Source organism: Flavobacterium kochi (assembly GCF_048286715.1).
Classification (GTDB): domain Bacteria; phylum Bacteroidota; class Bacteroidia; order Flavobacteriales; family Flavobacteriaceae; genus Flavobacterium.
The window spans coordinates 55,572-112,361 of sequence record NZ_JBLVPW010000016.1 but is presented as its reverse complement, the minus strand read 5'-3'; the positions used below and the strand labels follow the sequence as shown (position 1 = coordinate 112,361).

The following is a 56,790-nucleotide window of genomic DNA, read 5'->3' as shown; positions in this document are numbered from 1 at the left end:
TAGATATTGTTTTGATGGCTTTGATGTTCTTTACTGGATTTCCAGGGATTAAGAAAAAATCGGCCAATTTACCGGGAGCAATGCTTCCGAGATCTTTATCTCCTAAATAGTGAGCCATATCATAGGTTGCCAGCTTTAGCAACTCAGCAGGTGTATAACCCAATTGTTGGTAAAGCTCCAGTTCGCGATGGTAGAAGAAAGCTCCTCCTAGATCGGTTCCGGGTACGATAAAGATTCCTTTCCTTTTCATCATTTTTAAGGTTTCCACAATTTTATCAAAACCTTTTCGATAGGCTTTGTCATCTTCGGGACTGGCTATTTTTGATAAGGCTACCTTGAACTCTCGCTGTGAGTTTGGGGGCATATGATCTATGAAGTCCTTGGTTCCTTCCCAAACTTCTCCATTTCTAGCTTTCGTCAAGACTTCGTGGATGGCTAAGGTTGGATCAATTGCAGTTTTGTTCTGAATATATAAATCCATGGTTTCCTTTACCTTGGGACTATTCAGGTCTAAATCTGGAAATTTTTTTAAAGCTGTAAGGCGAAGCAGGGTACGTGTATCTTCATCTGGCTGTAAAACCCAGCCCAACATGGTTTGATTAATATGTGTCATTTCGTCAAAACCAGCTCGTAACATCGCATTGGCATTTGAGAACGCAGGCACATGTCCGCATACAAACATTCCGTAATCATGGGCTTTTTTAACAATAGCTGGTGCCCAATCTCCATTCATGGAATTGTAGAGTTTTACACCATAAAAGCCCATATCATGATATTTATCTACCGCGGCTAAGGCTTCTTCTTTATTAGAAACCAATATTCCATTATTTGCGCTGTATTCACTTTTGCCTTCAATAAAGCCCAATCGATGAATGCGAGGCCCCGCTAAAACGCCAGTATTTATTTTTTTGATCAATTCGTTCAACACTTCATTGTCGTTCCCCATATCCCGAAAGGAAGTAATACCTGCCAAAATATTTAACAGCGCGTCTTCATCACCACTATGGGCATGCATTTCATACATTCCAGCCACCAAGGTACCTCCTGAGCCATCAATGATGACTTCGTTCTTTTCCGTGGTATTTGCGGCATCGATGCTTACTACGCGGTCACCATCTACTACTACTGATGAAGGTTTAGACAGCGCCAACGTATTAGGATTGAATATTTTTACGTTTGCAATACGCACCTTTTTTCCATAATTATGGGCATACTCTTTTTGCAGGGCCTCAAATCGTTCCGTCGAATATTTTTCGGCTAAGGCTCTGAGTGCTTTTTCCTCAGATTCAAAACCCTCACGAACAATGACAAACCTTGGGCTGATTACTGCAAATAATCGTTGGTCTGCGTCTACAATAAAGTACGAGGGGTTGATATCGGCTCCAGATAATGCATAGGTAGTAAGGTTGAGTCTAGTTGAATCAACGGTAATGCTAGTTTTTTCCATCTCAGTAAGCTTGAGGGTTCCGGCGGGGAGCACATCAAATGAATGATTAGGTGATTTTAATAAGCTACGTGCGGTAAGTATCATGGCATAAGGACTTCCGGATTGATTTACGTACCACAAGGCATTGGGAACGGTATTACTACCACTTCCAGTGGCGTCGGTCCATGAAGCATTGGTTCCGTTTAAAGTATAGTGTTCATCCACGGCATTTCCAAAAGTGGTATTACCAGTAATATTCCATTGAAGTGGAAAGCCATCGGTGTTCAACACAATGGTTTCTTTAATAGTTGGCCCACGGCCATTGTTTTTATAGTCGTAATTTATTTGAATGGTATCCCCAAGGATATTGGTTTTAAGGTGCCCGACAGTGGTACTGCCAAAAATGACGCTAAATGTTTCGTTGCCTTGATAATTTGCCAAAGAAGTCACTTTTGGAGATTCTTGTTTACTAGGAATAAACAACATTAAGACAAATGATAGGTAGAAAAACAGTATTTTCATAGATGGTTGGTTTTTAAGAATGTATGAAGGTAGTTATTTTATGTTTAGTAGCACACTTATAACTAATAGTTTAGCTGTAAATACTTGCCAAATAGAAAGCATCATTATAAACTTAAAAAAAATAAAATAAGGCAAGCACAATTAATCACTTATCAATTAAAGGATATTTCTCAAGCGGAATATCTTAAGCAAATGGTAGGACCAGATGCGCCAATTTTAGCGGAAGTAAAAGGTCTTATTTCAAAAGTTTGATTGGCGGACGAAGAAAAAAATACTGTTGTCGAGTTCTATTTATGGGAAAACAAAACCGCAATGGAAGACTTTATGCATTCTGATCCAGTAAAAGCAATTGTAAGCCGACCGTTCGTAAAGAATGTTTCTTCGGTTGACTATGAAGTAAATCAAAATCCTTTATTAATTACTCGGGGACTCAAATAGGAAGTAGATCTTCTATTGTGTTGACAGAAGGAATATGATTTATGGCACTCATCCAAAGATCCCGAGCTACTGCTCCTACCAAATAGAAATCAATATCGAATTTTTTTAAACCTCTTTCCAATGCTGAAAGCATTTCGGAAAGTTGGGGTTGCTGGCGTAATTGTTTAAAATTTATCTTGTAGGTACTCATCGTATATTTTTTGCGCTGTTTCGGTACATCTTCTGTCTCCTTCGTTTATTAAATCGGCATAGGCCAATAATGGATGAACCACATTGTTATTTGCGTCATCATTCTCCCAAAACTTTTTGAACACTTTTACATTACCATTGTTATCTGGAACCAGACGATAATTTTTCATTAAATCCCCCCTGGCTTCTGTTGTATAGATTGTCAACTCTTCAGGGCGTAAATAATTTGTAAAAACATCACCAGCCGGTTCTCCTCCCCACCATGTTTTACCGCTTTGTAGCTGCAGCTTTTTCCAATTGTAGAAGTCCTCTTCTTTGAGAAAACGAAATGTTCCAATTGTTAGTGTTGGTTTTAAGCGTTTTTCATACTCCAATATCCATTTTTCGAGCAGCTTCTTTTTATTCTCCAATTTATACTGCTCTTTGTTTAGCTGCAATAGGTATTCTTCTTGTTTCAAGCCTGTAAAGATGTTATTTACATTTCCAATTCCTGTGTTGGTTTCTTCGGCAATTTGTCTGTAGGTATAATTAATCCACTCTTCGTTTATCAGGAATTGATACACCACTTTTAAGCCTGTTTTTGTAAATGCCCTATTCGTTGTTTTATCCTTGATTTCAATGGGATTGTTGGCTTCTATCCATAACAATAACCCTTTCTGTTATCATTTCATCTGATGGAATGTCTCGATCAAAAAAAATATCCTGTGTAGAATGTTTTACAAAATCATAATTTTTACGCTGAAAGTATCCTTTTGAAAGGGAATATTACTTAAGCCTGAACTACCACAAAGAACTAAACCCTTGATTTTGTGATTGGATTTAATTGCATAGTATAAAGCTGTTCCACCTCCCATAGAACTTCCAATAATAACTGCTTCCTCAATTTGTAAATCATCAATAAACGATTCTAAATAGTCGCCAAGAATATCAATAGTACAGTTACTTAGGGGCATGTCATACATTGGTAAGTACGGCATGATAAAGCGGTTTTTTTTGAAATGAGTTCAGATACTTTTTCAATATTAAAAATCCCTCCGAACAAGCCATGACAAAAAATGACTGCCTTTCCTTTACCGGACTCAAGAAAAGCATGATTACCTATTACTTTTTGTGAAACAACTGATTCTAAATGAGCAGGAATAGTTCGGATAGGTGCCCTATTTTGAATAAAAATATCTTTGTTTTGGTTCTTATTTTGACCAAATAGTAATGAAACTAGGCTCATAATATGTTCTTTATTGAAAAATTATTTAAAACGGATAGTTCTATATCTGATTAATTTACTTTTTTTATTTTAACAGCTTGTTTGATGCGCATATTGTAATATGAAAGGATAATAGCTGAACCAAAGAAAAAAAGCAAATAAGTAATGCTGACAAAAATCGATGTTTGTAGAGGAACTTCTGTAAATGCAGCTCCCACTGATAATTGTGTAGGGTGATAAGCAGGTAACATTTGAATAATAAATTTATTCCTGGCTTCCGAAAAGAAAATTGGGTTTTGTAGCCAGCCGGCATCTATATTTGCCATCAGGATAACTGTCAACGTTCCTTCGAGGGCCCCATTGATTATGCATCCCACCAACATTCCGTAACCCCCGTAAATAAGCCCGTTAAATAACATTCCCAATAGCATCGTCCAAAAATGCAGAGGCTGAAAAAAAATCAGAACAGATAAGCCAATACAGAATACCAACAATACGATAATAAAGAACATTACGGCTAATGCTGATAACATTAGCTCTGCAGGATAGTACCCACAAAGAACTAGCCGTTTGTTAATTTCTTTGTATTGCAGAACAATGTTTAGGGAAACGAAAGACGATAAAAATCCAATTGTTGCCATCGAAACAAAAATTAATGACAAATTTGCCTCTGTTGCCTTTATCATTGTTTTTGTTTCTGCAATTCCAAGCTCGAATAATATTTCTCTTCCAGAAGCTGTAAGCTGGACAATACAAATAAAAAGGACAGGGATGCCCGTTAAGAGAAGTAAAACTATTTTTTGGCGCCCCAACATTCTGAAGTGCATAATAAAACTTGTGAAAAATTGATTCAGTCTCATTGCAGGCCTCCTTCTTTTAAAGTCAAAATCTGATCAAACCGTTCAACATCATTTAATAAATGTGTAACTAACAGTATGCCTTTTCCCTGATCTTTCAATTGAAACATCATTTCCCTGAAATGTTGATAGGTTTCCAGGTCAAAAGCACCATAAGGTTCATCAAGTATAAGTATATCGGGGTCGTTCAGAAGCGCAATTGCAAGGTTTAGTTTTTGCCGGGTACCTCCGCTTAGATGTTCAACAAGGTAATGCTGGTATTTTTTGAAACCAAGTTGATCCATCAACTCATCTCGTCTTGCTTTCCAGTAATAGTTAATCAACCCATAAGCAGAGGCGAAATACCTGAAATTTTCTTCAACGGTAAGCATAGAAAAAAGGAGCGGATACTGCGGACAATAACCTACTTTACCAGTTAAAACAACTACACCTTTATCGGTGCTTATTTCTCCGATAAGAATCCTCATTAATGTGGATTTACCAACTCCATTTTCACCAACTACTGCATTGAGTGTGCCAGGGTTTATAGTAAAAGATATATTACACAGAATTTCCTTTTTACCGTATGACTTTGATATGTGTTTGGCACTAATCATTTTTTGGATAAAATATAGTTGATACGTTGTAAAAAAAAATATTAGTAATCTACTTCTACAGGATGTTCCTAGGTTGATACATTGCCGCTAACGGATAGAGGCTAGGCGAAGTTCTTTTACTAATTTAGTAGTTAAAGGTAAATAAAAATTTTAACAATATTTACTTATTTTAATAAATAAGATGAATATATTGCATCTGTGAAGTTAAATGATACTGTTTATTTCAATTGACAGATGCGACAGAACCGCATAATTTGTTTAATTTAGTCAAATAATAGATTTATGATTGATGCGACAGTTGAATTATAAAATAAACATATAAAATGAAAACCTTATTCGATTCAACAGTTTATCCAGAAATTCTAAACCGAATTGAAAAACTTAACCCTTCCTTAAAACCAAAGTGGGGGAAAATGACTGTTTCTCAAATGCTTGCTCATCTCGATTTATCTTTATGCGTAAACTTTGATGAAATTGAATTAAAAAAAGGATTGTTAGGTAAATATTTTAGTGGGATATCCCGCTGGATATTATTAGGAGAAAAACCTTTTCCTAAACATTTACCTGCAGATAGAAAAGTGTTGGTTAAAGAAGCTTCCGATTTTTTAACTGAAAAAACAAAAGTAATGGATTCAATACAAAAGTATTTAAAGAAAGGGCCAAATGGTATTTCAAGAAAACCACATTATGTTTTAGGAAAGATTACTCATGAGGAATCAGCTTTCTTAACATATAAACATCTTGATCATCATTTAAGACAGTTTGGTGTTTAGTGAACTTATATTAATGTAATTACAAAAAAAAAGAGTCTCTCTTTTTATCATGAACCTGTAACTATATTTTTTTAAATGGAATTATGAATGATGTTCTTTTGGCGATGGTTCCTTGGTCAATTGTGGGCCTTTCCATAAGCTCAAATAGTTTCTTAAAAATGTAATTCGTCCATCACTATTTTTAATATATTGTGGTAAATGCAACCAAGGAATTTTTGGGTTTTGGTGATGCGCTAAATGAAGATTGAAATTCAGATATACTAAATTCAGCCAAACCGGCACTTTTAAATTATGAGCGCCGTTTATAATATCACGGGGGCTAAAAGCATGATTAACATAATTCTGTGAAGACCATATAAAACCATTTATTAAATAAAAAATAATCCAAGTACTAAAATCCCAATTTATAAACCATAGGCATAAAACTTGAAAAATAATTATACAGATAGATTCTATTTGCGAGGTCTTTAATTTCAACACATCATCAAAGCCCTCTACGAATCCTTTTATTTCAGTATGTTTTTTAAATAAGGTGGAATTTACCAACTGTGGAGCAATAGCAAATAAAACCACCGATAACATCACTCCCAAATAACCTAAACCGATCATCATTAAATAAAGATTTCCAAAACGAAACCATTTATTCTGATGTTCATAATACAAGTCCCACATTTCCTCATCTGTTCGGTTTTTTTTATGATGTTTGAAATGACAATGGCGATAAAAACTGTAAGAAAAAATAAAAATAGTACAAAGCCAACGCCCTAAAAATAAATTCCAGAATGAATTCGGATGAAGGGTATAGTGGACTGATTCATGCATAAGAGAATATACCGGTATCATAACAATTCCAAAAACAATTCCCAATAGAAATTTATAAATCAACAGGTGAGTTAGTGAACTTGTATATAAAAGACTAAAATATAATACAGAACAAATAACAATAATAGAGATGTTTTTTTTAGCAGGTATACTATAAAGCTCTTTCATTTTTTATCATTTAAGAATTGAATAAGCAGCTACTTTTCCATATACAAACGAGCGATCGTTATCATAAATAAACTTACTAAGAGTTTCATTCTTTACAATTTGTTGTTTCAATATATCTGGAACATCTCTTGGTATCATTAGGTTGCGAAAAATAATTCTCCCTTCAACTCTGGAAGTTCTGTAAACAGAGGTAAATAATCGGTTTGTTTCATTGTCACTCATCAATTCGCAAATATTGGATAGGGCAAAACAATCGATACTTTCATCAGGTATAGAGTCAATCCAATTTTGAGCTTCAGCTGTAATTATTTTAATCTTGTTAATCCTAGATTTTATTACCTCAAAGTTTTCTCTTTTTAAATAGTTTGGCACTTCATATTCGTTTTTGTATTTTCCTAAAAGATATAAGGACACAAAATAATTGTCTTTTATAGGGATATTCCGAAAAGCTTTTTTAGAACGATTATAAAAACTTTCTGCGAAAGATTTGCTGCCATCATCAAAGTGAAAGTAATCTGATACTAAGCCTCGTTTGGCGAGAATCTGTTTATTAAATAATATTTTAAACATATAATGAAAGCGTCTGGTATTCCATATAGTATCAAAATAAATCTCTTGTTCGGATTTTAATTTTTCAGTAAGTAAACCTAAAACTCTTTTTTTGCCTTGTAGGAAATTGATAAATTTTCCTGCTAACAGTATAAATCGTTCATATTTTCCATTCATAATAAATCCATTGCTTAAAATTTTAGTATTCTCGTCCCAAAAAGTAAGAGCATCTTTACTTAAAACAGGTCTGATTTTTTCATATAATTTTATCCTATATTTACAATCCTTAAGCCCAGAAAACAAAATAAAATCATCAAAATTAAGACTTTTAATAGCCGCAATTTTTAATTCCAGTAAATATGACTGTGCAGGATTAATATCAATACTGTAAATAACTTCAGGATCGAACATTAAAAAACCTAAAACATTACAACCTCCAGAAGTAATTGCTACAACTGTTTCATTTTTTTTTATTTTCAATGCTACATGATCACTTTCAGGATCTTCCCAATTATGGGTAAATACTAACTTGAAGAGTGAGACTTGATTTTTTACATTTTCCATTATTGTGACTTTTATAAAAATAAGATTTTACTTAATCACCAAATACCTTTTGAGTTATAAAATGGTGCGAGTGTAATTCCATGTTTCAGACTTAAAGCATAAATTTCTTCCATTTTATCAACAGTAATATTCCCTTTTCCTGTAGAATAATTTTCTATCTTATTTTCAAAGGCAAGTGCCATAGCTTCAAGTAGACAACCATGAATAACATTAGGTGATGGATAGCGATAGATGCTATTTGAATAATCGGGTATAAAATTAAATCCTTGGCTTACCAATCCCATTCCTCCATGAAATAAATTTACGTCAATATTATCTTCAATTTTGGTTTCTAAATTTTTAGGATAACCCGCATCACATATAAGAACTCCTTTTTTGCAATTAGTTAGTTTTATTCCTGTTGAACTTGCCACACAAATGATAATGTCAGCCTCAGGGATTAGCCGTTCAACAGAGACTGAATAATTTACAGCAATATTTTCTTCTGTTAATTGTTTTGATAAATTGTCAAGTCTTTGATTATTTCGAGCATTCAAAAGTAATTTCTTACTCTTGTATTTTAGATAATTTACACAGGCAATTCCAATGTCACCGGTAGCACCAATTATTAAAATTGCTGATTCTTGAACATCAATTTTAAGTTGAAAGGCAGCTTTTTCGATACCTTTAACAATGTAAGCAGCTGTTAGAGTATTACCCGTCGTAAATTTAGTTTCGTCTTGAGAAAACAAATTTAAATTTCCTTCTAAAACAATGGAGGTAAAACCACCAAGAGTTACAATCTTTGCACCCATTTTTTTGGCGCACAAAACCGCATCCATCACCTTACTGATATTGGTTCTGATATATTGTGAATCCAACTTATCTGGATCAATAAATGTTTCAATATATACACCATTTATTTCGCTCCCTGTTTTTGATTTGACCTTCACCCTGAAAAGATCCCTTGGCGGAATAAACGAAAATATAGCTCTAATTTTTTCTAAAGACAGTTTTTCTTGTTCTGGAGTTCGAATGCCATTTACAAATGAGGAAATATTTTCCCAACTATCCTGATGACCTATAGCCGCAAAATCTAAGCGGGGAGTTGAGTAATCCATATGATTGATTTTTCTCCAGGTATTCCAATATTATCAAGTGCTCTTGCATAAAGTGCCATTGCATTGCCCCTCATGTTTATAATGTTCAATCCTATATGATGCAAGGAACCTTTCATGCAATCTCCATTACAAACCCCACAATGTCCACGAAGATCTGTTGTTGCGGTAAACTCTGCAAGAATAGTCATACAATTAAAATGAACCTCTTCAAATTTATTGATAAAGGCATCATAATCCTTTTTTAATTCAGCTCTTAATAAATCTGAAGAATGTTCTAAATGTTCCTTTTCTTCTTCTGCAATACTCAAAAAAATTCTCTTAGCTTCTCCTCCAATTGCATTGCCAACATCTGTATACATTGAAATGGCAAATGATTCCAATAGTACTTCTTGTATAATTAAACAGGCGATAAAATCTTTTTTATGAGCGTACTTTAAAAATTGTTTTCGCACATTTCCCCAATACTCACTATTTAGATTTATATTAATGTTTAATTCCATTTTTTTAGCAAAAGCCATAAATCCTTCCGCATGCGTTCGTTCACTATTGGCATGTTCTACAGCTTCCATTTTTTCGTATGGGTCATCAATTGTTTCAGCAAGTGATGCGAAATTTGACATCCCGATAAGTTCACCGGTAATAGCCTGCGAGAAAATATCAGAAATAACATTAAATGTTTCAATTGTCAGTACTTCATTTTTTTCAAGTTCCATAATCTTTAAATTTTAGATTCAAAAAATATTTTTAAACAAGGGAATAATCTTCAAAGGGAATTCCTTGTTTAACTTGCTGTATTAAATTCTTGTTATTCTTTATACTTGAAAGCATACCTACAGAATTAAAAGTAAGCTTGAGCAAACCTTTAAAACTATAGTTTAAAGGGTCTTTTTCATGTAATCCAATAGATACAAAGGAATACTCCTTTTGAAATACTATATTTCTCGCATGATTAATTAGCACTTTAACCATGTCTTTTTCATTGTTATTTACCGCTAAATATTTAACATAAATCATTTTTACAGGTTTATTTAGTATGGGCATTTTTGTAATTCCAAAAAAACTTTTAAATGAATTTATAAGCTGGAGCAAGTTTTTCATTTTCCAGGAAAGCTTCATTACAATATTTTGCTTTACATCCATGGTGTCTATTAAACACATAGCAGAAATTATTTTAAAATTATTCCGAATTATATAATTAGTAGTTCCTTCTAGTTTTTCTTTTTTAATAACACTTCCAAGTTCGTAATTACTATAATGAACATTTAAAAATTGGACTAATTCATCTGTAATAGGAGTTTTTTCGATTTTGAGTTTTGAATTAATCGTTATTTTTCTTTTCCCTATGAATTGGTGGATTTTGAAAACTCCTATATTTTCAGAATCTGGAATATTTGGTCTACCTTTAAAAAAAGAAACCGGTTTATTATTTCCTTTTGAAAAATTAAAAAAAGCTAGGTCAACTTTTGTTGATAATATATAATCGGCCAACTCATTGCATAAATTAAGTCCAACTCCTTTATTTCTGTAAGATTCTAAAACTTTAAAATCACCAATGTACAGCATTGGAAAAATTTGTTTATTAACATACACTTCTTGAAGCGAAACACAGATACATCCAATAATAGCATGGTTATCAACTGCCACAAATACGGTACTTTCACCTCGCATTTCTAATAGTTTAAAAAAATTAGGTTTGCGATCAATTCGTAAAGAAATATCTCCCTTCATACTTGAAGCTGATGTCAAATCAATTAATTGTTGATTATCTTCAATGTTTGCTATTCGATATCTAATCATTTTCTTTAAAATATGAAACTAATTTGAATATATAAAATCTTTTACAATGTTGATTTTAAAGAAAGCTTGTGATGGGCATCATATAAAAAAAAATAATCTCATTCTTAAAGACTTATAGATTGAACTTTTTTGAGAATAATTATTTATTACTAAAACTTACCCCCTTTAAAAAATATAAAAAATTCTAAAAACGAGAAATCTGCTAAAGAGGTTATTAAAGATTAAAAATAAATCTACCCTTTTAATTTTGTTCTGTCGCATCTATCTTTCATAAATCTAATTACCTACTAAATTAATCAAATTAAACTATCAATGAATAGAATGATTTGATTTTTTTTATGCTTGTCCGTTTAGTTAGCTATAATTCGTTCCATTGGTGATTAACTCCCGCAATGATGAGTCTTTCCATTGTTTTACCTTCAAAGAATTCTGTTGAATTTATAGCAAAACTCATTTAGATAATTCTGTAAAAAATCATGATCAATTCGATGATGCACATTTAGTAAAAGCTGCAAATTCCAGTGATATTGACCACCCAATTCTAATTTAAAGTGAGCACCTGATTCCAATTCAAAATGACACCTAATTCCAATTTAAAGGGATCCTAGGAGGAGCAAAAGTGTGTTACTTTAAAAATGTAGTGCAAGAATAAATAAGATAACTAAAGAAGATATTTCAAGCTTTTATGTTATGGCAGCTGAAAATTATAGTCCCAGAACTTTTAATAAATGTATGTATAGTGTAAAATATTTTTTTAAATTTTTAATTGATATCGAAGAAATTGACATGAAGAACCCTATGAGGAATTATGTGCCAAAAGAAGTTTTGCAGTCTACAATTGAATCTGTAAGTAAAACAGAATTTGAGTTGATTCTTGTAGCGGTCGATAATAATGATCCAATAATGAAGTTAGGTGGTAAAGGTGAGAAAAAAAAAACATGTATCGGGCTTATTTAAAGGATGCGTTTAGATTGTTTTTATTGACGGGTTGTAGGCGAGAAGAACTAGTTGTTTTGAGATGGAGCGATATTTATGAATCAGAAGAAAAAGTAAAATTCCTGTACATTGATAATATTAAAGTGCAGAGAATTAAAAACAAGAAAACTATTTTTAAACCTATTCCAATAACAGTGGAATTAATGAATTTGTTAATCGAAATGGGATATAATAGTAAATATACAACAGATGAGTATATTTTGCATCCTAATCGTGATGATGGAATAGTATATTTGATGGATTTTCTATCCAAATCATTTACGCATTATTGAAAAAGCACTGGGGTTAATAAAAATTATAGTTTAAAAACTTTGCGAAAAACATATCTTACATGGGTGAATAGAGTAATGGGCGATGAAACTAAGATTTTATTATCACTCAGCCTATGGGGTCTTGAAAAAGTATTATTTAGATCCTAAAGTTTTATCTGTGATTGTAAAAAAGGTGCTTTGGAAATTAAAATATTTGACTAAAATTCAAAAGGTATAAATGAAAAACTACATTTTATTTATATCTTTTCTGCTTGATGTTTAATAAAATTTACAGCTCAATTTATAAAATTCCTCACTCCCGTTCCTCACTTGAGAGGTTAAAGGTCTGTGTTTTTAAGGCATATTTTCAATAAAAAACCCTTAAAAAATTGCTGTTTAAGGGTTTGCTTTGGTAGCGAGACCGAGATTTGAACTCGGGACCTCAGGGTTATGAAAATTGAAATTGGATCGTTTTAATTTTGTAAGTAATTGATATGTAGTTATTTGTTTTTTTTTGTACATAATGGGTTTTTAAGGTTTTTTGTGGTTTTCCTCACTCCTTTTCCTCACTCCTTTCAATTGTATTTTGAGTTAAGAAATGGATTTCGGTAGTACTTAGTGAGGTAATGGATCCCGAATAGGAGGCGTGCTTTATGCCGGAATGTCAGAGTTATTCTTGAATTCTATTTTTTAAATCCATTCTGGAGTGTAAAATTCTGGTAATTTCTATTTCGGTTGCATTTAGTATTCTGTAAAAAATAAGATGCTGACCAGAAATATACCCAAAAATGTCATTCTTGATTTCGCCGTAATTTTTTCCTAAAGTTTGATTTTGGGCCAATTCTTGACAGTCACTAAGTAATTCATAATAATATTTGTCGGCTTGGTTCTCAGACCAAACTTCATATGTGTAATCCCAAATTTTGGATAAGTCATCAACAGACTTGTTAGTAAGATGATATTTAGCCATTTCTTTTTTTGGCTTTTAATGATTCAAGATGTTGTTTAGGATTGAAATTTTCAGCGATTCCACTTTCAATACCTTCAATAATTGCTTTTTTAAGAGCAACTATTTTACTTTCCTCTTCTTCTAACAATCTCAAACCAGCGCGAATGACTTCGCTCGCGTTTTTAAATCTACCTTCAGAAACTTTGTTATCAACAAAGCTTTCAAAATAATTCCCTAAAGAAACAGATGTATTACGTCCCATAATCTTAAAATTTTGAGTAAAGTTACCAAAAACTGGTAACATATAAAAGAAAAATTGTTTTTTTTTGCAGAGGAAAAATTACTGGTAACGCTGGGTGCTTTATTCAGTGGCGGAAATTCAAGACTAAGCAAAACCGATAAATCAAGATTAAACCCGACAGCCTTTTTTTTAGAAAAAAATGATATAAGTCTTGCAACCAATAGAGGAGGCAAGTGTAAAAATTATGACGATTCAAATTAGAAGTGTAGTCAATTACATTTTTTATTTCGACTGTTTAAGTATAATATTTTGATTTAATACTAATCTAATTTTACAAATTCCTCACTTGAGTTCCTCATTCGAGTCCTCACTTGAGAGGTTCAAGGTCTGTATTTTTGAAACATTATTCCAATAAAAAAAAACCTTGAACAATTGCTGTTTAAGGGTTTGCTTTGGTAGCGAGACCGAGATTTGAACTCGGGATCTCAAGGTTATGAATCTGAAAACAGTTTTTAAACTCCTGTGTTTACTAGGGTTGGCAAAGCTGTTTTAGTATAAAAAAATACAAATCGTGTTCGTTTGAGTATTCCTAGATTGTTAATGATTAATGCGTTTGTATTTCAAAGATAAAGAATTTATTAATTGTCTTTTTAGCTCTTTCCTTTTAGCTCTTTTATTTAACACGTTAATTAAACGTGTTAACTTTTTTCAATTTTTTTAACATGAGGTTTTTAACATGTTAAGTTTTTTCGATTTTTTAAACGTGACTTATAGGACATGTTAAAAAAAATAAACTATTTGAACTTGAAGCGTTGCGGTGCATTGTTCAAAAAGCATATAGAGCCGTATTGAAGCGGTTTGTCTTACACCAAATCAAATGCATAAGGAAAGCCAAATTAATATGAGAACGTAAAACAAAAAAAACAGTAGTAAACTGACGCTTACTACTGTCTAAAAATTGTACTTTTAATTTTTATTAATACTGCATCACTTTTTCAGGACTAGACAATATGAATTTTTATCTATTAAAATTTAGCTGTAAATCCGAGATAGAAACTTCGTCCAACGGCAGGTATTATTCCTGGCCCAGGATATTCATCTGTTCTACGGGTAAAGTATGATTTATCAGTTAAATTATTTGCCCCTAACTTGATTGCAAAATTATTTAATTTATAAGAAGCACTCCAGTCCAAAACTGTATACGAAGGAATATGACCCGCTACTGGATCTTCACTAGACATGACATTGGAAGCATCTCCATAAGCATCTCCAACATAATTGTACTGTAAAGTTGTCGACAATTTATTAGTGCTAAAAATTAAACCTACACGGTTTATAGTTTCGGCTGCTGCTTCGACTCTTTTTCCTTTAAATTCTCCTGTGGTATATTTGGCATCTATATAGGAAAAGGAATTAAAAATACTTAAACCAAAATCAGATTGTGAATTAAAGTATTTTAGAATATTAAACTCGATATAACTTTCGATACCTTGGTGTACACTATTGGCAATATTTTTTCTAACGGAATAATAATCCCCAGTGATAGGGTCTGTCGCCAAAGTCACGCCAATACGTTTGTTATATGCCATATAAAATCCTCCAATATCAAAATTAAGGTAGTTTCTAATGGTTCCTCGGTATCCTAAATCGCTGTTAAATCCTTTTGAATCTTTCAGGTTAGGATCTATTTTTGAACTAGTTCCAAAAGGTTCTAACTGGCTGTAATCTATCGGACGGTATGCCTGAGAAATATTGGCATAGAGACTGGTGTTTTTTCCTGGTTTTAACTCCAATCCAAGTCCTGCCAATGCAAAAGTCCTATTTCTAACTTCATCTGTAATTTGAATGTCGCCTTCTACTTCTTTATGTCCCTTGGCGGTATTTCTTAGATATTCAAATCGAAAACCGGGAGTGATGGTAAAATTTTTGGAGACTTTAAAAATATTTTCCACAAACGGAGCCAGATTTGTGGTGGTGAAATCTAAATCGTATCCCCAATCTCCCGTAATGGATAAATCAAAATCACTATTTGTGGTTCCTTCTCCGCCTCCTTGACGTTTAAACCAAGCATAGCTATGGCGGACGCCGCCTGCAAAAGTTGATTTTTGATTGCCCAAAGAATAATTTTGGGAATAGCGTACTTCGGTGGTGGTATTGTTCATTTTTTCGATACCTACTTCTCTTGGTACATATGCTCCCGTAATTGGGTCTATGTCATCAGTGGCTCCGGCTCCTCCGTCTTCATTTCTCCAAACCAAAGAACGACCGCTGAATAAATAGGTGGATTTAACACTCAAAGTACTGTTTTCCGAAGGCGTATAATTGGCGTAAGCCGTAATAATATTCCAAGGGCTTTTTAACCAGTTTCTTGCTCGTGTTGATGTTTTTGGGTTGGCATAAAATAAGCTGTCAGTTAATCCACCAGGCATTTTTATTTTATTTCGAAGCAAAGAATATTCAACGCCAAAATTTAATTTTTCAGAATGATTGTATTGTATTTTTCCAAATCCGGAAACTTGCGATTGCTGACTGTTGGGTCTGTAGCCTTCCATATTACGGTATTGTAAAAAACCGTAGTAACTTATTTTTTTATAGTTTCCACCAACAGAATTAAAGGAGTTAAACAATCCATAACTTCCTATTGTTTGTGAGGTAATAAATTCAAAAGGTTTATTTTTTGGAGTATCTTTAGTAACATAATTGACTAAACCTCCAAACTGTGATCCAAATTGTAACGATGCTGCACCTCGAACGAATTCGATACGATTGACAGCTTCCATTGGTGGAATATAATACGATTCATTATATCCATAAATATCAGCACTAATGTTGTAACCATTTTGTCTGGTATTCATTTCTACACTTTGGGAGGGGTTGAGTCCACGTGTTGCAATTCCGTTGGCAGTAAACCCGCTACTTTCTGTTTCTACAATATTTAAACCTGGAATTCTTCCTAGTATTTGTCTGGTATTATTGACTGCTTTATTAGCATCGAGACTGTCAACAAGGATGATTTCACTTTTTTTACCAGCATAAATGATTCCGTCTTTACTATCGGGCAGGTGACCTACGCCATTTACGGTTTTAAAGCCTTTGACAATAACTTCTTTCAGGGAGTTTTCAGTATTTTCTTGCGCTTCTATGGTTTGTAATCCCGCTAAAGCAAGAAGCGTAAACATTATTTTATTGAAATTCATATTTGTGGTTTTTGTAGTATAAAAAATTATTTTCGGTAATGATCGGTAAGCGTTCCAAGAAATGCTTCTAGTTGACTTTCTTCCTGGGCAGTCATTTTTAAATTGCCTAATTCCTCTCTATTTACGGTTTCAAGTACTTCTGGGGCAGCAAATTCGCTAGGGTTTATATCTCTAACATTATAGAAATGGATGACTTCTTTTAAGGTTTTAAAAGAGCCGTTATGAAAGTAGGGGGCTGAAATAGCTATGTTTCTTAGCGTAGGAACTCGAAATTTTCCATTGTGTTCGGGTTGCGAAACAATAGCTCCAATACCCATATCAATAAAGTTGACTCCCGCAGGATTTATGGCTGTTGATTGGTTATAAAATGGATTTTTTTCGTTCCTTGGCACTCCTATATTGTCATAGCTAAAATCAGTAAACAAAATTTTTCCCATTCTTTCGTCTGGTTCTAAAACGTGACATTGTGCACATTTCCCTTTTCCTTGAAAAACGGCTAATCCTTTCTTTTCGTCATCAGTAAATTTGACTAACTGTTTAGAGAAATAATCAAATTTTGAAGTAAAAGAATTCACTTCTTTTGATGTTTCGAAAACGGCTATGGCATCGGCAATATAAGACATCAATTCTTCATCAGTCTTTATTACTCCGTACTCCTTTTCTATTTGAGAAAAGTAAGGGGCACTTTTTATTTTGGAAACAACATTTGCAATACTGACATTATTCATTTCTACGGCACCAATAAAGGGATGAATGAGTTGTTCTTTTAGGTTTGGAGATCGTCCATTAAGAAAAAGGCCTCCAATATAAGTTTCATCTGCAGTATTATAGGTACGCTCAGGAGAAAACACATTGTAAGCTAAATTTGGAGAATTAATGTTTGAGAAAGTTCCTATTACAGCACCTTCCGAAATGTCTCTGTGCAATGGATCGCTAAAGCCAGTTTCTGGTGCGTGACAAGATGCACACGCTTGACCGATAGGATTGGAGAGGTTTTTATCGAAGAAAATTAATTTTCCAACGGCTATTTTATTACTAATAACGGGCACATATTCGGAATCATCGGTACAACTGGATAACATTATTAAAGCTACAATGCTAACTAAAAAGTATTTTCTATTCATTTATTTGGAATAATTAAAAATAACGATGCAAATATAAAATTCATTTTCGTTTCGACAAATTTATTTAGACTGAATATTAATAATATTTTAAATTAATTTTAACAATCTTGAATGTCAGTGTTTTACAAGATTTTAAGGTAACAATTATAATCAATTTAGGTACAAACAAGCAAATGTAAATAGAGTAATGGGGGATGAGGCTAAGATTTTATCATCTCATTCAACTAATTAAGTTTTGAAGAAGTATTATTTAGATCCCAAATTTTCATCAGTGATCGCAAAAAGGGCTTTGGAAAATAAAATATTTGGCAAAAGTTCAAAAGGTATAAATGAAATGTAGTTTTCATTTATACCTTTTCTGTTTGATGTTTAATAAAATTTGTAGCTTAATTTATAAAATTCTTCACTCCCGTGCTCACTTGAGAGATTTAAGGTCTGTATTTTCGAAGTGTAATTCCAATAAAAAACCCTTAAACAATTGCTGTTTAAGGGTTTGCTTTGGTAGCGAGACCGAGATTTGAACTCGGGACCTCAGGGTTATGAATCTGAAAACAGTTTTGAAATCCCTTATTTTACTGGGGTTGACAAAGCTATTTTAGTCTGAAAAAATATAAATCGTGTTCGTTTGAGTGTTCCTAGATTGTTAATGATTAATGCGTTTGTGTTTCACAAGATAAAGAATTTATTTGCTTTAATCGCCTTTTTTACGCTTTCCTTTTTGCTCTTTATATTTAACTCGTTAATTAAACATGTTAACTTTTTTCTGTTTTTTTAACATGAGGTTTTTAACATGTTAAGTTTTTTCGGTTTTTTGAACATTACTTTTACGACGTGTTAAAAAAAGTAAACTATTTGAACTTGAAACGTTGTGGTGAATTGTGCAAAAAGTCAAATAAGGCTGTATTGATGTGAAAATTTCCTTTCCCTATTTGTGGTCTAAGTCTGGTGGGATACAAGGTGTTTAACATGTAAATTTATTACGAAAAATAGTGTCATAAATGTTAATAATTCATCTTGTTTGTTAAAAAGTTTGTGTATTAAAGTGCACTTTTATATATTTGCACCATACTAAATAGATACTCAAAACGTTTTTACGTTTCAACATAACGTGGTTGCCCTGCCTCTTAACAATGCACACTGGGCGACCCTTTTCAAGTTTAAAAGGTAACTATGGCAAAAAAAATATACTCAAAACCGCCATTGACTTATCAAGAACAAGTTCAGACTTGGATTGATAGAGGTCTTCAAGTTCCTGATCCACTTCGTGCTCAAAGTTACCTTTCTCATATTAGTTATTATAGGCTCAGTGCTTATTGTCTTCCTTTTCAAACTGTAAAAGATATATTCAATAAAAACACAACTTTTGATGATATTTTAAATCTGTATCTTTTTGATTAGAGAGTTACGCTTGATGATGCTTGATGCCATTGAAAGAATTGAAATTGGTTTAAGAACTCAAATAATTTATCAATTAGCTCATAAATATGGTTCGCATTGGCATGATGACGCAAGTTTGTTTATTAAGCCATTTGTTAATAGAAATGGTTATACAATTGACCCATTTAGTGAAATGCAGAAGTTTCTTCATAAAGAATACAATTCAAAAGATCCGGAAGTATTTATAAAACACTATTTAGATAATTATCATACACCTGCTACACCACCTTCTTGGATGTCTATTGAATTATTAACCATTGGTGGTTTGTCAAGGTTGTATAGTAATTTATCTGATGTTCAAAATAAGAAGTTAATCGCAAAGGAGTATAAAATACCTTACCAAGTATTTCAAAGTTGGCTTCATTCATTAACACATTTGCGAAATCTATCCGCACATCATTGCAGGGTTTGGAATAGAGAATATCATATTACTCCAATGATTCTAAATAATCCACGATACAATTGGCTGGATTCTAAATTTCACTTAAATAATCGAACCTTTTATTATTTAAGTGTTTTAAAGTATTTTTTAAATATTATAAATCCAAATAATACTTTTAAAAATAAGCTAGAATGTCTTTTAGCTAAATATCCAAATACTAGAATTGAATTCTTAGGTATTCCAACAGATGTAACAGGTAAACTATTAGACTGGAAATCACAACCTCTGTGGAAAATATAAAATGAACTTGTATAACCAATAAAATACTCAATCCCAATAAAATCTTACGAGTGTTATAATAGCTAACTAGGTTGTGTTTTTGAAATTATGACTTGATGTTTTAAAACAGTCTCAAATATCTTTTTATTGGCTTGACACCTTGTTTCTTGGTTTATTATCGTTTGAGCAAGAGTTGAGTATTGGATTAGATATTTTTCATGTATTTTGGTTGTTAACAAATTTAGAAACGGTTAATCTATGTACTCCCAATATTCTTCCAATGGCACTAATGGAAACATTTTTGTTTAGTAAGTTGGCTATCTTTTTCTCGTGTCCTGTTAGTTTGGTGTTAGCTGATTTACGACCTATCGGACGACCTAAAATAACTCCCTCTGCTTTTTTTCTTGCCAATGCTTCTTTAGTACGTTGTGATATTAAATTTCTTTCTATTTCTGCTGAAGCCCGAATGCAAAAGCCAGCGCTTTGGAGCTAATATCATTTCCTAAACGATAATTGTCTTTTATAGTCCAAACTTGTACTTCGTTTTGCATACACTGGTTTATAAATGAAAAACTACATTTCATTTATACCTTCTTCTGCTTAATGTCTAGTAATATTTTTGTCTTGATTTATGCAATTCCTCACTTGAGTTTCTCACTTTTTTCCTCACTTGAGAGATTTGAAGTCTATATTTCCGAAACATTGTCAATAAAAAACCCTTAAACAATTGCTGTTTAAGGGTTTGCTTTGGTAGCGAGACCGAGATTTGAACTCGGGACCTCAGGGTTATGAATCTGAAAACGACTTCTAACATCCTTTATTTACAGGTGCTTTCTATTTTGTTTTCAAATAAAAAATATGAATCGTATGCGTTTTAGTATTCCTAAAAGGTTATACTGATAGTGTGATGTCAGAAATTCTTATTACTAATTGATCTACACTGTTTTTTTTCATTGAATTAATTTTACCACCCCTTATTGATTCCTGATCTACGTTTGTAATCAGATGGCAACGTACTTGGGAATAATCTTTGTTATTTTTATTTACCAACATTTCTTGGGTAACTTCGAAAGAATATTTGTCAATATTTTTTGTTGTTGAAGACATCATTACACAGATATATAAACCATCCTGTTCAAAAACATCATCATTTGATATTATTATGGCTGGATGAGAGTCGGATGATTCGGAATATGGTAAATCGAAATAAACCATAATTATATCTCCTCTTTGAAACGCCATTAAACAGAAAGTAATTTAGACATATTTCTTTTATTCATGTCGGAAATTCCTTTTAATATAGTTTTATCTGTTTTTTCAACGGGGCTATTTTTATATATAGTTTTATGTAGTATGCTTTCCATTTTATAGATGGATTTAAGCATATACTTGTATTTCTCTTTTAATATTTGGTCTTTTAAATAGTCATCTTTATATAAATCCTCATCTATTTTATTTAACTTAGAAATCACCAGTTTTGTTCTTTCTAATAATTTAGCAGCTTCCGAAAGTTCAAGTTTTTCGCTGTAAGGATAGAAGCCTTCAACGGCTAAAATAAAATTATCTATGTCGTTGTATAGTCTCTTTTTTATTCCCTTAAACAAAATACCAAAAAAATTAGAAACGAAACTTATCCTTGTTTCCGTAACTACTGGTTTTGCAAAATGTTCTATGTTTAATGCTAATTGCATAATTTATTAATTGAGGTTACAAATATACAAAAACTATTCCATTGTGTTGTAACTTCTTAAAACCACATAATATAGTTTAGTAATCAAAATTAATCAACCCAAAATAGAAGATTACAGCCCCATAGGTTTTAAATTAACAAATAAACGTATGCGTTTCTGTATTTTTTATATAAAAAAGGTAGTTTTTTAGAATAAAAAAACCCTAACAGATTGATGTTAGGGTTTTTGCTTTGGTAGCGAGACCGAGATTTGAACTCGGGACCTCAGGGTTATGAATCCTGCGCTCTAACCGACTGAGCTATCTCGCCATAATTAGGGTGGAAAACCATCCCTGAATGCGGGTGCAAATATAAAAATAATATTACAGCTTGCAAGTATATTTTTAAGAAAAAAAAATATTTTTAAAAATGCTTTTTTTTCGGAGTTATATTCTATATATTTCACAAAAATTAAATGCAGCTCATGGACCAAAAAGTACGTTACGAAATCGAGTTCCCCATAAATTCCTCGCCTCAATTGTTATATCAATATATATCGACTCCTTCTGGTCTGTCAGAATGGTTTGCCGATAATGTGAATTCTCGTGGAGAGTTCTTTACTTTCATTTGGAATGACTCCGAAGAAAAAGCAAGGCTTGCTTCTAAGAAGTCAGGTGAAAAAGTAAAGTTCAAATGGGTTGATGAAAACAGCAAAGACACAGAGTACTTTTTTGAATTGCATATTTTAGTTGATGAACTTACCAAGGATGTCTCTTTAATGGTTATTGACTTTGCCGATAAAAACGAAGTTGATGAAGCAACACAGTTATGGGAAAATCAAATTTCAGATTTGAAACATCTAATTGGTTCTGTATAGTAAAATCATATTTTATGACTTATATTTGCCCTAATAAAATTTAGGGCTTTTTTTATGATTAATTTTAATGGAACTATAGTGTCTCAAGACGCTAACATATTGACACAGAACCGTGCTTTTTTATATGGTGATGCTGTTTTCGAAACGGTTAAAATAGTAGATAATAAAATTCTTTTTTTAGAAGATCATTATTTTAGATTAATGTCTTCAATGCGAGTGGTTCGAATGGAAATTCCAATGAATTTTACGATGGAATATTTTGAAGAGCAGATACTTTACCTCGTTAAAAATAATTCTTTAGCTGACTCGGCACGAGCCAGAATTACCATTTATAGAAATGATGGCGGTTATTATTTGCCACAAAACAATACAATTTCTTTTTTGATTCATACAGTAGCTCTGGAAGAAAAGCTGTATTCAATTGGCCAAAAGGAATATGAAGTTGATTTATATAAAGACTTTTATGTGACTAAACAATTGCTGTCTTCGATAAAAATAACCAATAAAATCATCAATATTACCGGTAGTATTTATGCAAACGAAAATGGATTAGACAATTGTCTTTTGTTGAATGACAGTAAGAATGTTGTGGAAGCTTTGCAAGGAAATATCTTTATGCTACTGGGTAATAAACTGATTACGCCTCCTGTTTCTGAAGGGTGCTTGAATGGCGTCATGCGCAAACAAATTTTAGGTTTGGCAAAAAAAATAGCAAATTTGGAGGTGCTGGAAGCAGTAATTTCCCCATTTGATCTTCAAAAAGCGGACGAATTGTTTATTACCAACGTTATAAAAGGCATACAGCCCATTACAAAATATCGTAAAAAGGAGTTTGCTACCCAATTGGCAAATGAATTAGTTGAAAAATTGAACGAAGCGGTACGTGTTGTTTAGTTTAAATACGGATTTTCAGGAGCATTGGACCAGATAAGATATTCTCCGCCTAATTCCATTATTTGTTCCTTCCAGAAATGAGCTGCTGATTTCCCTATGATTTTATTTTCATAATTATTTTCAGTGATAATCCAAGAATTACATTCCATTTCTGTTTGCAGTTGGTCTTCTTCCCAACCAGTATATCCCAGAAAAAAGCGAATGTTCTTTTTGCTTATTTTTCCGGAATTGATCAATTCTTTGGTAGATTCGAAATCGCCACCCCAATAGATGCCATCTGAAATTTCCACACTATTAGGAATTAATTCAGGAATGTCATGAATAAAATAGAGATTGTCTTGTTCTACTGGTCCACCATTGTAGATTCTGAATCTTGCATCAATATCAGGTATCAAGTCATGGATCGTATACTTCAAAGGTTTGTTGATAATAAAACCAACAGAACCTTCCTTGTTATGGTCCGCTAATAATATTACTGATCTGCTAAATGATAAATCTCCAAATATAGAAGGCTCTGCTATAAGTAGATGTCCTTTTTTTAATTTTTCTGAAATCATAACGGCTAGTTTTTTTATTAAAATTAAGGATAAATTATTGATAATACCAAACAAAGTCGTTCAAATGCATAAAAAAACCTTCCATCTGGAAGGTTTTGATTATAATGGAAAACTTAAATTAGTTTACCGCTCCTTCTAATTCTGCACCAGCTTTAAATTTTACAACATTTTTAGCTGCGATTTGAATAGTATTTCCTGTTTGAGGATTTCTACCGTCTCTAGCAGCTCTAGGTGAAACTGACCATGATCCGAAACCTACTAAAGATACTCTTCCGCCTTTTTTCAAAGTACCGCCTACATTTCCTAAAAATGACTCTAAAGCTAATTTAGCTGCAGCTTTTGTAATTCCTGCATCTGCAGCGATAGCATCGATTAATTCTGATTTGTTCATAATAATAGTTATTAATTGTTGGTTAAAAAAATTGTTAATACACAAATTTAGTAGGAAATCCGTTCCTTGCAAGCGTTTTGTGTTATTTTAGTTTGTTTTGTTGATAACTTATTTTTTTTGTTCATAAAACAAAGCTTATTTCTTGTTAAAATCTTCGAAACACCCGTTTTTACTGATGTTAATAGACTTTTGCATTTTCAGAAAAAGACATCCCATTTAACAATTCTGCTGCACTTATTCTCTTTTTTCCCGGAAATTGCAAGCTTTGCACTTGTACGAACCCTTCTTTTACGGCAATTTTCATCTCTTTTTTGTTACAAATCAAACTGCCAACGACATAATTGTGATGTTCTGAAGTGATTTTTGCTTCGTATATTTTCACATTCCACTCCTCATTTTTGTCTCCAAAGAAACACCAGGCTGCCGGATAAGGACTCAAACCTCGAATCAGATTGTTTATTTCTGAAGCTGATTTTGTCCAATCTATTTTGCAGTTCTCTTTGTTTAGTTTGTAGGCTGTTTTAATATTGGCATCCTCTTTTTGGATAATGGTCGTTACATTTCCTTTTTCAATCCTTTCCAAAGTGGCAATAACGGTCTTACTTCCCAAATCCATTAATCGATCGTGTAATTGCCCTGCATTTTCATTTTCTCCAATGGGTGTTTCAGCACTTAAAATCATGGCTCCTGTATCAATTTTATCATCGATAAAAAAAGTAGTTACGCCCGTTTTCGTTTCTCCGTTTATGATGGCCCAATTTATTGGTGCTGCACCGCGATAATTGGGCAGGAGGGAAGCGTGAAGATTAAAGGTGCCTAACGAAGGCATTTCCCAAACTACTTTTGGTAGCATTCTGAATGCAACAACGATTTGCAAATTGGCATTCAACGATTTTAATTCTGATAAAAAAGCCTCGTCTTTAAGATTTGCAGGTTGTAACAAAGTAAGGTTATTTGCTAAAGCATATTCTTTTACTGCCGAATATTTTATTTTTTGTCCGCGACCCGCAGGTTTGTCTGCAGCTGTAATAACACCAACAACCTCATAGTTGTTTTTGATTATTGCGTCCAAAATCCCAACTGCAAATTCTGGGGTTCCCATAAAAACAATTCGTAATTTTTCCATTATGATTTTAAAGTGTATTTATTGTTTGGTTTTACAAGTATGATATTGTTTTCTAATAAACGTTGCAGCACAAAGATAACATCGTCAGGGCTGTTTTTAGTGCTGTTTTGTATATCTCTTGAATTCATGTCTTCTGATTCAAGTAAAGAAATGATCTCTTTTGAAAGCGAACTCACATCTTTTTTCTTGTTTTTTTTAGTAATGCAATAGGAACAGATGCCACAATCAACGGTTGCCTTTTCGCCAAAATAGTCCAAAATCAATTTGCTTTTGCAAACTTTTTTCTCATTTGTATAATTGATGACAGACTGGAGTTGTTCTTTTTTTAATTCGTTTTGATGTTCTAAGTATTTGGCAACCCTGTTTATAGTTCTTTCATCTTCTCGAATTTCATTAAAAATCAAGGTGGCATCATTGTTTTTCGAATGGTAGTCAATAATTTCTTTTTCCTTTAATTTCTTTAAAACTGCCTGGATTTCATTGGTGCCGTGATTTGACTTTTTGGCAATCAATTCCAGGTTGAAAGCGGTTTGCATTTCATAAATTCCCGGATACGTTCGCAATATTGCCAAAATAATTGCTTCGTCATTAGGGTTCATACTCACATAACGTATTACTTCTTTAGAAGGAATAAGAAATTGCAGCGTAATTTTCTCAGAAAACTGTTGCGATAGAGTAATAATGCCTTGCCTGTCGAGAAACTGCATGGCATTGTAGGTCTTCAATGTTGGAAATTTATACTTTAGGCAAAAATGATGCAAATTGAACGTAAATTGCTCGTCGATTCCTTCGCCATAGGCGATCTGGAAATAGTTACAGAGTTTGACATACATTAGATTCAAAAACTTTTTATCAGGAAGAACATTTATAAACTGATTTTCAGTTTGAAGAATATCTGATGGACTAGTCAATAGGACTGCATAGGCCTTTTCGCCATTTCTTCCCGCTCTTCCTGCTTCCTGATAATAATTTTCTAAATTATCCGGAAGTTGAATATGAATTACTGTTTTTACATTGGCTTTATCAATTCCCATTCCAAACGCATTCGTGGCCACAATAACCTGTGCTTCTTCATTCATCCAGGCCTGCATGTTTTTATCTTTTTCTTTGGACGTAAGCCCACCGTGATAATATGTTGCTTTGAGATTCAGGGACTGCAATTTTGAGGAAATATCCAAACAGGATTTTCTGTTTCTTACATATATTATGGAGGGCTGCGGGTTCTTCTTTAGGATTTGTTCGATGGTGAGAAGTTTGTCATCCACTTCAAAAACCATATAGGCAATATTTTCCCTGGCAAAGGATTTCTCGAAAATTTTGGGATGCTGCAGTCCTAAATCAGTCAGGATGCTTTCCTTCACTTTTGGAGTTGCCGTTGCAGTCAAAGCCAAGAAAGGGATTTTTGGAAAATGTTTTTTTAATCCTGAAATCTTCAGATAAGCCGGCCTGAAATCATGTCCCCATTGTGAAACGCAATGCGCTTCGTCAATGGTAATTAAATTTATGGGAAGGCTTTTTATTCTTTCGAGAATCCAATCCGACTGTAGTCGCTCAGGAGATACATACAGAAATTTGTAATTTCCAAATTGGCAATTGTCCAGCAGGTCAATCATTTCATCTGATTTTATTCCACCGGTCAATGCAATCGCCTTAATGCCTCGCTTTTGCAAATTAGCGACCTGGTCTTTCATCAGTGCCACTAAAGGAGAGATGACCAGACAGATTCCTTCCTGCATCATTGCGGGAACCTGAAAACATATTGATTTTCCGCCACCGGTAGGCATCAGTGCAAAAGTATCTTTACCCTCTAAAACGGAATTTATAATTTCGTTTTGAAGCGATCTGAATTTATCATGTTTCCAATACTTTCGAAGAATTTGTACTGCTTCTGGCATAGATTTCGGTCCCCAAAGCTTCGGGATTAGATTTTAATTTATACTGGATGAAAAAATCGTAAATCCCAATTTGTAATCCTTAAATTAGTTAGAAATTTTATCTAAGATAAAAAGAATTCTGTTATCAACACTATCTTTAGGTACTTCTATAAGTTCGTAACCGTATTTTTTATAAGTCGATACCAGATGACTATTGATTTCTTTTGCCTGTTCAAAGTTTTCATAGCGTTCTGTATCACTGGTATAGATTTCCTCCCAAGGCGGAAGAATGAAAATTTTTGTATATTTGTATTCTTGGCAGGCCAAATCAAAAAAAGTAGGATAACTGTCACCAATATAATGCATGTAGGCAACAACATCTGGAATACCACGATCAATAAATACAATTTCATGGGGTTCTTCAAGTGCGCTTTGAAATTGTTTTTTTCGGCCTTCCAAAAGTAATTCACTAAACAGTAAAGGGTTTGTCAGAAACAATTGTTCAATGCCTTCTTTTTGAGCCTCTAAGGTTACTTGTCTGGAGATTTCGGGGTAACAACAATAGCCATTAGCTACCAATCCGTCTATGATTGTACTTTTCCCAGTTCCGGGACCGCCAATGATAACTATGATTTCTTTCTGCACTTTTTACAAATAAGGCGCGAAATTACTCAAACTTATTGGGATTTGAAAAAATGATTTAAGCTAAAAAGGTAATTTGACAAAAAATCATATTTCAAAATTCAAAATTTACATTTGAAACCGTATATTTGCTCTTATTTTTAAATTTAAAATGGATAACGATAAAGAAAAAGAGACTGCGGAATTTTACGAAAGATTAAAAGTAGAGCTGGATATGAGTAATACGTGGCCAGCAGAGTACTTATTTAAGTTTATTGTACCAACAGAGAATGATAATGTGGAGCGTGTTGAGTTGGCTTTTGATTGTATGGGAGCGGTTATAAAAACAACAAAATCCAAAACGGGTAAATTCACAAGTATCTCTGTTGACGTAATGGTGAAAGATTCACAAGAAATAGTAGATAAATACCTAGAAGTTTCTACGATTAAAGGTATTATTTCCCTGTAATATATAAAAAAATTTTGATGCATTTCGAATGATTTAAATCTTCGAAATAGGGCATATAAGATCAAAAAAATATACATTCGAATATGAATTCAAAATATATAAAAGAAAACGCGAACGATACCGTCCACCATTTGGAATATAATGCGGAGCGATCGCATTTGATTATTCCGGAATACGGTCGTCATTTGCAAAAATTGATTGATCAGGCAACTCAAATTGAAGATGATGTGGAGCGCAACAAAGCGGCAAAATATATTATTCAGGTAATGGGGAGTTTGAATCCTCATTTACGTGATGTTCCCGATTTTCAACATAAATTATGGGATCAGATTTTTATCATGTCCGATTTTAAATTGGTGGCTGATTCACCCTATCCAATTCCATCTCGTGAAGTATTGCAACTCAAACCCGATGTTTTAAAATACCCTCAAAATTTTCCGAAATACAGGTATTACGGCAACAACATAAAGTATATGATTGATGTCGCTAATAAATGGGAGGATGGTGAAATGAAGAATGCATTGGTAAAAGTAATTGCCAATCATATGAAAAAGTCCTATTTGAGTTGGAATAAAGATACCGTGAAGGATGATGTTATTTTCGAACACCTGTATGAGTTATCTGATGGTAAGCTGAATTTGCTTCAAAGTACGGAAGAGCTTCTAAATACGACTGATTTATTGCGAACTAATAAACGGGTGTCCAATAAAATCACTCCAGTTGGGCAACCAAAAATACTGAGCAATAAGAATTTAAAGACGGGTAAACCAAAACCTTTCCTAAAAAACAATAATCCAAAATAAAGAGGCGTTACGTTGTTTAGATTCTGAGTTGCTATTTTAATAAATAGGCAAAACTTAAGCATCTTTGTATCCTAGAACCTCAGAACCTTAAAAAAAGAATATGGGAATTTTCAAAATAGAAGGTGGCATTCGTCTAAAAGGAGAAATCACGCCACAAGGAGCTAAAAATGAAGCATTGCAGATTTTATGTGCAGTTCTTTTAACTCCTGAAAAAGTTACAATTAATAATATTCCTGATATTATTGATATCAATAAATTGATAACCCTGTTAGGGAATTTAGGGGTTAAAATCCAAAAAAATGGTTCTGACTCTTATACTTTTCAGGCAGATGATGTTAATGTAGCGTATTTAGAAACTGAAGCATTCAAACAAGAAGGGGGTTCACTTCGTGGTTCTATTATGATTGTAGGACCTTTACTGGCCCGTTTTGGCAGGGGATATATTCCAAAACCTGGAGGAGATAAAATTGGGCGCAGAAGATTGGACACGCATTTTGAAGGATTTATTAATTTAGGTGCTAAATTTCGTTACAACAGAGAAGATCATTTTTATGGTGTTGAAGCTCCAAAGGGATTGATCGGAACGGATATGTTGCTCGATGAAGCATCAGTTACCGGAACAGCTAATATTGTTATGGCTGCTGTTTTGGCAAAAGGAAAAACAACAATTTATAACGCAGCCTGTGAGCCTTATTTGCAACAACTTTGCAAAATGCTGAATGCTATGGGTGCAAATATTACGGGTGTTGGATCTAATTTGTTAACTATTGAAGGTGTTAAAAGCCTGGGCGGTTGTGAGCATAGAATCCTTCCTGATATGATTGAAATTGGTTCATGGATTGGATTGGCAGCCATGACCAGAAGCGAAATTACAATTAAAGATGTGAGTTGGGAAAATCTTGGTGTTATTCCGAATACGTTTAGAAAACTGGGAATCACTTTAGAACGAAGAGGAGATGATATTTATATTCCTGCTCACGAAGACGGATATGAAGTGAAAACGGATATTGACGGTTCTATTCTTACTATTGCTGATGCACCCTGGCCAGGATTTACGCCAGATTTATTGAGTATTGTTTTAGTAGTGGCTACTCAAGCAAGAGGGGATGTGTTGATTCATCAGAAAATGTTTGAAAGTAGATTGTTTTTCGTAGATAAGTTAATTGATATGGGTGCAAAAATTATGTTATGTGACCCGCACAGAGCGGTAGTTATGGGACATGATTTTAAATCACAACTGAAAGCAACGACGATGTCCTCACCGGACATTCGTGCCGGGATTTCATTGCTGATTGCAGCTCTTTCAGCTAAAGGAACAAGCACCATTCAGAATATAGAACAAATCGATAGGGGTTATGAAAGAATTGATGAACGATTAAGAGCCATTGGTGCTTCTATCATTCGAGCATAATAGCTGTTTTTATAAGAGAAATCGTTTAAAAAATCCTGGTGGAATGAATGTACAAATTCAAATTCTGTGGGATTGTTTAAACGATTTTTTAATTTTATTAAATTAGTATAAAATACAATGTCAAACGCGCAAACTGCAATCAAAGCAACTTATTTTAGCATCGTAGGCAATATCTGTTTAGCTATTCTAAAAGGGTTGGCAGGTTTTTTTGGAAATTCATACGCTTTAATAGCAGATGCCATTGAATCTACCACTGATATTTTTTCCTCGCTTTTGGTTTTGTTTGGAATCAAGTATTCGAATAGACCAGCGGATGAAAATCACCCGTATGGACACGGTCGTGCAGAACCGTTGGTGACTTTTTTGGTTGTTGGCTTTTTAATTACTTCGGCTACAATTATTGCCTATGAAAGTATCAGTAACATTGGTACCCCACATGAATTGCCGGAATCGTGGACCCTTTTTGTCCTTGGAGCGATAATTATTTGGAAAGAGTATTCTTTTCGTTTGGTTATGAAGCGTAGTAAAGAAACGAATAGCTCCTCATTACGAGCTGATGCCTGGCACCATAGGAGTGATGCAATCACGTCGGTTGCCGCATTTATAGGGATTTCCGTTGCATTAATTTTAGGAAAAGGATATGAATCTGCTGATGATTGGGCGGCACTTTTTGCTTCCGGTTTTATATTGTATAACAGTTACCTTATTTTCAGACCTGCATTGGGAGAGATTATGGACGAGCATTTAAATCACGATCTGGTTGCTGTAATTAGAAGCGTATCGCGTGAAGTCGATGGAATTATCGATACTGAAAAATGTTTTATTAGAAAAGCAGGAATGCAATATCATGTAGATCTTCATGCTATTGTGGATGCAAATATCACCGTAAAAGAAGGCCATGAATTAGCCCATAAACTAAAAGATACTTTAAAAGAAGCAATTCCTGAATTGGGGCATGTCTTAATTCATATAGAACCTAATAATGAATTAGATATTTCATAAACGAAAGGCACAAAATTTTCTTGTGCCTTTTGTTTTGAATGTATTCTTTTTCCTCGAATCTTTTCAGATTACAAAAAAGACTGTACCGCTAATTCATAGCTTTTCAAGCCAAAACCCAGGATAACCCCTTTGGCATTACCTGAAATATAGGATTGATGGCGGAAACTTTCACGAGAAAAAGTATTCGATATATGTACTTCAACAACGGGTGTTGTAATGGCTTTTATAGCATCACCAATCCCAATGGAAGTGTGTGTGTAGGCACCGGCATTTAAAATAATACCATCATATGAAAAGCCAAATTCCTGAATCTTGTCAATTAATTCTCCTTCAATATTGCTTTGATAATAAGTAAAATCTATTGTTGGAAATTGTATTTGTAAAGTGGTAAAATATTCCTCGAAAGTTTGACTGCCGTAGACTTCAGGTTCGCGTTTCCCAAGAAGATTAAGATTTGGACCATTGATGATACTTATTTTCATAATTGTAATTTTGGTAAAAATAAAAAAACCGTTCCAATTTATGGAACGGTTCTGCTAAATTTATTTTGATTTTCTTAGAATTTAATACCTGCTGAAACCTGAACAACAGAATTTTTTACTTCTGCATCCTTTGAAGCATCCGTTAATCCTAAACCATAACGAGCCTGTAAAAACAAATGGCTTGTAATATTTAGACCTAAACCTCCCACAACTGCAAAATCGAAAGTGTTGGCATCTTTGACATCAAAATTGTTTCTTTCGCTCAATAAAAAGGAAGCTTGAGGGCCTAATTCAAGACTAACCACTTTATTCAGATTAATTTTTGCTAAAACTGGAATGGATAAATAACCCAATTCGTTTTTAAATTCTTCAGCCGCATTTTTGTACGTTGCTCCCTGCGTAGAGTAAAGTAACTCGGGTTGTATAGAGAAGCTATCCAGAAGTTTAATTTCGGCAACTAAACCGGCGTGATAACTCGTAATAGCGTCCGTTTTGTAATTAGTGCTATTTACGGTAATATTAGTGCCAGTTTGATTGGCATAATTTAATCCGGCTTTAATTCCAAACTTAACTAATTGAGCTTGCATAGTGCTTGAAACAGCTAGGAATAGAACGGCAACTAAAATTGTCTTTTTCATAATATTGTTTTTAATTAGTATCCTTTATTTGAAGGCACAAGATAAAACTCTTAATGCAAAGAAATATTACACTTTTATGTTTTTTAATTATAATATTCACTTGAATTCCAATGCAAGAGGACGCTATTTTCTGGCTTTTATTTAAGCGTGTTTTTTGTGTAAATTCTTTAAAAAATATTTAAATAGCTATAAGTCAATTAGTTAAATCTTATTTTTTGTTGTACTTAAACGGATTAATTTGGCAATCAACGAGTTTTGTACGCTAAAAAGGAATGCCGTGTTTGATTTTTTTAACTTTAAGCCTATTAATTTTAAATAATAAATCATGAAAAAAATTATTTTAAGTGTAGTAATAGTTTTCACATTTGGCTTTGTGAATGCTCAGGAAAAAGAAGCCATGTCGTTTGGAGCTAAAGGTGGTTTAAATTTAGCCACTGTAACGAATGCAGATGGATCGAAGACATTAGTAGGGTTTCACATAGGTTTTTTTGGAGAATTTATGCTAGGCGATGATTTCGCTTTGCAACCTGAAGTTCTATATTCTACTCAGGGTACTGACTTTGACAATGGAGACCTGAAATTGGATTATATTACTGTTCCGGTTATGTTGAAATACTATGTTGCAGATGCATTTAGTTTAGAGCTGGGTCCTCAGATTGGTTTTCTGGTATCCGCAGAAGAGGACGGAGTAGATATAAAAAGCGATGTTAAATCAATTGATTTCGGTATAAATTTTGGCGCTAGCTATGATGTTACTGAAAATTTTATGTTAGGGGCACGCTATAATTTGGGAGTGACCCGATGGCAGGATCAGTTATTTCCTGGTGAATCAGAATCTAAAAATTCTGTATTCCAGATTTCTGTAGGTTACAAATTTTAAAATTTTTATAAATACAATATACTATGCCTCCCCATTCGGGAGGTTTTTTTATAAATTGACCTATTCTTATGTGATGAAATGACGCTGTTGATAAATGTGCTTGCAACTTTAATTAGTAAGAATTTTGTCTGATAATTTAATTGTATTTTTAGTTGTAATTAACATTTAAAATAAAAGATGAAAAAAGTAATTTTAGTATTATTTATCGCATTGGCCTTTAATGCTCTTTATGCGCAAAAAGAAGGTGGATTTAGAGTTGGATTGGATTTAGGATATACAGTGCCTTCAAATGGCGGGGGAGGTTTATTGTTTTCAATTGAACCTAAATATAATATAAAAGAGAATATGAACATCGGTTTACGGATTGGCTCCGCTGCTATGGTTCGTGATGTTCAGGATAATGGCAGTAGCACCAGTGCAAAAATTTCGGTTAATGTTTCGTATGTAGGAACGTATGATTATTATTTTAATAAAGCCGGAAAATCTTTTGTCCCTTATATTGGTGGTGGAGCAGGACTTTATTCGATTGCAAATGTAGCATACGATGACGTAAATACTTCCGATAAGATTTCTGTAAGTGGAACGGGTAAAATGGGAGCCTTATTGCGAGGAGGTTTTGAATGGGGTAAATTCAGAATGGGGATGGAATACAATCTTGTGCCAAAATCTGATTTGAATGATATATATGGAGATAAAGTAGGAACTGTTTCCAATACTTATTTAGGAATTCACCTTGGATTTTATGTGGGTGGAGGTAAATGGAGAAAATAAATCGTAGGAGTATTTGGCTCTTATTGTTGTAAAGCCTCTTATTTTTAAGAGGTTTTTTTATGTCAAAAAAATCCTTTACTTTGTAAACATGGATTGGAATTCATACATCAGGAGCTATCAATCGTATCTGAAAATAGAGCGTGGATTGTCTAAGAATACTATTGAAAATTATTCGTTCGATATAGAACGGTTGTGTCTTTTTCTTGAAATAAATGGGATAGCCATTTCTCCCATACATATTGGTGAGGAAACCATTCAGCAGTTTGTTTATGATGTTTCAAAACAAGTTAATCCGCGTTCACAAGCCAGAATTATTTCGGGGCTTAAAAGTTTTTTTAGCTATTTGATATTTGAAGATTTTCGGGATAATAATCCTTTGGAGTTGATTGAATCCCCTAAAACGGGCAGGAAACTTCCCGATACTTTATCTGTAGATGAGATCGATATGCTTATTTCCGCCATTGATTTGACTACTAATGAAGGGGAGCGCAATCGCGCGATGCTAGAAACGCTTTATGGCTGTGGACTACGGGTTTCAGAATTGACAGCTTTGAAGATTTCCGATTTGTTTTTTGAGGAAGGTTTTATTAAAATAACCGGAAAGGGGAATAAACAACGTTTTGTTCCTGTTGGGAATCTAACTCAAAAATACATTCAAATTTATAAAAATACCATGCGAATCCATTTGACTGTCAAAAAGGGATGTGAAGATACCTTGTTTTTAAACAGAAGAGGGAATCAATTGACAAGGGCCATGATTTTTACCATTATTAAAGATTTGGCTGGCAAAATAGATTTACATAAAAGCATTAGTCCGCATACTTTGCGGCATTCATTTGCTACTCATCTTCTGGAAAATGGTGCTGATTTGCGTTCCATTCAATTAATGCTGGGTCATGAATCGATAACCACAACGGAGATTTATGTGCACCTTGATCGGAAATTTTTAACGCAGGTAATCAATACTTTTCATCCCAGAAAAAAATCGGATTTTTAATAATAGTATGGAGTAACGGAAATAAAAAAGGCGTATTGATTTTTAATCAATACGCCTTTTTTAAATTTTATCTAATTCCTGCCTCCTGTTAGTGGAAGAGTGTAGTAGGGTTATTTTGCAATATTTACTGCTCTGGTCTCTCTGATTACAGTTACTTTAACCTGACCAGGATACGTCATTTCTGTTTGAATTTTTTGTGATATTTCAAAAGATAAATTTGCTGCATTTTCATCAGAAACTTTTTCGCTTTCTACAATAACACGAAGCTCTCTACCAGCTTGGATCGCATAAGCGTTTTTCACACCGCTAAATCCATAGGCTACTTCTTCTAGGTCTTTTAAACGTTGAATATAAGAATCCAATACTTGTCTTCTTGCACCCGGTCTTGCGCCTGATATTGCATCACAGACCTGAATAATAGGAGACAATAATGATTTCATTTCAATCTCATCGTGGTGTGCTCCAATGGCATTACAAACTTCTTCTTTTTCACCGTATTTTTCCGCCCATTGCATTCCTAACAAAGCGTGCGGTAAATCACTTTCAGCATCTGGAACTTTACCAATATCATGCAGTAAACCAGCTCTTTTAGCCAGTTTGACATTTAAACCAAGTTCAGCTGCCATGATTCCGCAAAGTTTAGAAACTTCGCGAGAGTGTTGCAGTAAATTTTGTCCATAAGAAGAACGGTATTTCATACGTCCCACAACTTTAATCAATTCAGGATGTAATCCGTGAATTCCTAAATCGATTACGGTACGTTTACCAACTTCTATGATTTCATCGTCAATTTGTTTGGCTGTTTTAGCAACAACCTCTTCAATACGTGCCGGATGAATTCTTCCGTCAGTTACCAGTTTGTGTAAGGCCAAACGTGCTATTTCTCTACGAACAGGGTCAAAACAAGAAAGAATAATAGCTTCCGGTGTATCGTCTACGATGATTTCAACTCCTGTTGCTGCTTCAAGAGCGCGGATATTTCTACCTTCACGACCAATAATTCTACCTTTTACATCGTCGGATTCAATATTGAAAACAGATACACAGTTTTCAACTGCTTCCTCTGTTCCAACTCTTTGAATCGTGTTGATGATGATTTTCTTAGCCTCTTGTTGTGCCGTCAATTTAGCCTCTTCAATCGTATCCTGAATATGAGACATCGCTTTGCTTTTGGCTTCCGCTTTTAATCCCTCTACAAGTTGATTTTTGGCTTCTTCAGCAGATAAGCCGGAGATTACTTCCAATTGTTGCAATTGGCTTTTATGTAATTTGTCTACTTCAGTTTGTCTTTTATCTAATATTTCTATTTTAGTATTGTATTCTAAAGTTTTTGATTCAAAATCATCATTCACTTTTTTTACTTTAGACAATTCATTAGAAATTTGAGACTCTTTGTCGCGAACCCTTTTTTCTATTTCCGCTACTTTTTTGTCACGAGAAAGAATTACTTGCTCATGTTCTGATTTCAATTCGATAAATTTCTCTTTTGCCTGAAGAATTTTATCTTTTTTTATGTTTTCGGCTTCAAGATTAGCATCTTTTAAAATGGATGATGCTTCTTTTTTTGCGTTTTTGATTAAGTTAGAAATGTTGCTTTTTTCTATAAGTTTGGCGATTCCAAACCCCCCTGCAATACCTATAAAACCGGTAATGATGATCGTTAATATGTTGTCCATGTTTGTTAAAATTTATATATAAAAAAAGCCTACATTAGGGTAATTGAATAAACTCGGAAAGACAAGTTTTGAGCTAACTCACTGTTCAAGTTTCCTCGCCGAAGCGTGGCATGCTTTAGTAGTGATGATTTGCTCATTCTAAATTGTTAGTGTTGAGTTTACCAAATATGAACTAATGTAGGCAGTATCTTAGTTTTTGTAAAGAACGTTTAATTGTCGAGATATTGATCTAAAACCGCATTGATTTTTTTTAACCTTTCAATAGTTGCTTCACCATCAATTGCATTATCAATTTGTTTTTGTTCCACTTGCGAGGCAAATTGTAGCGCGCACATGGCCAATACATCTTGCTTGTCACGAACAGCATAATTTTCTTCAAATTGCTTTATCATCACATCAATTTTCTTCGAAGCGCTTCTCAGCCCTTCTTCCTGAGGCAATTCTACCGTTAACGGGTAGACTCTGTCTGCAATTGATATTTTAATTTTAAGCTTATCGTCCATATTTATTATTAATCTGATAGTTGTGCTATACAGTAATCAATTTCGCGAATTAATGAATTTATTTTAAGCTTTGTATCTCTTTTATTATCGTCACTGCCTAATAACGTATTAGTAATTTTAAGTGTTTCACATTGCGTTTTTAGCGCTTCAATCTCTTGATGTTGAGTTTGTATGGTTGCTGCAGATTTCGTTAATTCAATTTTTAAATCCTGATTGATTTTCTCCAAACCTTTCAGTTTGACGAAAAGTTTTTCAATCTTATTTTCAAGAGTATCAATTATTTCTGCAATTACACTCATTATTAATTCTAATTCATTACTTAATCTTACAAAGTTAGTATTCCTTTTTATTATTACAATATTTTATTGGTTTTTTTACGTTAAAAAAAGCAATTGTATGTAGTTCAGCAGGTTGTGATTTGATTTCGTTTATAATTTTTTATTAACTACTTTTTTTTATCTTAGCAAAAATGAACCTCATGAAATTTTTTGTTTTTTTTGTATTTTTTTGCAGTCCTCTTTTCGCTCAGACGGACTATCCAAAAGATTATTTTAGCCCGCCACTTGATATCCCAATGCAGCTTTCAGGAAATTTTGGTGAATTGAGACCAAATCATTTTCATGCAGGCTTTGATTTAAAAACGTTACAGAAAGAAGGATTAAAGGTTTACGCTGTTGCTGACGGATATATATCAAGAATAAAAATTTCTACTTTCGGGAATGGAAAGGCGATTTATATTACCCATCCCAATGGGTATACTTCCGTTTATGGACATTTGCAAAGGGCTAATGATGGGATTGAAGCGTACATCAAAAAAAAGCACTATGCCCTAAAATCTTTTGAAATTGAAGTGTTTCCCAAGCCAGAGGAACTGATTGTTAAAAAAGGACAACTCATTGCTTTCTCCGGAAATACGGGTGGATCTGAGGGACCTCATTTGCATTTTGAAATCCGAGATACTAAAACAGAGAAAATTATTAATCCTATGTTTTTTGGATTTGATAAGAATATCAAGGATACAAAAAAGCCTCTTATTTCCGCCGTTTATGTATATCCTTTGGATGCAAAAACTTCAGTAAATCATTCAAAGCGCCCATTACTGCTTCATTTGTCTTTGCAAAAAAGTGGAACCTATGTGACTGAAAAAGTGATTGCGAATGGAAAAATTGGTTTTGGAATAACCGCTGTTGATTATGACGATGTTTCTTTTAATAAAAATGGTCTGTTTAAAGTGCAGTCTTTTTTCAATGAAAAACCAAGTTTTGGATATCAGTTTGATACCTATTCTTTTGACGATATGCGCTATGTAAATGCACTGATCGATTATTCGAAGTATAAGAAAACACAGCAAAGGGTGCAGCGGTTATTCATGAAAAATAAATATGGATTAAGTATTATTCAAACGGGCGAAAACAACGGGGTCATTTCGGTAGTTCCGAATTTACCAGCGGTTTATCGCGTGGAAGTTTCAGATTTTTATGGGAATAAGAGCATGGTTTCCATTCCTATTCAATATGATTTACTTACTACTATTATAGAGCCGGAGCTGGTGGTATCGAAGTATTTCGTCGCTGCAAACAAAGACACGAATTTTGTCAAAGATAATATGTCAGTTTTCTTTCCTGCAGGAACGTTTTATGATGATTTTGATATGGATTTTGATGTAAGGAACGATACGTTGTTCCTCCACGAGGATACCGTTCCGGCCCATAGTAATTTTACGATTGCTGTAACAGACAATAAATATACTGAAGCGCAGAGAGAAAAAATATTTATAGGTTTACTTGAAGACGAAAAAGTCTTTTACAATGCGACCAATAGAAAAGAGAATGTTTTTACTACAAAAGTAAAAACGTTAGGGAAGTACACTTTGGTTGTGGACACGATTGCACCTAAAATTACTATTTCGAAACCAATTGAAGGAAAATGGATAAGTGATCAAAAGACCATTCAGCTTATTATAGATGATAGCTTATCTGGTATAAAATCGTATAACGGTTATTTGAATGGAAACTGGATTTTGTTCGAATATGACAATAAAACTAAAAAACTAATTTACAATTTCAGTGATGGGATTGTATCCGAAGGTACCAATGATTTAAAAGTGATTGTAACTGATAATGTAGGAAATTCAACTACCTTTGAAAGTCATTTTTTTAGAAGTCAAAAAAAATAAAAACCAAACCGTTTGAGTACTAATAAATTAATAGTTGTTTTCTTTTTTTTCTTTGTTGGGCTTTCTTTATCGGCCCAATCGGCCAGGATAAGAGGGGTTATTCTTGATAAAAATAATCAACCTGTAGCGAATGTAAATGTTTTGTGCCTTGGGAAAACAACTCAGTCTGATGCCAGCGGTTTTTTTGATTTGGTTGTTCCTGCCAATCAAAAACTGGCAGTTGTTTTTACTCATATTTCTTTAAAAAAGGCAACTGTTTCTATTGTTTTAAAACCAAATGAAGCATACGAGTTCAATTTGGTAATGAGTGATCACCAGGAACAAATGGGCGAAGTTATCGTTATTGCAAAAAACGGAAAAAGAGTGCAGGGGATTACTACAATTGAACCTGAAATGATCCGAAAAATTCCGGGAGCTAATGCCGGTATAGAGAATGTTTTAAAAACCTTACCGGGAGTGAATTCGAATAATGAGCTGAGCACACAATACGCCGTTCGTGGCGGAAATTATGATGAGAATTTGGTGTACGTAAATGAAATCGAAGTATACCGTCCATTTCTAATTCGTGCCGGTCAACAAGAAGGATTGAGTTTCACAAATACTGATTTGGTTCAGAATATTGATTTTTCTGCCGGGGGTTTTCAGGCTAAATTTGGTGATAAGCTATCGTCGGTGTTGGATATTACCTATAGAAAACCCCTGCGATTTGGCGCCAATCTTGAAGCGAATTTTCTAGGAGGAAGCCTTTCCGTAGATGCGGTTTCCAGGAATAAAAAATGGTCGGCAGTTACCGGAATACGATACCGTAACAATAGTCTTTTGGTGAAAAGCCAGGAAACGCAAACGAATTTCACACCAACATTCGCTGATATTCAAACCAATGTTAATTACCAGGCATCGTCGCAATGGCAATGGAGTTTTTTGGGGAATATTTCTCAAAACAGATACCAGTATCAACCATTGACCCGTCAGACTAATTTTGGAACCATCACTAATCCGATGGCGCTTTCTATTTATTATGAAGGTCAGGAGAAAGACAAATACGACACGTATTTTGGTGCCATGAAAACGACCTTTAAAGTTTCTGATAATTTTACATTGAAATTTATCGGATCCGTTTTTCATACTTTAGAACAAGAGCACTTTGACATTTTTGCACAATATCGTCTGGGAGAAGTAGATGCCAATATCGGTTCTGATACGTATGGTGATGTCTCTTTTTCTAGAGGAATTGGTTCACAGCTTAATCATGCACGAAATGATTTAGATGCATTAATTATAAATACGGAAGTAAAAGGATTACACGATTGGAAAGAAAATCAATTGGAATGGGGAGTAAAATACACAAGAGAATCCATTCGTGACCGAATCGCGGAGTGGGAAGTAATCGACTCAGCAGGGTTTTCTATAAATCCACCCATTGTTATTTTGCCTAAAAATGAACAACCGTATACTGCTTATGTAGGGCCTTTAGTGCCTTATCAAAATGTGAGGGCTGTTAATTTTAATACTATTAATCGATTTTCTGGGTATGTACAATGGACCAGAAAGGGAACTTTAGGTTCGAGTGACGTTTGGTATAATGCGGGAGTCCGAATGCACAATTGGGAAGTTTCCGGAGCGAATGTAGGGGGTGCCTCCCAAGTCACTTTTAGCCCAAGAGCGCAATTTAGCATAAAACCAGATTGGGATAGGGATATGCTTTTCAGGATTTCAGCAGGGATATATCATCAACCACCATTTTATAGAGAACTTAGAGATGCCGCTGGAGTAGTGCAGCCTAATGTTAAGGCGCAACAGTCGATTCATTTGGTTTTAAGCAATGATTACAGTTTCAGGATGTGGAACCGCCCTTTTAAATTGGTTTCAGAATTGTATTATAAATCATTGACCGCTGTAAATACCTATACTATTGATAATGTTCGCATCCGTTATGCGGCTACTAATAATGCAAAAGGATATGCACAGGGATTGGACGTTCGTTTGAATGGCGAATTTGTTCCCGGAACAGAATCGTGGTTTAGTTTTGGCTATCTTAAAACCGAAGAAAACAGCAATGACAAGGGATTTATAGCCCGACCAACGGATCAGAGATTGAAATTTGGGCTTTTGTTCCAAGATTTTATGCCTGCCATTCCGAGTGTGAAAATATACCTGAATTTGGTATACAACACGGGTTTGCCAGGAGGCTCGCCTTCGTATGCGGATCCTTATTTGTACCAAAATCGATTACGGGATTATCGCAGGGCAGATGTTGGTTTTTCTAAAGTGTTTTTAGAGAATAGTTCGGGCAACCGCACTAAAGGTTGGCTCAAAAGCTTTAAAGAGATAGCTATAGGTTTAGAGATTTTTAATCTTTTTAATAATCAAAATGCGATTACCAATACTTGGGTTCGGGATGTATATTCCAAAAATCAATATGCAATTCCTAATTATATGACTGCCAGGGTTTTTAATGTAAAATGGAGTGCGAAGTTATAATAGAAAAGAAAAAAGAGCTTTTTTTGTTGAAGTTTAAAACGCTTTCTATATCATAAATCATTTGCAGAATGGCAGCAGCATTTTTAAAAATGATTACATTTGAATTTATTTTTTAATAAGAGATCACCATGAGAAAATTACATATAGCATTAGTAGGGATTTCAGTTCTACTTTTAACCGGCTGCAAAGAAGATGCAGAGAAACCCAAAGTAACGTACGACGCTGCTAAAGAAAGAGCTATTAGATCTGATTCGACGCAAATCGAAATTGCCGATCTGCCGATTCATATGGAAGGAACCAATTATCTGATTCATCCCGTAGGAGATTTAAGTATTCGGGAAAAAGGAATAAAAACAAGATACGGATCTTCCAGCGTGAATGATTTGAGTTTCACCATATCTAATTATGGAGAGAATGAAATCACTGGTTTTTTACAAAACATAAAATTTCAAAAAATGGGTTCTGATTCCATAAAGGCATTGACAGATAAACCGGTTTTGATTCAGACGGCGACCTATTTAAAGTCAGTTGCTGATAAAACCAAAAATCAAATCATGGCCTATACCATGGTTGATATGGATACCAATAAAGACGGAAAACTGGATACGAGTGACATTAAGGCTTTGTACCTTAGTGAAATAAGCGGTGATAAATTGACTAAATTGTCAGACAGTTATCAGGAATTAATCGATTGGAATTTGATTGAATCAAATAACCGTTTGTATTTTAGAACCGTTGAGGACACCAATAAAAACGGACAATTTGATAAAATGGATGTGGTGCATTATAGCTATGTTGATTTGTCAAACAAGGAATGGAAAATAATCAGTTATAAACCGGTTTAATGTTTTAGAAACTATCCTTCCTAAATTAATATGTCGCTTTCCAAGTCAGATTTTTCGATACAAAAATCGAATCCTAGTTGTTTAACTAATTGAATAACCAGGTTTTTGTACCAGTTTTCAGATTTTGGATGGATGTATATTTTTTCTATTAATTCATTGATGTCAACATTGATTTTAAGCCCATCGTTGATTTTGATAGTGTTATCTGCAACATCAGAAATGATTCGTACCTCACGCTCGTATTGAAAACTCTTTCGTTTGAATAAAAAAGGAAAGAACATATCGTCAAACGGGATGTACTCTCTTTTATAATCGATATAGTTTACTTCTCCAATGTATTGATTGAAACTCGTTTCAGGATGAAGTGCCTGTTGTAGTCTTCCAATGGTGGATTGTATGGCTAAACCTTCACTGTTTTGTGTGAAAATTTGCCACATGGCAAAGGATTCATATTCATTGATATGCCAACTGCTAATGGCTACTTTTTCCCGATGTGTTTTGTAAAAATTAAGAAACTCAGGATTGTCAATCGACAATTTTTTTATCTCTTCAAATGTGGGTTCGCTGAAAGTACCTTCATATTGATCTTCAAATTTATCCGATCGGGACATAAATAGTTTTTGCGAAAGCAACAAGTCAAGAAACTTTGATAAATCAAGGTATTTCCAAACAATGGTGTTTGGGTCTTCGGGAAGTTTTATGTTTGGGTTGTTGAGATACATTTTTTAGCTTTAAGATTTAAATAGACAATTAACTATAAAAGTACCGCTCTTTAACCACTATTCTAACGACTGCATCGTTACTAATTTGTTATAAGTGCCATTCATGGCAATAAGCTCCTCATGTTTGCCTTGTTCTACAATTTTTCCTTTTTGCATCACAACAATTAGGTCTGCTTTCTGGATGGTAGAAAGACGGTGTGCGATGACGATTGATGTTCTGTTTTGCATCATGTTTTCCAGCGCTACCTGTACAAATTTCTCGCTTTCAGTATCCAAGGCTGAGGTGGCTTCATCCAAAATCATAATCGGTGGATTTTTCAAAACAGCACGGGCAATAGACAAGCGTTGTTTTTGACCGCCGGAAAGTTTGTTTCCGCTATCACCAATATTAGTATGGATTCCCCGTGGTAAATCTTTCACAAATTCATAGGCATTGGCGATTTTCAGGGCTTCAGTTATTTCTTCATCAGTAGCATCTAGTTTTCCTAAAGAAATATTTGCTTTGATCGTGTCATTAAACAAAATACTGTCTTGGGTAACCAATCCCATTAAATCACGAAGCGCATGAATGTTCATGTCTTTGATGTCAATTCCATCAATACAAATTGTTCCTTCGTTAACATCATAAAAACGGGTAAGCAAATTGGCAATGGTACTTTTTCCACTTCCAGATTGTCCAACAAGAGCTATTGTTTGCCCTTTTTTCACTTCAAGTGAAAAGTCTTTCAGAACCGGCTCATCTTCGTATTTAAAGTTGATGTTTTTGATTGTTATGTTGGAATCAAAGCTCTTTTTATCAACTGCATTTTCTTTTGAAGTGATTTCGTTTTCGACTTCTAAAACTTCAAAAACCCGCTCTGCAGCAGCTAACCCGTTTTTTACGGAATACGAAGCTTTAGAGATGGCTTTGGCCGGAGTAAGAATATTGAAGGCCAGGGTGAGATAAACGATAAAAGCTGAGCCTTCGAGTGTTTTATCTACTAATACCAAATTTCCGCCATAAAAAAGCAGGACCGCAATTGTTGTAATCCCCAAAAATTCGCTTAAGGGTGTTGCCAGATTGTTTTTGTTTCCAATGCTGTTGGATAAATTCAATAATCGGGTTACCGAATCGTTAAATCTGCTTTTGAAATTAGTTTCGGCATTGTAACTTTTTATAACTTTTAAACCTCCCAAACTTTCATCTACAATAGAAATAAGGAATCCGCTTTCTTTTTGTGCCTGCAACGATTTTGCTCTCAAATTTTTAGCGATTTTTGAAATGATTAATCCCGATATAGGGATGAAAATCAAAACAAATAAAGTCAGTTTTGTGCTTATAAAAAACATGGTGACTAAAGCAAAAACAATAGTTAAAGGTTCTTTTACGACAAGTTCTAATATAGAAAAAAAGGAGTTTTGGACTTCATTGACATCGCCAAGCATGCGAGCCATAATGTCTCCTTTTCTTTTTTCCGAGTAATAGGAAATGGGCAATTCTATTATTTTATTATACATTGATTTTCTCAAATCTCTTAATACCCCATTTTTTAAGTGCATGATGTGATGCGAGGCGAGGTAATTAAATAGATTTTTGAATAAAAATGTTGTAATAACCATTAAAACAACAAATAAAAGAGCCACCTGAATGCTGTTTTCTTTTGTTAATTCTGAAATTTTATAATACATAAAATCGGAACCAAACTGCTTTAAGTTACCTATTCCTGAATATACAGGTTCTTTTTCTATTATTTTGGCTTTACCGAAAAGTACTTCAAGCACAGGCAGTAATGTTAGCATCGAAATGGTGCTGAATAAGGCGTACAAAATGTTGTATACCACATTCCAAATAATATGAGACTTATAAGGTTTTGTATAAGGAATTAGTTTTAGTAAGCTTTTGTCCATTAGTTCAATTGCATTGCAATAATAATATTTTTTATTTTTTCATTCAAAACAGCCTCTACTTTCGTGAAATTCTCAACAGAATCCAATGCAGCATTAACACTGATGTAGAATTTTATTTTTGGCTCTGTCCCACTTGGTCTGGCACAAATTTTAGAGCCATCTTCAGTGTAATAAATCAATACATCCGCTTTTGGCATATCCATGATTTCCGTTTCACCGCTAAGTAAGTTTTTAGCAACAGATGATTTATAATCTTCCATCATAATCACTCTTTGACCGTTAATTTCTTTCAGGGGATTCTCACGCAAAGTCACCATCATCTGATTGATTTCAGCTAAGCCTTCCATTCCTTTTTTAGTGATAGAAATCAAGTGTTCCTTATATAAACCGTGTGCTACATAAAGTTTTAATAATTCTTTATAAACGGTACTTCCTTTGGCTTTGGCCTGAGCTGCAACCTCACAAATTAATAAAGTTGCCGCAACGGCATCTTTATCACGAACCGCATCGCCAACCATATATCCAAAACTTTCTTCGCCTCCACCAATGAATTGTAGCTCAGGAAAATCTTTTATCATTTTGGCAATCCATTTAAAGCCGGTCAGACCTACTTTAAATTGTACGCCATAAGCGGTAGCCAATTCCATTATCATTGGTGTAGAAACGATGGTCGAGCCCACAAACTGTTTGCCATTGATCTTTCCTGCTTTTTTCCATTCTTCCAGTAAAAAAGCGGTCATCAAAATCATAGTCTGATTTCCGTTCAACAGCGTCATTTGCCCTTCATTATTTCGAACAGCAATACCCAATCGGTCGCAATCAGGATCAGTACCTATTACAATATCAGAATTTGTTTTATCCGCTAATGCCAATGCCATTGCCAAAGCTTCCGGTTCTTCAGGATTTGGAGATTTTACTGTCGGAAAATCACCATTTGGTACCGCTTGCTCCGGAACAATATGTACATTCGTATAACCCGCTTGCGATAACGTATCGGGAACCAGTGTTATTGAAGTTCCGTGTAATGACGTGAAAACAATATTTAGATTTTCTTTGGCTTCAGTCGGCGTATTAAAACTGGCATTTTCAATCGATGATTTAATAAATGCCTGATCTACTTCGGTATCTATATAGTCTATCAGGTCTTCATTAGCGGTAAACTTGATTTGGTTGTAATTCAAATTTTCGATAACGTTGATAATTCCCTCGTCTTCCGGGGGAACAATTTGTCCGCCATCTTCCCAATATACTTTATAACCATTATATTCCGGTGGATTGTGAGAAGCAGTAAGAACTATTCCGCACTGACAACCCAAATATTTAAGTGCAAAGGATAATTCCGGAGTGGGTCTCAAACTCGAAAACAAATAAACATGAATGCCATTAGCAGAGAAGACATCCGCAACCACTTTGGCCAATGTGTCGCTATTATGACGACAGTCGTAAGCAATAACTGCTTTTATGGGCTGGTTAGGAAATGCTGTATGCAAATAGTCCGAAAGTCCTTGTGTGCTTTTTCCAAGGGTGTATTTATTGATACGATTGTTTCCTACGCCCATCACACCGCGCATTCCACCAGTTCCAAATTCGAGGTTTTTATAAAAACTTTCTTCCAGATCTTTAGGCGATGTAGTCATCAATTCCTTAATAGCTTCTTGTGTTGCTGCATCAAATGTTGGTGTAAGCCATTCATTTACCGCGTCCAAAATGTTTTGTTTGATGTCCATTTTTGTAGTTTTTTAGTTTCTAAATTCTTAGTTTGAAATTTCAATAGCATTACTTCGACAAATCATTTCTTTTTTAGGAGCTGTTCCTTATACGTTATTCTTTTTGAGGTAAAATAGTTCGCACAATTTAAATTATTGTTCCGATATGCAATTTGCAAAATCAAACAATATGATTTGCATTAAATTTCGATTTTTTTTATTTGAAGTGAAAATTATAAAAAATTAACCTCACTTGAAACTTTATACCGCTCTTCATTGTTTTTTGTGCGCAAAATTATTTCGCCAAGAAATCCGGCCAAAAACAATTGCGTTCCCAGAACCATGGTGGTCAGCGCAATATAAAACCAAGGATTAGTTGTCACTAAATTATAATTCATACCATTGTACATGTGGTACAGTTTTGAAACACCAATGTAGCCCGCCAATAAAAAACCAATGATAAACATCAAAGAGCCCATGGCACCAAATAAATGCATTGGTCGTTTTCCAAAACGGGAAAGGAACCAAATGGTAATTAAATCCAGGAAGCCGTTAATGAAACGTTCCATTCCAAATTTAGTTTCGCCATATTTTCTGGCTTGATGCTGCACTACTTTTTCGCCGATTTTTCCAAATCCGGCGTTTTTTGCCAAAACCGGAATATAACGGTGCATTTCACCCGAAACTTCAATGTTTTTTACAACAATATTTTTATACGCTTTTAGTCCGCAATTAAAATCATTCAATTCAACACCCGATGTTTTTCTGGCCGCCCAATTGAATAATTTTGAAGGTAAGTTTTTGGCAACAACGGAATCGTAACGCTTCTTTTTCCAACCGGAAACCAAGTCATACTTGCCATTCGTTATCATGTCATACAGTCCCGGAATTTCTTCTGGGCTATCTTGTAAGTCTGCATCCATAGTGATAATGACATTTCCTTCAGCTTTGGCAAAACCAGCGTGCAGCGCTTGTGATTTTCCAAAGTTTTTCATGAAGCGAACGCCTTTAACATGCGGGTTTTCTTTTGCGAATTCTTCAATAATATTCCAAGAATTATCCGTACTTCCATCATCCAGAAAAATGATTTCATAGGTGTAATTATTCGATTGCATCACTTTAATGATCCAAGTATAAAGTTCTTTCAGTGATTCCTCTTCGTTAAGAAGGGGTATAAGTATAGATAAATTCATTCCTATTTATTCTTGTGATGGAGATTTGCTTTTAAAAAATGCTGCCATAATCAATCCTAATATGGCGCAAAAAAAGATGTTGAAAACAGACCCTTTTAATTGTTCAACAATGGAATAGGGATCAGTTTCTTTTAGTTTTAAAACGGTTTCATTTAAAGAGGATGCCGTGACTCCAAATTTTTCAGAAGTGCTGATCAGATATTTTATTGTTAAATCGAGTAGCGTAGCTTTTACTGATGGGTCGATCAGGTTGAATAAAACAATTTTAAAAGCGACAGAAATAATCACTCCGATTACTGTCGTAATAAAATAGGTAGTGAAAGCTTCTTTAAAGGGAAAAACGCCATTTAACTCTTTTTTTGTTTTAGAAAGTGATGCAATTGGCACAATGATAAAAACAGAAAAACTTAAAAGGGTAGTCCACCAGGCGATGAATAATTTTATGTCCAACGCATACATTAAAGCAGTAATTAATGATAATACTACTCCCGTGATTATCCCGAATGTAATTCCGTTTCTTTTTATAATTTCATTAACCATTAGTAGCTGTTTGTTTATTAATCCGCAAAGATAGCAATTCCCAATATATTCGAAGATAAAAATTGCTTTTTACGATTATATAAAAAAAGTGATACAAAGATTTGATTATTGGAAAAAAATTGTAAATTTGCAAACTCAAAATAATAATGTAAAACAAAAAGTTATAATGAGTTTATACCTTTTCTGTTAGAAGAAAAGCTTCAAAACAAGTTATAATTAACAAATAAAAAAGATTAACAAGATGAAAAAAGGAATTCACCCAGAAAATTACAGATTAGTTGCATTTAAAGACATGTCTAACGATGAGGTTTTTATCACTAAGTCTACTGCAGATACAAGAGAAACATTAACAGTTGATGGTGTTGAATATCCGGTTGTTAAAATGGAGATCTCTAGAACTTCTCACCCTTTTTACACAGGTAAATCTAAACTTATTGATACTGCAGGACGTATTGATAAATTCAAAACCAAATACGCTAAACACGTTAAATAATTGTAACTTGTTTATTAAATACAATAAAGCCTTCCTTTCGGGAGGCTTTTTTATTTTTATCTATTTGAAAACTTTGTAACTTTGAACCTTTATAACTTTGAATCCTAATTAAATGAATTACATACTTTTTGATGGTCCGTCACGAAATGCACTATTACCTTTTACTTTCACACGTCCGGTTGCTGATATTCTTATTGGGATAATGACTATTCGCCAAAAGTGGGAAATGCGTTTGGGTTCCACTACAACAACTTTAACAGAAGAATACTTGTCTGATAAATTTCCAATGGTAGAATTAGAAGAAAATGTAATGATAAATGCTTCTTTTCTTCCGAACGATGTTTTGGTGGAAATGGTCAGTAATTTGGAATCGAATCAGGCTATTTTTAAAGGAGATGAAGTAATTGCTTTTCATACCAATGAAAATCAGGAAGAAGTAGATTTTGATGCGTATGAAATCATAGAATATGAAGATGATTGCTTAACGGTAGAACATACTTGGGATATTTTTTCCAAAAATGATGCGGCAATTAGGGAGGATTTTGAATTCTTAACCGAAGATCGAAAATCACAACCCATTCCCAAAACCGTTAATGTAATAGCACCTGAAAACATCTTCATCGAAGAAGGAGCCAGGTTGGAGTTTGTTACATTAAATGCTTCCAGAGGTCCTATATATATAGGCAAAGATGCTGAGATTATGGAAGGATCGGTAATCAGAGGCCCTTTTGCCCTGTGCGAAAATGCGACCGTAAAAATGGCTGCTAAGATTTATGGAGCAACAACCGTTGGTCCGTATTCCAGAATTGGAGGCGAAGTTAATAATTCGGTATTGTTTGGTTATTCAAATAAAGGGCATGATGGATTTTTAGGGAATTCGGTTCTTGGAGAATGGTGTAACATTGGTGCCGACACTAATAATTCGAACCTGAAAAATAATTACGAAGAAGTGAAATTATGGAGTTATGAAACCGAAGGGTTTGCTAAAACTGGACTTCAGTTTTGTGGATTGATGATGGGAGATCACAGTAAATGCGGAATTAATACCATGTTTAATACAGGAACGGTAGTAGGAGTAAGCGCTAATATTTTTGGCAGTGGATTTCCTCGCAATTTTGTGCCGAGTTTCTCTTGGGGAGGTGCTTCCGGTTTTACCACTTACTTGACCAAAAAAGCTTTCGAAACGGCTCGACTAGTTATGGCTCGCAGAAATGTGGATTTTGATGAAAGAGAAGCCGCGATTTTAGAACATGTTTTTGAGGAAACTAAAAAGTGGAGGAAAGAGTAGTAGCTTTTAAAGTGAATTGATCCATCGGTTTTGTCATTCTGACAAAGAAGGAATCTGTATAGCGGGATTTCTCCTTTGCCAAAATGACACTTTTAGTTTTATGGCTTCGTCAAAAACTTTTCTAATTGGCAAATTGTCTAATTGTCATTTTAATCTATCTTTGCACTTTTAAAATCTGATAATCTAAATTATCTAAAAATCTTATAATCTAAATGATTACAGTTAACGATATTTCTGTGCAATTTGGCGGCACGACACTTTTTAGTGATGTTTCTTTTGCTATAAATGAAAATGATAAAATTGCCCTAATGGGTAAAAATGGAGCAGGAAAATCGACGCTTCTTAAAATTATTGCGGGTCAAAGTAAGCCTTCGACCGGTACTATTTCAGCGCCAAAAGATGCTGTTGTGGCGTATTTGCCTCAGCATTTATTGACTACGGATGGCGCGACGGTGATGGAAGAAACATCTAAAGCTTTCGGTGAGATCTTTAAAATGAAAGCTGAAATAGATGAAATCAATGAGCAATTGACGATTCGTACCGATTACGAAAGCGATGCGTACATGAAACTAATCGAAAGGGTTTCTGACTTAAGTGAGAAATTTTATGCCATTGAAGAAGTGAATTATGAAGCTGAAGTGGAAAAAATTCTAACAGGTCTGGGGTTTGTTCGAGAAGATTTCAGTCGTCAGACTTCTGAGTTTTCAGGAGGATGGAGGATGCGAATAGAATTAGCCAAAATCCTTTTACAGAAACCAGATTTAATTTTACTGGATGAGCCTACCAATCACATGGATATTGAAAGTATTCAGTGGTTAGAGGATTTCTTGATTAATTCTGCCAAAGCGGTTGTGGTGATTTCTCACGATAGGGCTTTTGTAGATAATATTACCAATCGTACCATCGAAGTTACAATGGGACGTATTTATGATTACAAAGCAAAATATTCTCATTATCTTGAATTAAGAAAAGACAGAAGGGTGCATCAGCAAAAAGCATACGATGAGCAACAACGTATGATTGCTGATAACATGGAATTTATTGAGCGATTTAAAGGTACTTTTTCTAAAACGCTTTCCGTGCAGTCTCGTGTAAAAATGCTTGAAAAAATTGTGCCTGTTCAAATTGATGAAATCGATACATCGGCATTGAAATTAAAATTCCCGCCTGCTGTTCGTTCCGGGCAGTACCCTGTTGTTGTAAAAGATTTATCTAAATCATACGGAGAACATGTTGTTTTTAAAGATGCGAATGTTGTAATTGAAAGAGGTCAAAAAGTAGCTTTCGTAGGTAAAAATGGGGAAGGTAAATCAACAATGATCAAAGCCATTATGAAAGAGATTGGCATTGATGGTGGAAGTCTGGAAATTGGTCACAATGCACAAATTGGTTATTTTGCTCAAAATCAAGCGGCTTTGTTAGATGAGAATGCTACGATTTTTGAAACTATTGACGGCATTGCTGTTGGTGAAGTTAGAACGCAAATCAAAAATATTTTGGGTGCTTTCATGTTTCATGGTGATGATGTTACCAAGAAAGTAAAAGTGCTTTCCGGTGGTGAAAAAACACGTTTGGCAATGATAAAGTTATTGTTGGAGCCAGTTAATTTATTGATTCTGGATGAGCCTTCAAATCACTTGGATATGAAAACTAAAGACATTATCAAAGATGCGCTGCGTGATTTTGACGGAACGTTAATTTTAGTTTCTCACGACAGGGATTTCCTCGATGGATTGGCGACTAAGGTTTTTGAATTTGGGAACAAAAGAGTAGTAGAACATTTTGAAGATATTACTGGTTTCTTGGCAAATAAAAAAATGGACAGCATGAGAGAGATAGAGAAGAAGTAATTAGTTTCAGTAAGCTAAATTTTATTTTGAAGCATAAAAATGAGGTATACAGCTAATGTATGCCTTTTTTTATGCCTTGTGGTTTTTTCAAATTCTGAAAAAAAGTATTCTTTTGGGATAACCAATAACTTTTTTTTGTTTTATTTTTCTTGTGATAAAACAGTTAAAAGCCTTGTGGTCAAAAAATTGAATCGGTATTTTTTGTACCTTGTATTGCAATTTGGTATCAATGTATAAAATTTAAAATCATGAAAAAATTAATTTTATCCTTTGTGTTCTTAACAACTTGTTTGTTGAGTGTGCCGCTGTTTTCTCAAATAGATAATGAACCTGTAGCTTTAGGTTTGCCAGGTGATAATCTGAATCTTTATGCTGTATTGGACGTTTTTCAAAAATCAAAAACATTAGAAGAATTTGAGAGGGCGATTAATAGCAGAGATAGAAATATCAATAATCTGGATTTAAATGATGACAATTCAATAGATTACATTAGAGTGGCCAGTTATAGAGATGATGACTCTTATTCCATTGTGCTTCGTGTCGCGATAAATAGCTATGAAGATCAGGATGTTGCTGTTATTGAAGTCAATAAAAACAGATTTGGAAAGATTGTTGTCCAAATTATAGGGGACGAGGAATTATATGGTGAAGATTATATTGTGGAGCCTAGTTCGGAAAATACTTTTGGAACCCTAAATCCTGGTTATATTGGCAATGAAAGAGTCTTTAGCGATACCTATTGGGATCGAGTTTTTTACGTTAATGATTGGCCAATAATAATCAATTTATTTTCGCCTTCATTTGTAATTTATGTATCTCCATGGCATTGGGGGTATTATCCTTATTATTGGCGTCCTTGGACTCCTGTTTTTTATTATAATTACTGGAGTTATCATCGCTATTATTATAGAAACCCATTTTATCGCAGAACGGGATATATACGATATCCACTTCCCTATTCGAATTATTCTTCTAGAAGAACCAGCTCTCCAATGGTAAGAAGAAACAGGATTAATGATACGTATCGAAGAACTTACGAGGGAAGAACTTTTAGAAGTCCGCAAACACCTGTTCTTCCAAGAACGCGTCATTCAGTCCCGAGAACCCGTCGGGAAAATGCTCCGACGTCGCGTCCGTTTCAGTCGAATGAGCCAAGAACGCATCATTCAATACCGAGAAATCGTCAAGAAAATGGGCCGATAACGCGGCCGGTTCAGCCTGCTGCGCCAAGGAATTATCAGCCTATGCGTAGCAATCGTCAAGAAAATGCTCCAACGACTCGTCCGGTTCAGCCTGCTGTCCCGTCGAATCGTCAGCCTATGCGCAGCAATCGTCACGAAAACGCCCCGGCGAATCGCCTGCCCAGAACGGATAATCCAATGCGTGGCAGGGACAGAAATTAATTGCAACGATGTAGAAATTTGAGTTTAGAGTAAAAAAAAGAGCACATTGTTTGTTGGCAATGTGTCTTTTTTTTATAATCGTATTCCGGGAGGAAGTAATTCTTTGTAAATTGGGTTTTTTTTGAAAAACACCACTATTTTAGGAAGGATAGGAACGACTTTAAATTTTCGTTCAATAGCGATTTCCATAATGTTTTTTAGAAAATTAGAAATGAATTCCTCATCATCGAATGAATCCGGAACATTGATTTTTGTCAAAAATATTTTTTTCTCCTGAAACGAATATTCAACAGAAACTAATCCTTCTTTCACTTCAGTTTGAAATTGTCGTGCAAAAGTATTGTCTTTGATTTCCATAGTTGCTGCTTCCATAATAATTGAACTGTAATCCATTGGCACTTTTGCCAAAAGTATTTTTGATTTGGTTGTAATCTGATTTCAAATTGATCGAAATCCGTTATTTCCATGGCATCTCTTGCCTTCAAAATTTGATTGTTAACTTCTATTTCGCCTACAATCAAAAATAAATAAACTCCGTTTTGAGAAATTTTAACTTCCTATGTCGTAGTGGTGTTGCTATTGAAAATACTTAAATAAAAGGTTTTTTGGTAAACCCAAAGTGCATTTCCGTTAGTACTGTCTTTTAGCGAAACAATAGTTACAAAGGTATTGATTTGATTTTCAATATCAAATGATTTCTGCGCGTATCTTGGTGTAACCGCTTCTTTGTCAGGGAATACCCATAACTGTAATGTTTCGGCATTGTCGTTTGACTGGCATTCATTTCGGGCAGTTCCACTGCAGTTGCGCACGCATCAGCTTGTCTCTTCTATCGGATTCAAATGGTTGTATACTCATAAATTAATGGTAATATAGAGCGGTAATTCCGATAGTTTCCGATAAAAAAATTATTTTTATACAAAATTCGCTATAAAAAGTGGAATGCTGTTGTGGAATTATTAAAACAATTATGAGTAAAATCCCTGTTTATCTGATGCCAGGATTAGCTGCAAGTACTGCAATTTTTGAGCGGATTGCACTGCCGGAAGATACTTTTGAAATGCATTTATTAGAGTGGGAGATTCCACTGGATAATGAGTCTTTAATGGATTATGCAAAGCGTATTGCAGAGAAAATTAAACATAAGAATCCAGTTTTGATTGGGGTTTCCTTTGGTGGTATTTTGGTTCAGGAAATGGCAAAATATATAGATGCCCGGAAAGTAATTATCATTTCAAGTGTGAAAAGTAATTTGGAATTTCCCCGCAGATTAAAAATCGCTAAAACCACCAAAGCCTATAAACTGATTCCAATGAATCTGATTTTAAATATGGAAAGTCTGGCTAAATTTTCTTTTGGAGAAAAAGTAAATCAAAGATTAAAATTGTATGAAAAATTTCTTTCCGTCCGGGATATTCGCTATTTGAATTGGGCCGTAGAACAAGTTGTTCTTTGGGACAGAACGGTTGTTGATGAAAAGATAATTCATATTCATGGAGATATGGATGATGTTTTTCCTATAAAAAACATTGAAAAGTGTGTTGTTGTAAAGGGAGGGACGCACATTATGATTTTGAATAAATACAAATGGTTGAATGAGAATTTGCCTTCCATTATATTGGAAACAAAAAGAGAAGTAAATGTGCTTTTGTAAGGGAACTAAAGACTTAAAAAAATGAAAATATGAAATTGATAAATAAGTTTACGCTACTCTTTACCGTAGTTTTTGCGAGTGGGATATTTATTTTTGCCGCTAGAAATCCAGACGAAGAAAAAGACTTAAAGAAAGAATCAGTGTCGATTTTTCCTGTAAAACTGGATTTTGCAGGCGAAGAAACGCCATTGAAAATATCGGATGTTAAAGAACGTTTGGACAGGGAACTGTTAGTAAATGTAAATCTGCATGCGTCAACTATTTTGGCTATAAAAAGAGCCAATCGCGCTTTTCCTATAATTGAGCCTATTTTGAAAAAGAATGGTATTCCGGATGATTTTAAATATCTGGCTGTTATAGAAAGTGGTTTAGTGAACGTGGTTTCGCCGGCAGGAGCCAGAGGCGTGTGGCAATTCATGCCGGATACGGCCAAAGAAAGAAGAATGGAAGTCAATGAAAATGTAGATGAACGCTACGATTTAGAAAAATCTACCGCAGCAGCTTGCAGTTATTTTTTGAGTGCCAAAGGAAAATTTGGTAGCTGGACATTGGCGGCGGCTTCCTATAACGGAGGAATGTCAGGAGTCAATAAGCAAATTGATATTCAAAAAGTGTCCAATTATTATGATTTGCTGCTTACCGAAGAAACGTCCCGTTATGTTTTCAGAATTTTAGCTTTGAAAGAGGTCATGGAACATCCCATAAAATATGGCTTTACAATTGCTGCTGAAGATTTATATGGAACGTTGCCTACCCGGAAAATCGAAATTGACAGTTCGATTACTGATTTAGCTGATTTTGCAAAAAGTCAAGGAATTAACTATAAGATTTTGAAAATACACAATCCCTGGCTAAGGGAAACGAAATTGTTGAATGATGCAGGTAAAAAATACCAAATTGAAATTCCTTTGCAAGGATATTGATTTGAAGACAAAAAAAAAGGGTCAAATGTGTATCATTTGACCCTTTTTCAATAATGGTATGAATTATATTTTCTTCATTTGTTCTTTCATCATTGTAATCTGATCTTTCAACATATTCTGTTTGTCT

The 56,790-nt window shown here is 34.2% G+C and carries 61 protein-coding genes, 1 tRNA gene and 1 pseudogene (2 of these 63 running past the window's edge); 25 read left to right on the top strand and 38 right to left on the bottom strand.

The genetic code is table 11. The features are described 5' to 3' along the window. A protein-coding gene (locus ACNQGH_RS15125; protein WP_417956855.1) for an amidohydrolase family protein crosses the window boundary here: on the bottom strand, positions 1-1,948 show its 5' portion. It extends 95 nt beyond the left edge of the window; only the first 1,948 of its 2,043 coding nucleotides appear in the window; the start codon lies at positions 1,946-1,948; the stop codon falls past the left edge of the window. Positions 1,949-2,032: 84 nt separating this feature from the next. On the opposite strand from ACNQGH_RS15125, the gene ACNQGH_RS15120 reads away from it, so the two are divergent. Together ACNQGH_RS15120 and ACNQGH_RS15115 are read left to right on the top strand one after the other, a co-directional pair. Further along, the gene (locus ACNQGH_RS15120; protein ID WP_417956854.1) at positions 2,033-2,200 is read left to right on the top strand and encodes a hypothetical protein; all 168 of its coding nucleotides are present in this window, start codon (positions 2,033-2,035) and stop codon (positions 2,198-2,200) included. Further along, positions 2,201-2,386 carry a hypothetical protein gene (locus ACNQGH_RS15115; protein ID WP_417956853.1) on the top strand — a complete coding sequence of 62 codons (186 nt, stop codon included), beginning with the start codon at positions 2,201-2,203 and terminating at the stop codon, positions 2,384-2,386. It abuts the gene before it with no gap. Here ACNQGH_RS15115 and ACNQGH_RS15110 read toward each other — a convergent pair. From ACNQGH_RS15110 to ACNQGH_RS15090, 5 genes are all read right to left on the bottom strand, one after another. After that, positions 2,379-2,576: a hypothetical protein gene (locus ACNQGH_RS15110; RefSeq protein WP_417956852.1), complete on the bottom strand. Its 198-nt coding sequence runs from the start codon at positions 2,574-2,576 to the stop codon at positions 2,379-2,381. The two genes, ACNQGH_RS15115 and ACNQGH_RS15110, sit on opposite strands and share 8 nt — an antisense overlap. Then, complete coding sequence (locus ACNQGH_RS15105; RefSeq protein WP_417956851.1) at positions 2,551-3,222, bottom strand: type IV toxin-antitoxin system AbiEi family antitoxin; 672 nt, start codon at positions 3,220-3,222, stop codon at positions 2,551-2,553. The genes ACNQGH_RS15110 and ACNQGH_RS15105 overlap by 26 nt, the downstream gene beginning before the upstream one ends. A gap of 69 nt (positions 3,223-3,291) precedes the next feature. Then, positions 3,292-3,552, bottom strand: a complete 261-nt coding sequence (locus ACNQGH_RS15100) for an alpha/beta fold hydrolase (protein ID WP_417956850.1) — start codon at positions 3,550-3,552, stop codon at positions 3,292-3,294. Between the two features lie 298 nt (positions 3,553-3,850). After that, positions 3,851-4,606, bottom strand: a complete 756-nt coding sequence (locus ACNQGH_RS15095) for a hypothetical protein (RefSeq protein ID WP_417956849.1) — start codon at positions 4,604-4,606, stop codon at positions 3,851-3,853. 29 nt (positions 4,607-4,635) lie between these two features. Beyond that, positions 4,636-5,232 carry an ABC transporter ATP-binding protein gene (locus ACNQGH_RS15090; protein WP_417956848.1) on the bottom strand — a complete coding sequence of 199 codons (597 nt, stop codon included), beginning with the start codon at positions 5,230-5,232 and terminating at the stop codon, positions 4,636-4,638. 323 nt (positions 5,233-5,555) lie between these two features. On the opposite strand from ACNQGH_RS15090, the gene ACNQGH_RS15085 reads away from it, so the two are divergent. After that, entirely contained in the window at positions 5,556-6,005 is a 450-nt protein-coding gene (locus tag ACNQGH_RS15085; RefSeq protein WP_417956847.1) for a hypothetical protein, read from the top strand. 81 nt (positions 6,006-6,086) lie between these two features. On the opposite strand, the gene ACNQGH_RS15080 is transcribed toward ACNQGH_RS15085, so the two are convergent. The 5 genes from ACNQGH_RS15080 to ACNQGH_RS15060 are packed head-to-tail and all read right to left on the bottom strand — an operon-like array spanning position 6,087 to position 11,005. Then, positions 6,087-6,995 (bottom strand): fatty acid desaturase family protein, encoded by a 909-nt coding sequence (locus ACNQGH_RS15080; protein ID WP_417956846.1) that lies wholly within the window; start codon positions 6,993-6,995, stop codon positions 6,087-6,089. A 6-nt stretch (positions 6,996-7,001) separates the two neighbouring features. Further along, positions 7,002-8,108, bottom strand: a complete 1,107-nt coding sequence (locus tag ACNQGH_RS15075) for a DUF3419 family protein (RefSeq protein WP_417956845.1) — start codon at positions 8,106-8,108, stop codon at positions 7,002-7,004. A 35-nt stretch (positions 8,109-8,143) separates the two neighbouring features. Next, positions 8,144-9,208 (bottom strand): hypothetical protein, encoded by a 1,065-nt coding sequence (locus ACNQGH_RS15070; protein ID WP_417956844.1) that lies wholly within the window; start codon positions 9,206-9,208, stop codon positions 8,144-8,146. Next, on the bottom strand, positions 9,184-9,921 hold the full coding sequence (locus ACNQGH_RS15065; RefSeq protein ID WP_417956843.1) for a long-chain fatty aldehyde decarbonylase: 738 nt from the start codon (positions 9,919-9,921) through the stop codon (positions 9,184-9,186). The genes ACNQGH_RS15070 and ACNQGH_RS15065 overlap by 25 nt, the downstream gene beginning before the upstream one ends. 31 nt (positions 9,922-9,952) lie before the next feature. Further along, the gene (locus ACNQGH_RS15060) at positions 9,953-11,005 is read right to left on the bottom strand and encodes a GNAT family N-acetyltransferase (RefSeq protein ID WP_417956842.1); all 1,053 of its coding nucleotides are present in this window, start codon (positions 11,003-11,005) and stop codon (positions 9,953-9,955) included. A 690-nt stretch (positions 11,006-11,695) separates the two neighbouring features. Here ACNQGH_RS15060 and ACNQGH_RS15055 point away from each other — a divergent pair. Then, complete coding sequence (locus tag ACNQGH_RS15055) at positions 11,696-11,962, top strand: hypothetical protein (protein ID WP_417956841.1); 267 nt, start codon at positions 11,696-11,698, stop codon at positions 11,960-11,962. Next, complete coding sequence (locus tag ACNQGH_RS15050) at positions 11,944-12,273, top strand: site-specific integrase (RefSeq protein WP_417956840.1); 330 nt, start codon at positions 11,944-11,946, stop codon at positions 12,271-12,273. Before ACNQGH_RS15055 ends, ACNQGH_RS15050 begins: the two co-directional genes overlap by 19 nt. A gap of 649 nt (positions 12,274-12,922) precedes the next feature. On the opposite strand, the gene ACNQGH_RS15045 is transcribed toward ACNQGH_RS15050, so the two are convergent. The 4 genes from ACNQGH_RS15045 to ACNQGH_RS15030 form a co-directional block, all read right to left on the bottom strand. Continuing rightward, positions 12,923-13,222, bottom strand: a complete 300-nt coding sequence (locus ACNQGH_RS15045) for a type II toxin-antitoxin system RelE/ParE family toxin (RefSeq protein WP_417956839.1) — start codon at positions 13,220-13,222, stop codon at positions 12,923-12,925. Then, entirely contained in the window at positions 13,215-13,463 is a 249-nt protein-coding gene (locus ACNQGH_RS15040) for a type II toxin-antitoxin system ParD family antitoxin (protein ID WP_417956873.1), read from the bottom strand. The genes ACNQGH_RS15045 and ACNQGH_RS15040 overlap by 8 nt, the downstream gene beginning before the upstream one ends. A gap of 1,004 nt (positions 13,464-14,467) precedes the next feature. Continuing rightward, a complete protein-coding gene (locus ACNQGH_RS15035; RefSeq protein ID WP_417956838.1) occupies positions 14,468-16,639 on the bottom strand; it encodes a TonB-dependent receptor family protein in 2,172 nt (723 codons plus the stop codon). Between the two features lie 26 nt (positions 16,640-16,665). Continuing rightward, complete coding sequence (locus tag ACNQGH_RS15030) at positions 16,666-17,763, bottom strand: cytochrome-c peroxidase (protein ID WP_417956837.1); 1,098 nt, start codon at positions 17,761-17,763, stop codon at positions 16,666-16,668. A gap of 1,170 nt (positions 17,764-18,933) precedes the next feature. On the opposite strand from ACNQGH_RS15030, the gene ACNQGH_RS15025 reads away from it, so the two are divergent. Further along, positions 18,934-19,161 carry an Abi family protein gene (locus ACNQGH_RS15025; protein WP_417956836.1) on the top strand — a complete coding sequence of 76 codons (228 nt, stop codon included), beginning with the start codon at positions 18,934-18,936 and terminating at the stop codon, positions 19,159-19,161. After that, entirely contained in the window at positions 19,154-19,882 is a 729-nt protein-coding gene (locus tag ACNQGH_RS15020) for an Abi family protein (RefSeq protein WP_417956835.1), read from the top strand. Before ACNQGH_RS15025 ends, ACNQGH_RS15020 begins: the two co-directional genes overlap by 8 nt. A 195-nt stretch (positions 19,883-20,077) precedes the next feature. On the opposite strand, the pseudogene ACNQGH_RS15015 reads toward ACNQGH_RS15020, so the two are convergent. The 4 genes and pseudogenes from ACNQGH_RS15015 to ACNQGH_RS15000 form a co-directional block, all read right to left on the bottom strand. Then, a pseudogene (locus tag ACNQGH_RS15015) lies at positions 20,078-20,406 on the bottom strand (recombinase family protein); the annotation flags it as partial. Positions 20,407-20,752: 346 nt separating this feature from the next. Continuing rightward, positions 20,753-21,103 (bottom strand): type II toxin-antitoxin system PemK/MazF family toxin, encoded by a 351-nt coding sequence (locus ACNQGH_RS15010; RefSeq protein WP_417938091.1) that lies wholly within the window; start codon positions 21,101-21,103, stop codon positions 20,753-20,755. After that, positions 21,103-21,552 carry a hypothetical protein gene (locus ACNQGH_RS15005; RefSeq protein ID WP_417938090.1) on the bottom strand — a complete coding sequence of 150 codons (450 nt, stop codon included), beginning with the start codon at positions 21,550-21,552 and terminating at the stop codon, positions 21,103-21,105. Before ACNQGH_RS15005 ends, ACNQGH_RS15010 begins: the two co-directional genes overlap by 1 nt. Positions 21,553-21,783: 231 nt before the next feature. Continuing rightward, a tRNA-Met gene (locus ACNQGH_RS15000) sits at positions 21,784-21,860 on the bottom strand. Positions 21,861-22,014: 154 nt separating this feature from the next. Between ACNQGH_RS15000 and ACNQGH_RS14995 the strand changes: the two genes are divergently transcribed. Together ACNQGH_RS14995 and ACNQGH_RS14990 are read left to right on the top strand one after the other, a co-directional pair. Continuing rightward, the gene (locus tag ACNQGH_RS14995; protein ID WP_143387973.1) at positions 22,015-22,407 is read left to right on the top strand and encodes an START-like domain-containing protein; all 393 of its coding nucleotides are present in this window, start codon (positions 22,015-22,017) and stop codon (positions 22,405-22,407) included. A 54-nt stretch (positions 22,408-22,461) separates the two neighbouring features. Then, on the top strand, positions 22,462-23,301 hold the full coding sequence (locus ACNQGH_RS14990; protein ID WP_417956834.1) for an aminotransferase class IV: 840 nt from the start codon (positions 22,462-22,464) through the stop codon (positions 23,299-23,301). Here ACNQGH_RS14990 and ACNQGH_RS14985 read toward each other — a convergent pair. The 5 genes from ACNQGH_RS14985 to ACNQGH_RS14965 all read right to left on the bottom strand — a co-directional run bounded on the left by ACNQGH_RS14985 (position 23,298) and on the right by ACNQGH_RS14965 (position 27,894). Next, positions 23,298-23,858 (bottom strand): YqgE/AlgH family protein, encoded by a 561-nt coding sequence (locus tag ACNQGH_RS14985; protein ID WP_417956833.1) that lies wholly within the window; start codon positions 23,856-23,858, stop codon positions 23,298-23,300. The two genes, ACNQGH_RS14990 and ACNQGH_RS14985, sit on opposite strands and share 4 nt — an antisense overlap. A 118-nt stretch (positions 23,859-23,976) precedes the next feature. After that, positions 23,977-24,249, bottom strand: coding sequence for an HU family DNA-binding protein (locus ACNQGH_RS14980; RefSeq protein WP_417956832.1), 273 nt, complete (start codon positions 24,247-24,249; stop codon positions 23,977-23,979). A gap of 178 nt (positions 24,250-24,427) precedes the next feature. After that, on the bottom strand, positions 24,428-25,375 hold the full coding sequence (gene fmt / locus ACNQGH_RS14975) for a methionyl-tRNA formyltransferase (RefSeq protein WP_417956831.1): 948 nt from the start codon (positions 25,373-25,375) through the stop codon (positions 24,428-24,430). Next, positions 25,375-27,270 (bottom strand): RecQ family ATP-dependent DNA helicase, encoded by a 1,896-nt coding sequence (locus ACNQGH_RS14970; protein WP_417956830.1) that lies wholly within the window; start codon positions 27,268-27,270, stop codon positions 25,375-25,377. The genes fmt and ACNQGH_RS14970 overlap by 1 nt, the downstream gene beginning before the upstream one ends. A gap of 84 nt (positions 27,271-27,354) precedes the next feature. Beyond that, complete coding sequence (locus tag ACNQGH_RS14965; protein WP_417956829.1) at positions 27,355-27,894, bottom strand: AAA family ATPase; 540 nt, start codon at positions 27,892-27,894, stop codon at positions 27,355-27,357. Positions 27,895-28,042: 148 nt separating this feature from the next. On the opposite strand from ACNQGH_RS14965, the gene ACNQGH_RS14960 reads away from it, so the two are divergent. The 4 genes from ACNQGH_RS14960 to ACNQGH_RS14945 all read left to right on the top strand — a co-directional run bounded on the left by ACNQGH_RS14960 (position 28,043) and on the right by ACNQGH_RS14945 (position 31,555). Further along, entirely contained in the window at positions 28,043-28,339 is a 297-nt protein-coding gene (locus ACNQGH_RS14960) for a DUF493 family protein (RefSeq protein WP_417956828.1), read from the top strand. Between the two features lie 83 nt (positions 28,340-28,422). Further along, the gene (locus ACNQGH_RS14955; RefSeq protein ID WP_417956827.1) at positions 28,423-29,142 is read left to right on the top strand and encodes a DUF4290 domain-containing protein; all 720 of its coding nucleotides are present in this window, start codon (positions 28,423-28,425) and stop codon (positions 29,140-29,142) included. 100 nt (positions 29,143-29,242) lie between these two features. After that, positions 29,243-30,553 carry a UDP-N-acetylglucosamine 1-carboxyvinyltransferase gene (gene murA / locus ACNQGH_RS14950; protein ID WP_417956826.1) on the top strand — a complete coding sequence of 437 codons (1,311 nt, stop codon included), beginning with the start codon at positions 29,243-29,245 and terminating at the stop codon, positions 30,551-30,553. Between the two features lie 117 nt (positions 30,554-30,670). Beyond that, positions 30,671-31,555, top strand: a complete 885-nt coding sequence (locus tag ACNQGH_RS14945) for a cation diffusion facilitator family transporter (RefSeq protein ID WP_417956825.1) — start codon at positions 30,671-30,673, stop codon at positions 31,553-31,555. 68 nt (positions 31,556-31,623) lie between these two features. On the opposite strand, the gene aroQ is transcribed toward ACNQGH_RS14945, so the two are convergent. Then, entirely contained in the window at positions 31,624-32,037 is a 414-nt protein-coding gene (aroQ, locus tag ACNQGH_RS14940; RefSeq protein ID WP_417956824.1) for a type II 3-dehydroquinate dehydratase, read from the bottom strand. Positions 32,038-32,111: 74 nt separating this feature from the next. Continuing rightward, positions 32,112-32,675 (bottom strand): porin family protein, encoded by a 564-nt coding sequence (locus ACNQGH_RS14935; protein WP_417956823.1) that lies wholly within the window; start codon positions 32,673-32,675, stop codon positions 32,112-32,114. A 325-nt stretch (positions 32,676-33,000) separates the two neighbouring features. On the opposite strand from ACNQGH_RS14935, the gene ACNQGH_RS14930 reads away from it, so the two are divergent. From ACNQGH_RS14930 to xerD, 3 genes are all read left to right on the top strand, one after another. Further along, entirely contained in the window at positions 33,001-33,555 is a 555-nt protein-coding gene (locus ACNQGH_RS14930) for a porin family protein (RefSeq protein WP_417956822.1), read from the top strand. 177 nt (positions 33,556-33,732) lie between these two features. Further along, positions 33,733-34,326, top strand: a complete 594-nt coding sequence (locus ACNQGH_RS14925; RefSeq protein WP_417956821.1) for a hypothetical protein — start codon at positions 33,733-33,735, stop codon at positions 34,324-34,326. Positions 34,327-34,414: 88 nt separating this feature from the next. Next, positions 34,415-35,323: a site-specific tyrosine recombinase XerD gene (gene xerD / locus ACNQGH_RS14920; protein WP_417956820.1), complete on the top strand. Its 909-nt coding sequence runs from the start codon at positions 34,415-34,417 to the stop codon at positions 35,321-35,323. 110 nt (positions 35,324-35,433) lie between these two features. On the opposite strand, the gene rny is transcribed toward xerD, so the two are convergent. The 3 genes from rny to ACNQGH_RS14905 all read right to left on the bottom strand — a co-directional run bounded on the left by rny (position 35,434) and on the right by ACNQGH_RS14905 (position 37,801). Further along, positions 35,434-36,999 (bottom strand): ribonuclease Y, encoded by a 1,566-nt coding sequence (rny, locus tag ACNQGH_RS14915; protein WP_417956819.1) that lies wholly within the window; start codon positions 36,997-36,999, stop codon positions 35,434-35,436. 209 nt (positions 37,000-37,208) lie between these two features. Beyond that, a complete protein-coding gene (locus ACNQGH_RS14910) occupies positions 37,209-37,502 on the bottom strand; it encodes a cell division protein ZapA (protein WP_417956818.1) in 294 nt (97 codons plus the stop codon). An 8-nt stretch (positions 37,503-37,510) separates the two neighbouring features. After that, positions 37,511-37,801, bottom strand: a complete 291-nt coding sequence (locus ACNQGH_RS14905; RefSeq protein ID WP_417956817.1) for a hypothetical protein — start codon at positions 37,799-37,801, stop codon at positions 37,511-37,513. 179 nt (positions 37,802-37,980) lie between these two features. Between ACNQGH_RS14905 and ACNQGH_RS14900 the strand changes: the two genes are divergently transcribed. The 3 genes from ACNQGH_RS14900 (at position 37,981) to ACNQGH_RS14890 (ending at position 43,004) form a co-directional block, all read left to right on the top strand. Next, on the top strand, positions 37,981-39,678 hold the full coding sequence (locus ACNQGH_RS14900; RefSeq protein ID WP_417956816.1) for a M23 family metallopeptidase: 1,698 nt from the start codon (positions 37,981-37,983) through the stop codon (positions 39,676-39,678). Positions 39,679-39,690: 12 nt separating this feature from the next. Next, the gene (locus tag ACNQGH_RS14895) at positions 39,691-42,159 is read left to right on the top strand and encodes a TonB-dependent receptor (RefSeq protein WP_417956815.1); all 2,469 of its coding nucleotides are present in this window, start codon (positions 39,691-39,693) and stop codon (positions 42,157-42,159) included. A gap of 128 nt (positions 42,160-42,287) precedes the next feature. Beyond that, positions 42,288-43,004, top strand: a complete 717-nt coding sequence (locus ACNQGH_RS14890) for a CREC-EF hand family protein (protein WP_417956814.1) — start codon at positions 42,288-42,290, stop codon at positions 43,002-43,004. A gap of 20 nt (positions 43,005-43,024) precedes the next feature. Here ACNQGH_RS14890 and ACNQGH_RS14885 read toward each other — a convergent pair whose 3' ends face one another. From ACNQGH_RS14885 to ACNQGH_RS14865, 5 genes are all read right to left on the bottom strand, one after another. After that, the gene (locus ACNQGH_RS14885; RefSeq protein ID WP_417956813.1) at positions 43,025-43,726 is read right to left on the bottom strand and encodes a hypothetical protein; all 702 of its coding nucleotides are present in this window, start codon (positions 43,724-43,726) and stop codon (positions 43,025-43,027) included. 57 nt (positions 43,727-43,783) lie between these two features. Next, positions 43,784-45,613 (bottom strand): ABC transporter ATP-binding protein, encoded by a 1,830-nt coding sequence (locus ACNQGH_RS14880; RefSeq protein WP_417956812.1) that lies wholly within the window; start codon positions 45,611-45,613, stop codon positions 43,784-43,786. Beyond that, a complete protein-coding gene (locus tag ACNQGH_RS14875) occupies positions 45,613-47,340 on the bottom strand; it encodes a phospho-sugar mutase (protein WP_417956811.1) in 1,728 nt (575 codons plus the stop codon). The genes ACNQGH_RS14880 and ACNQGH_RS14875 overlap by 1 nt, the downstream gene beginning before the upstream one ends. 212 nt (positions 47,341-47,552) lie before the next feature. Beyond that, complete coding sequence (locus tag ACNQGH_RS14870) at positions 47,553-48,512, bottom strand: glycosyltransferase family 2 protein (RefSeq protein ID WP_417956810.1); 960 nt, start codon at positions 48,510-48,512, stop codon at positions 47,553-47,555. Positions 48,513-48,518: 6 nt separating this feature from the next. Beyond that, a complete protein-coding gene (locus ACNQGH_RS14865) occupies positions 48,519-49,052 on the bottom strand; it encodes a DUF4199 domain-containing protein (RefSeq protein WP_417956808.1) in 534 nt (177 codons plus the stop codon). Positions 49,053-49,293: 241 nt separating this feature from the next. Here ACNQGH_RS14865 and ACNQGH_RS14860 point away from each other — a divergent pair, with 241 nt between their 5' ends. From ACNQGH_RS14860 to ACNQGH_RS14845, 4 genes are all read left to right on the top strand, one after another. Further along, a complete protein-coding gene (locus ACNQGH_RS14860; RefSeq protein ID WP_039109118.1) occupies positions 49,294-49,545 on the top strand; it encodes a type B 50S ribosomal protein L31 in 252 nt (83 codons plus the stop codon). Positions 49,546-49,657: 112 nt separating this feature from the next. Further along, positions 49,658-50,833 (top strand): GlmU family protein, encoded by a 1,176-nt coding sequence (locus tag ACNQGH_RS14855; RefSeq protein WP_417956807.1) that lies wholly within the window; start codon positions 49,658-49,660, stop codon positions 50,831-50,833. A gap of 212 nt (positions 50,834-51,045) precedes the next feature. After that, positions 51,046-52,683, top strand: coding sequence for an ABC-F family ATP-binding cassette domain-containing protein (locus tag ACNQGH_RS14850; protein WP_417956806.1), 1,638 nt, complete (start codon positions 51,046-51,048; stop codon positions 52,681-52,683). Positions 52,684-52,931: 248 nt separating this feature from the next. After that, on the top strand, positions 52,932-54,086 hold the full coding sequence (locus ACNQGH_RS14845; protein WP_417956805.1) for a hypothetical protein: 1,155 nt from the start codon (positions 52,932-52,934) through the stop codon (positions 54,084-54,086). Between the two features lie 72 nt (positions 54,087-54,158). Here ACNQGH_RS14845 and ACNQGH_RS14840 read toward each other — a convergent pair whose 3' ends face one another. The 3 genes from ACNQGH_RS14840 to ACNQGH_RS14830 are packed head-to-tail and all read right to left on the bottom strand — an operon-like array spanning position 54,159 to position 54,898. Continuing rightward, positions 54,159-54,443, bottom strand: a complete 285-nt coding sequence (locus ACNQGH_RS14840; RefSeq protein WP_417956872.1) for a GNAT family N-acetyltransferase — start codon at positions 54,441-54,443, stop codon at positions 54,159-54,161. Further along, positions 54,395-54,634 (bottom strand): pirin family protein, encoded by a 240-nt coding sequence (locus tag ACNQGH_RS14835; RefSeq protein WP_417956871.1) that lies wholly within the window; start codon positions 54,632-54,634, stop codon positions 54,395-54,397. Before ACNQGH_RS14835 ends, ACNQGH_RS14840 begins: the two co-directional genes overlap by 49 nt. Before the next feature lie 9 nt (positions 54,635-54,643). After that, positions 54,644-54,898 carry a hypothetical protein gene (locus ACNQGH_RS14830; protein WP_417956804.1) on the bottom strand — a complete coding sequence of 85 codons (255 nt, stop codon included), beginning with the start codon at positions 54,896-54,898 and terminating at the stop codon, positions 54,644-54,646. A gap of 158 nt (positions 54,899-55,056) precedes the next feature. Between ACNQGH_RS14830 and ACNQGH_RS14825 the strand changes: the two genes are divergently transcribed. Both ACNQGH_RS14825 and ACNQGH_RS14820 read left to right on the top strand, forming a co-directional pair. Then, on the top strand, positions 55,057-55,740 hold the full coding sequence (locus tag ACNQGH_RS14825; RefSeq protein ID WP_417956803.1) for an alpha/beta hydrolase: 684 nt from the start codon (positions 55,057-55,059) through the stop codon (positions 55,738-55,740). Positions 55,741-55,769: 29 nt separating this feature from the next. Next, positions 55,770-56,663, top strand: a complete 894-nt coding sequence (locus tag ACNQGH_RS14820) for a lytic transglycosylase domain-containing protein (RefSeq protein ID WP_417956802.1) — start codon at positions 55,770-55,772, stop codon at positions 56,661-56,663. 63 nt (positions 56,664-56,726) lie between these two features. Here ACNQGH_RS14820 and ACNQGH_RS14815 read toward each other — a convergent pair whose 3' ends face one another. After that, positions 56,727-56,790, bottom strand: partial view of a DUF2892 domain-containing protein gene (locus tag ACNQGH_RS14815; protein ID WP_417956801.1) — the final stretch only. It continues 452 nt past the right edge of the window; only the last 64 of its 516 coding nucleotides appear in the window; the start codon falls outside the window, past its right edge — the gene reads right to left on this strand; the stop codon is at positions 56,727-56,729.

Excerpts from the sequence above, each read along its gene's own strand:
- ACNQGH_RS14985 (WP_417956833.1), bottom strand. The coding sequence starts at position 23,858 with ATGATTTCAGAAAAATTAAAAAAAGGACATCTACTTATAGCAGAGCCT.
- ACNQGH_RS15070 (WP_417956844.1), bottom strand. The coding sequence starts at position 9,208 with ATGGATTACTCAACTCCCCGCTTAGATTTTGCGGCTATAGGTCATCAG.
- ACNQGH_RS14870 (WP_417956810.1), bottom strand. The coding sequence starts at position 48,512 with ATGAATTTATCTATACTTATACCCCTTCTTAACGAAGAGGAATCACTG.
- ACNQGH_RS14875 (WP_417956811.1), bottom strand. The coding sequence starts at position 47,340 with ATGGACATCAAACAAAACATTTTGGACGCGGTAAATGAATGGCTTACA.
- xerD (WP_417956820.1), top strand. The coding sequence starts at position 34,415 with ATGGATTGGAATTCATACATCAGGAGCTATCAATCGTATCTGAAAATA.
- ACNQGH_RS14825 (WP_417956803.1), top strand. The coding sequence starts at position 55,057 with ATGAGTAAAATCCCTGTTTATCTGATGCCAGGATTAGCTGCAAGTACT.
- ACNQGH_RS14850 (WP_417956806.1), top strand. The coding sequence starts at position 51,046 with ATGATTACAGTTAACGATATTTCTGTGCAATTTGGCGGCACGACACTT.
- ACNQGH_RS15085 (WP_417956847.1), top strand. The coding sequence starts at position 5,556 with ATGAAAACCTTATTCGATTCAACAGTTTATCCAGAAATTCTAAACCGA.
- ACNQGH_RS15060 (WP_417956842.1), bottom strand. The coding sequence starts at position 11,005 with ATGATTAGATATCGAATAGCAAACATTGAAGATAATCAACAATTAATT.
- ACNQGH_RS14970 (WP_417956830.1), bottom strand. The coding sequence starts at position 27,270 with ATGCCAGAAGCAGTACAAATTCTTCGAAAGTATTGGAAACATGATAAA.
- ACNQGH_RS14840 (WP_417956872.1), bottom strand. The coding sequence starts at position 54,443 with ATGGAAATCAAAGACAATACTTTTGCACGACAATTTCAAACTGAAGTG.
- ACNQGH_RS14930 (WP_417956822.1), top strand. The coding sequence starts at position 33,001 with ATGAAAAAAATTATTTTAAGTGTAGTAATAGTTTTCACATTTGGCTTT.
- ACNQGH_RS14900 (WP_417956816.1), top strand. The coding sequence starts at position 37,981 with ATGAAATTTTTTGTTTTTTTTGTATTTTTTTGCAGTCCTCTTTTCGCT.
- ACNQGH_RS15040 (WP_417956873.1), bottom strand. The coding sequence starts at position 13,463 with ATGGGACGTAATACATCTGTTTCTTTAGGGAATTATTTTGAAAGCTTT.
- ACNQGH_RS14820 (WP_417956802.1), top strand. The coding sequence starts at position 55,770 with ATGAAATTGATAAATAAGTTTACGCTACTCTTTACCGTAGTTTTTGCG.
- ACNQGH_RS14990 (WP_417956834.1), top strand. The coding sequence starts at position 22,462 with ATGATTAATTTTAATGGAACTATAGTGTCTCAAGACGCTAACATATTG.
- ACNQGH_RS14925 (WP_417956821.1), top strand. The coding sequence starts at position 33,733 with ATGAAAAAAGTAATTTTAGTATTATTTATCGCATTGGCCTTTAATGCT.
- ACNQGH_RS15050 (WP_417956840.1), top strand. The coding sequence starts at position 11,944 with ATGTATCGGGCTTATTTAAAGGATGCGTTTAGATTGTTTTTATTGACG.
- ACNQGH_RS14960 (WP_417956828.1), top strand. The coding sequence starts at position 28,043 with ATGGATAACGATAAAGAAAAAGAGACTGCGGAATTTTACGAAAGATTA.
- ACNQGH_RS14905 (WP_417956817.1), bottom strand. The coding sequence starts at position 37,801 with ATGAGTGTAATTGCAGAAATAATTGATACTCTTGAAAATAAGATTGAA.
- ACNQGH_RS15030 (WP_417956837.1), bottom strand. The coding sequence starts at position 17,763 with ATGAATAGAAAATACTTTTTAGTTAGCATTGTAGCTTTAATAATGTTA.
- ACNQGH_RS14910 (WP_417956818.1), bottom strand. The coding sequence starts at position 37,502 with ATGGACGATAAGCTTAAAATTAAAATATCAATTGCAGACAGAGTCTAC.
- ACNQGH_RS14880 (WP_417956812.1), bottom strand. The coding sequence starts at position 45,613 with ATGGACAAAAGCTTACTAAAACTAATTCCTTATACAAAACCTTATAAG.
- ACNQGH_RS15090 (WP_417956848.1), bottom strand. The coding sequence starts at position 5,232 with ATGATTAGTGCCAAACACATATCAAAGTCATACGGTAAAAAGGAAATT.
- ACNQGH_RS15095 (WP_417956849.1), bottom strand. The coding sequence starts at position 4,606 with ATGCACTTCAGAATGTTGGGGCGCCAAAAAATAGTTTTACTTCTCTTA.
- ACNQGH_RS15055 (WP_417956841.1), top strand. The coding sequence starts at position 11,696 with ATGGCAGCTGAAAATTATAGTCCCAGAACTTTTAATAAATGTATGTAT.
- ACNQGH_RS15005 (WP_417938090.1), bottom strand. The coding sequence starts at position 21,552 with ATGCAATTAGCATTAAACATAGAACATTTTGCAAAACCAGTAGTTACG.
- ACNQGH_RS14845 (WP_417956805.1), top strand. The coding sequence starts at position 52,932 with ATGAAAAAATTAATTTTATCCTTTGTGTTCTTAACAACTTGTTTGTTG.
- ACNQGH_RS14855 (WP_417956807.1), top strand. The coding sequence starts at position 49,658 with ATGAATTACATACTTTTTGATGGTCCGTCACGAAATGCACTATTACCT.
- ACNQGH_RS15075 (WP_417956845.1), bottom strand. The coding sequence starts at position 8,108 with ATGGAAAATGTAAAAAATCAAGTCTCACTCTTCAAGTTAGTATTTACC.
- ACNQGH_RS15065 (WP_417956843.1), bottom strand. The coding sequence starts at position 9,921 with ATGGAACTTGAAAAAAATGAAGTACTGACAATTGAAACATTTAATGTT.
- ACNQGH_RS14860 (WP_039109118.1), top strand. The coding sequence starts at position 49,294 with ATGAAAAAAGGAATTCACCCAGAAAATTACAGATTAGTTGCATTTAAA.
- ACNQGH_RS14945 (WP_417956825.1), top strand. The coding sequence starts at position 30,671 with ATGTCAAACGCGCAAACTGCAATCAAAGCAACTTATTTTAGCATCGTA.
- ACNQGH_RS14935 (WP_417956823.1), bottom strand. The coding sequence starts at position 32,675 with ATGAAAAAGACAATTTTAGTTGCCGTTCTATTCCTAGCTGTTTCAAGC.
- rny (WP_417956819.1), bottom strand. The coding sequence starts at position 36,999 with ATGGACAACATATTAACGATCATCATTACCGGTTTTATAGGTATTGCA.
- ACNQGH_RS14980 (WP_417956832.1), bottom strand. The coding sequence starts at position 24,249 with ATGAACAAATCAGAATTAATCGATGCTATCGCTGCAGATGCAGGAATT.
- ACNQGH_RS15035 (WP_417956838.1), bottom strand. The coding sequence starts at position 16,639 with ATGAATTTCAATAAAATAATGTTTACGCTTCTTGCTTTAGCGGGATTA.
- ACNQGH_RS15045 (WP_417956839.1), bottom strand. The coding sequence starts at position 13,222 with ATGGCTAAATATCATCTTACTAACAAGTCTGTTGATGACTTATCCAAA.
- murA (WP_417956826.1), top strand. The coding sequence starts at position 29,243 with ATGGGAATTTTCAAAATAGAAGGTGGCATTCGTCTAAAAGGAGAAATC.
- ACNQGH_RS14955 (WP_417956827.1), top strand. The coding sequence starts at position 28,423 with ATGAATTCAAAATATATAAAAGAAAACGCGAACGATACCGTCCACCAT.
- ACNQGH_RS15080 (WP_417956846.1), bottom strand. The coding sequence starts at position 6,995 with ATGAAAGAGCTTTATAGTATACCTGCTAAAAAAAACATCTCTATTATT.
- ACNQGH_RS14885 (WP_417956813.1), bottom strand. The coding sequence starts at position 43,726 with ATGTATCTCAACAACCCAAACATAAAACTTCCCGAAGACCCAAACACC.
- ACNQGH_RS14890 (WP_417956814.1), top strand. The coding sequence starts at position 42,288 with ATGAGAAAATTACATATAGCATTAGTAGGGATTTCAGTTCTACTTTTA.
- ACNQGH_RS15100 (WP_417956850.1), bottom strand. The coding sequence starts at position 3,552 with ATGCCGTACTTACCAATGTATGACATGCCCCTAAGTAACTGTACTATT.
- aroQ (WP_417956824.1), bottom strand. The coding sequence starts at position 32,037 with ATGAAAATAAGTATCATCAATGGTCCAAATCTTAATCTTCTTGGGAAA.
- ACNQGH_RS14865 (WP_417956808.1), bottom strand. The coding sequence starts at position 49,052 with ATGGTTAATGAAATTATAAAAAGAAACGGAATTACATTCGGGATAATC.
- ACNQGH_RS15010 (WP_417938091.1), bottom strand. The coding sequence starts at position 21,103 with ATGGCGTTTCAAAGAGGAGATATAATTATGGTTTATTTCGATTTACCA.
- fmt (WP_417956831.1), bottom strand. The coding sequence starts at position 25,375 with ATGGAAAAATTACGAATTGTTTTTATGGGAACCCCAGAATTTGCAGTT.
- ACNQGH_RS15025 (WP_417956836.1), top strand. The coding sequence starts at position 18,934 with ATGGCAAAAAAAATATACTCAAAACCGCCATTGACTTATCAAGAACAA.
- ACNQGH_RS15110 (WP_417956852.1), bottom strand. The coding sequence starts at position 2,576 with ATGAGTACCTACAAGATAAATTTTAAACAATTACGCCAGCAACCCCAA.
- ACNQGH_RS14995 (WP_143387973.1), top strand. The coding sequence starts at position 22,015 with ATGGACCAAAAAGTACGTTACGAAATCGAGTTCCCCATAAATTCCTCG.